This is a genomic window from Amycolatopsis sp. WAC 04197, assembly GCF_003947475.1.
Classification (GTDB): Bacteria; Actinomycetota; Actinomycetes; order Mycobacteriales; family Pseudonocardiaceae; genus Amycolatopsis; species Amycolatopsis japonica.
In genome coordinates, this window is the sequence record NZ_QHJK01000013.1 from 1 (window position 1) to 57,671 (window position 57,671).

31 protein-coding genes (1 of these 31 running past the window's edge) are annotated in these 57,671 nt (G+C 67.3%); 14 read left to right on the forward strand and 17 right to left on the reverse strand.

Annotated elements, in window-relative coordinates; genetic code table 11:
- Positions 1-458: 458 nt before the first annotated feature.
- From DMC64_RS37165 to DMC64_RS37190, 6 genes are all read right to left on the reverse strand, one after another.
- Positions 459-1,934 (reverse strand): NCS2 family permease, encoded by a 1,476-nt coding sequence (locus DMC64_RS37165; RefSeq protein WP_125737348.1) that lies wholly within the window; start codon positions 1,932-1,934, stop codon positions 459-461.
- Positions 1,935-2,067: 133 nt separating this feature from the next.
- The gene (locus tag DMC64_RS37170; RefSeq protein WP_125737349.1) at positions 2,068-3,060 is read right to left on the reverse strand and encodes an ABC transporter substrate-binding protein; all 993 of its coding nucleotides are present in this window, start codon (positions 3,058-3,060) and stop codon (positions 2,068-2,070) included.
- Between the two features lie 97 nt (positions 3,061-3,157).
- Positions 3,158-3,415, reverse strand: coding sequence for a hypothetical protein (locus tag DMC64_RS37175; protein ID WP_233629960.1), 258 nt, complete (start codon positions 3,413-3,415; stop codon positions 3,158-3,160).
- Positions 3,416-3,587: 172 nt separating this feature from the next.
- Entirely contained in the window at positions 3,588-4,754 is a 1,167-nt protein-coding gene (locus tag DMC64_RS37180) for an ROK family transcriptional regulator (protein WP_125737351.1), read from the reverse strand.
- 105 nt (positions 4,755-4,859) lie between these two features.
- Complete coding sequence (locus DMC64_RS37185; RefSeq protein WP_125737352.1) at positions 4,860-6,077, reverse strand: bifunctional 2-polyprenyl-6-hydroxyphenol methylase/3-demethylubiquinol 3-O-methyltransferase UbiG; 1,218 nt, start codon at positions 6,075-6,077, stop codon at positions 4,860-4,862.
- A 136-nt stretch (positions 6,078-6,213) separates the two neighbouring features.
- Positions 6,214-7,110: a 1-phosphofructokinase family hexose kinase gene (locus DMC64_RS37190; protein ID WP_158634309.1), complete on the reverse strand. Its 897-nt coding sequence runs from the start codon at positions 7,108-7,110 to the stop codon at positions 6,214-6,216.
- 338 nt (positions 7,111-7,448) lie between these two features.
- On the opposite strand from DMC64_RS37190, the gene DMC64_RS37195 reads away from it, so the two are divergent.
- From DMC64_RS37195 to DMC64_RS37205, 3 genes are read left to right on the forward strand one after another with little or no spacing between them, the layout of a single operon-like run.
- Positions 7,449-9,239, forward strand: coding sequence for a fatty acyl-AMP ligase (locus DMC64_RS37195; protein ID WP_125737354.1), 1,791 nt, complete (start codon positions 7,449-7,451; stop codon positions 9,237-9,239).
- Positions 9,236-12,706 carry an FAD-dependent oxidoreductase gene (locus DMC64_RS37200; protein WP_125737355.1) on the forward strand — a complete coding sequence of 1,157 codons (3,471 nt, stop codon included), beginning with the start codon at positions 9,236-9,238 and terminating at the stop codon, positions 12,704-12,706. The genes DMC64_RS37195 and DMC64_RS37200 overlap by 4 nt, the downstream gene beginning before the upstream one ends.
- Before the next feature lie 26 nt (positions 12,707-12,732).
- Positions 12,733-13,986: a cytochrome P450 gene (locus tag DMC64_RS37205; protein ID WP_199755218.1), complete on the forward strand. Its 1,254-nt coding sequence runs from the start codon at positions 12,733-12,735 to the stop codon at positions 13,984-13,986.
- 609 nt (positions 13,987-14,595) lie between these two features.
- Here the strand turns inward: DMC64_RS37205 and DMC64_RS37210 are convergent.
- From DMC64_RS37210 to DMC64_RS37225, 4 genes are all read right to left on the reverse strand, one after another.
- Positions 14,596-16,044, reverse strand: coding sequence for a cytochrome P450 (locus DMC64_RS37210; RefSeq protein WP_125737356.1), 1,449 nt, complete (start codon positions 16,042-16,044; stop codon positions 14,596-14,598).
- A gap of 156 nt (positions 16,045-16,200) precedes the next feature.
- On the reverse strand, positions 16,201-34,407 hold the full coding sequence (locus DMC64_RS37215) for a hypothetical protein (RefSeq protein WP_125737357.1): 18,207 nt from the start codon (positions 34,405-34,407) through the stop codon (positions 16,201-16,203).
- A gap of 112 nt (positions 34,408-34,519) precedes the next feature.
- Complete coding sequence (locus tag DMC64_RS37220; RefSeq protein WP_125737358.1) at positions 34,520-35,515, reverse strand: S1 family peptidase; 996 nt, start codon at positions 35,513-35,515, stop codon at positions 34,520-34,522.
- Positions 35,516-35,949: 434 nt separating this feature from the next.
- The gene (locus tag DMC64_RS37225) at positions 35,950-37,179 is read right to left on the reverse strand and encodes an NAD(P)/FAD-dependent oxidoreductase (RefSeq protein WP_125737359.1); all 1,230 of its coding nucleotides are present in this window, start codon (positions 37,177-37,179) and stop codon (positions 35,950-35,952) included.
- Positions 37,180-37,606: 427 nt separating this feature from the next.
- Between DMC64_RS37225 and DMC64_RS37230 the strand changes: the two genes are divergently transcribed.
- From DMC64_RS37230 to DMC64_RS37260, 7 genes are all read left to right on the forward strand, one after another.
- Positions 37,607-39,202, forward strand: coding sequence for a GMC family oxidoreductase (locus DMC64_RS37230; RefSeq protein ID WP_125737360.1), 1,596 nt, complete (start codon positions 37,607-37,609; stop codon positions 39,200-39,202).
- The gene (locus DMC64_RS37235; RefSeq protein WP_233629962.1) at positions 39,199-39,708 is read left to right on the forward strand and encodes a nitroreductase/quinone reductase family protein; all 510 of its coding nucleotides are present in this window, start codon (positions 39,199-39,201) and stop codon (positions 39,706-39,708) included. Before DMC64_RS37230 ends, DMC64_RS37235 begins: the two co-directional genes overlap by 4 nt.
- 17 nt (positions 39,709-39,725) lie before the next feature.
- A complete protein-coding gene (locus DMC64_RS37240) occupies positions 39,726-40,805 on the forward strand; it encodes a polyprenyl synthetase family protein (protein ID WP_125737361.1) in 1,080 nt (359 codons plus the stop codon).
- Positions 40,802-41,524, forward strand: coding sequence for an HAD family phosphatase (locus DMC64_RS37245; RefSeq protein WP_125737362.1), 723 nt, complete (start codon positions 40,802-40,804; stop codon positions 41,522-41,524). The genes DMC64_RS37240 and DMC64_RS37245 overlap by 4 nt, the downstream gene beginning before the upstream one ends.
- Positions 41,521-42,786 (forward strand): acyl-CoA dehydrogenase family protein, encoded by a 1,266-nt coding sequence (locus tag DMC64_RS37250; protein WP_125737363.1) that lies wholly within the window; start codon positions 41,521-41,523, stop codon positions 42,784-42,786. Before DMC64_RS37245 ends, DMC64_RS37250 begins: the two co-directional genes overlap by 4 nt.
- 162 nt (positions 42,787-42,948) lie before the next feature.
- Positions 42,949-43,371, forward strand: a complete 423-nt coding sequence (locus tag DMC64_RS37255) for a hypothetical protein (protein WP_125737364.1) — start codon at positions 42,949-42,951, stop codon at positions 43,369-43,371.
- An 8-nt stretch (positions 43,372-43,379) separates the two neighbouring features.
- Positions 43,380-45,302: a hypothetical protein gene (locus DMC64_RS37260; RefSeq protein WP_125737365.1), complete on the forward strand. Its 1,923-nt coding sequence runs from the start codon at positions 43,380-43,382 to the stop codon at positions 45,300-45,302.
- Positions 45,303-45,835: 533 nt separating this feature from the next.
- Here DMC64_RS37260 and DMC64_RS37265 read toward each other — a convergent pair.
- Together DMC64_RS37265 and DMC64_RS37270 are read right to left on the reverse strand one after the other, a co-directional pair.
- Positions 45,836-47,107, reverse strand: coding sequence for a helix-turn-helix transcriptional regulator (locus DMC64_RS37265; RefSeq protein WP_125737366.1), 1,272 nt, complete (start codon positions 47,105-47,107; stop codon positions 45,836-45,838).
- A gap of 26 nt (positions 47,108-47,133) precedes the next feature.
- On the reverse strand, positions 47,134-48,516 hold the full coding sequence (locus DMC64_RS37270; protein ID WP_125737367.1) for a LuxR family transcriptional regulator: 1,383 nt from the start codon (positions 48,514-48,516) through the stop codon (positions 47,134-47,136).
- Between the two features lie 445 nt (positions 48,517-48,961).
- On the opposite strand from DMC64_RS37270, the gene DMC64_RS37275 reads away from it, so the two are divergent.
- Both DMC64_RS37275 and DMC64_RS37280 read left to right on the forward strand, forming a co-directional pair.
- The gene (locus DMC64_RS37275; protein ID WP_125737368.1) at positions 48,962-49,414 is read left to right on the forward strand and encodes a hypothetical protein; all 453 of its coding nucleotides are present in this window, start codon (positions 48,962-48,964) and stop codon (positions 49,412-49,414) included.
- An 89-nt stretch (positions 49,415-49,503) separates the two neighbouring features.
- On the forward strand, positions 49,504-49,920 hold the full coding sequence (locus DMC64_RS37280; RefSeq protein ID WP_125737369.1) for a cold-shock protein: 417 nt from the start codon (positions 49,504-49,506) through the stop codon (positions 49,918-49,920).
- Between the two features lie 16 nt (positions 49,921-49,936).
- Here the strand turns inward: DMC64_RS37280 and DMC64_RS37285 are convergent, their stop codons facing one another.
- The gene (locus DMC64_RS37285) at positions 49,937-50,272 is read right to left on the reverse strand and encodes a hypothetical protein (RefSeq protein ID WP_125737370.1); all 336 of its coding nucleotides are present in this window, start codon (positions 50,270-50,272) and stop codon (positions 49,937-49,939) included.
- A gap of 305 nt (positions 50,273-50,577) precedes the next feature.
- Between DMC64_RS37285 and DMC64_RS37290 the strand changes: the two genes are divergently transcribed.
- Both DMC64_RS37290 and DMC64_RS37295 read left to right on the forward strand, forming a co-directional pair.
- On the forward strand, positions 50,578-50,802 hold the full coding sequence (locus tag DMC64_RS37290) for a hypothetical protein (RefSeq protein ID WP_125737371.1): 225 nt from the start codon (positions 50,578-50,580) through the stop codon (positions 50,800-50,802).
- A 198-nt stretch (positions 50,803-51,000) separates the two neighbouring features.
- On the forward strand, positions 51,001-53,193 hold the full coding sequence (locus DMC64_RS37295; protein WP_158634310.1) for a BTAD domain-containing putative transcriptional regulator: 2,193 nt from the start codon (positions 51,001-51,003) through the stop codon (positions 53,191-53,193).
- 672 nt (positions 53,194-53,865) lie between these two features.
- Here DMC64_RS37295 and DMC64_RS37300 read toward each other — a convergent pair.
- The 4 genes from DMC64_RS37300 to DMC64_RS37315 all read right to left on the reverse strand — a co-directional run.
- Entirely contained in the window at positions 53,866-54,489 is a 624-nt protein-coding gene (locus DMC64_RS37300) for a response regulator transcription factor (RefSeq protein WP_125737373.1), read from the reverse strand.
- A gap of 70 nt (positions 54,490-54,559) precedes the next feature.
- On the reverse strand, positions 54,560-55,210 hold the full coding sequence (locus tag DMC64_RS37305) for a response regulator transcription factor (RefSeq protein ID WP_125737374.1): 651 nt from the start codon (positions 55,208-55,210) through the stop codon (positions 54,560-54,562).
- Between the two features lie 109 nt (positions 55,211-55,319).
- Positions 55,320-56,567 carry a type VII secretion-associated serine protease mycosin gene (gene mycP, locus DMC64_RS37310; RefSeq protein ID WP_233629963.1) on the reverse strand — a complete coding sequence of 416 codons (1,248 nt, stop codon included), beginning with the start codon at positions 56,565-56,567 and terminating at the stop codon, positions 55,320-55,322.
- Positions 56,564-57,671: the final stretch of a hypothetical protein gene (locus DMC64_RS37315; RefSeq protein ID WP_125737375.1), read on the reverse strand. Its footprint extends 1,490 nt past the window's final position; 1,108 of the gene's 2,598 nt are visible here — the last part of the coding sequence; its start codon lies beyond the right edge, outside the window; the stop codon is at positions 56,564-56,566. Before DMC64_RS37315 ends, mycP begins: the two co-directional genes overlap by 4 nt.

The window sequence follows — 57,671 nt, forward strand, 5'->3', positions numbered from 1 at the left end:
CGCCACCCGAAACTCCCCCAACGCCACCTCGAACTCGCCCCACGCCCGCTCCAACTCCGACAACGACACATCGTTGCCCTCAGGCCACGACATCCCCAACGTCACCAAAAAGAACTTCTGCAACTCAGCAGGCAACCGCACCGAACCACCAGACACTCACCTCACCTCCTTCCACACACTCGACGGACGATCGACGAAGTCGTCGGCGCTCTGCCTTGGCGTCAGGTGCGAACGATCCAGTGCCGCAGATCACCACCCGCTTCTTCCCAGCTTTTTCCTGGGATTTATCGGGCACGTGACGAATACACTGTGGACTGCGATTCGAGGGGACATCCCTCACGAGAAGCCGAGACAGCGAAGGGAAAATCGGGCACAAAGCCTCACCTAATGAACGGTTCAGCACGCGGCCTCCGGTGCGATATCGGCGATATCGCACCGGAGGCCGTGCGTCTGTGCGGCTATCCGAAAACGGCTTGGATGGGCTCAAGGGCGAAATAAACTACGAACATGGCGGCGATGCCCCACATGAGCGGGTGCACGCCCTTGGCCTTGCCGGTGACCGCGCGGATGACGACGTAGCTGACGAAGCCGGCGCCGATGCCGTTGGCGATCGAGTAGGTGAACGGCATGACGACGATCGTCAGGAACGCGGGGAGCGCGACGGTGAAGTCGGCGAAGTCGATCTCCTTGACCTGGCTCATCATCAGTGCGCCGACGACGACCAGCGCCGGGGCGGCGGCCTCGACCGGGACGACCTGGTAGAGCGGGGTCAGGAACATGGCCGCGATGAACAGCACGCCGGTGACGACGTTCGCGAGCCCGGTCCTGGCGCCCTCGGCGATACCGGAGGCGGATTCGACGAAGACGGTGTTCGAACTCGACGACGCGAAGCCGCCCGCCACCGCGGCGGTGCCGTCGACGAACAGCGCCTTGCCGACGTTCGGGAGCTTGCCGTCCTCCGGGAGGAGACCGCCCTCCTTGGCCAGGCCGGTCATCGAGCCCATGGTGTCGAAGAAGTCCGCCAGCACCAGGGTGAACACCAGCAGCACGACGGTGATGATCGGCAGCCGCGTCCAGGCGCCGAAGGAGATGTCACCGACCAGCGAGAGGTCCGGCAGGCCCAGGACCTGATCCGGCAGCGCCGGGTAGCCGAGGTTCCAGCCCAGCGGGTTCACGCCCTTGGACGGGCCGACCTTGGTGATCGCCTCGACGACGATCGCCAGCACGGTCGACGCGAGCACACCGATCAGGATCGCGCCCTTGACCCGCTTCGCCACCAGGATCCCGGTGACCAGCAGGCCGACGACGAACACCAGCGTCGGCCACGACGCGATCGAACCGTTGATGCCCAGCCCGACCGGCACGGTCGTCTTCGCGTCGTCCGGCACGCGGCGGACGAAACCGGCGTCGACCAGGCCGATCAGGCAGATGAACAGGCCGATGCCGACCGCGATCGCGGATTTCAGCGGCGGCGGCACGGCGTTGAACACCGCCGTCCGGATACCGGCGAACACCAGCAGGACGATGACCAGGCCCTCGATCACCACCAGGCCCATCGCCTCCGGCCAGGTCATCTGGGAGGCGAAGGTGACCGCGATCAGGCTGTTGATGCCGAGTCCTGTGGCGATGGCGAACGGGTAGTTCGCGACCAGGCCCATGATGATCGTCAGCACGCCGGCGACCAGCGCGGTCACCGCGGCCACCTGCGGCACGGGGAGGATGTTGCCGAGGACGTCCTTGTGCGCACCCGCGTCTTCGGCGGAGAAACTGCCGAGGATCAGCGGATTCAGCACCACGATGTAGGCCATCGTGAAGAAGGTGACGATCCCACCGCGGATCTCCCGCCCCGGTGTCGAGCCGCGCTCGCTGATCTTGAAGAACCGGTCCAGTGTGGACGCCGGACGTTCGCCCTTCCGGGCCTCTACTTTGGACATCGTGCCTGCCTTCGTCGGGGTTCCGTCACCTTGTGTCGACGGAAGAAGACGATGGTAGAAAACGATCAGTCAGCCGGGTCGCCAAGCGGAGCGTTCGTCCAAGAGAATCCGGTGGAATCGGGCAAGGCTTTCCTCACCGTGCGATGATCGGATTGACGTCGAATCGCTCGGCCGTCACCTGCATCGTCTGCAGAAGATCCGATACTCGCTGCAGCCGCTGGGGATTGACCACGGCACCGAACGTGGGGAGGGACATCAGGGCGGCGGCATCGGTGGAGACCTTCAAATGGTTGACCACGATCGGCTCGAATTTCGACCGGTCGACGATGTCGCGGCTCGCCGCGGCCATGGCCCGCCGGAAAGCGGCCAGCGTGTTCGGGTTGCCGGTGACCCAATCGTTGGTCGCGGCATACCCGGTCAACGGAAAGTCCACGGAAGAACCGGTCGACAGGCCGGCGACGACGGAAGCCCTCGAGGAAAGGAGGGCCTGAGTCAGGAACGGCTCGGACAGGTACGCCGCGTCGACGCGTTTTTCGGTCAGTGCGGCGGCAACGTCTTCCAACCGCATCTCGACCCATTCGACCTTGTCGTCGTCAAGGCCATGGTCGACCATCACCGAACGGGTCAGCAGTTGAGCGATCGTGTTGGTCCCCACGACGGCGACCCGCTTGCCGGGCAGGTCGAGGACCCGCTGGACAGGCGATCCTGGCACAGTGACGACCGCGCTACTGTACTTGTCGGTGGACGAGCCGTCGGCGACCAGCTTGATGTTCTGAGTGCGGGTACTGCTACTGAGAATGAACGGAACGTAGCTCGACAGGACGATGTCGACCTTGCCGGTGTTCATGTCGTCGTAGGGAGGTTGAGCGCTGTTGAGCGGCTTCAGATTCACCTGAAGCCCCTCGGCCTCGAAGTGGCCGCCCTCCTGCGCCAGCCACAGCGGCGCCAGATCGATCGTCGGCAGGGCGGCGACCGTGATCTTCGCCTTCTCCGGAGCAGGCGATTCCGGTTCCGAGAATGCACTACAAGCGCTTAGTGGGGTCACCAGAAGCAGAACGGCGGCCAGAACGGCGCCGGTACGTTTCTCGACACGCTCGAACAATTCTTTCCCCTTCGAGGAGCTCACCCAGAATCGGACGGTAACCCGTTCGGCGGTGGTATCGACCGCGGTCGGCGTTGATACGCGGTCGTTCGTCCAGGATGCTTGCCCGAAGGGAGGCTGATCAGGCTGTCAACGCAGGCGCGATGTCGAGCCGTGAGCGTGCGACGTCGGTGATCCGCGCGGGAACGCGATCGCCTGCGCGCGCCGGCCGCACCGCGCAGATCCAGCCTCCGGCGATCAAGCGCGCGACGGCGATCCGGTCGCACCAGCCGCCGTCGATCGCCAGATCCGGCTCGCATCCGGCGAGTAGTTCACCACGACCGTCCGCGACGGCGCGGAGAATCGCGCGCTCTCGGTGGTTCAGTTCTCCTGGGGTCACCGTGATCACCATCCTGAAGTGGTTCTCGTGTGGACTGTGACGAACGTCCACCTCCAGTGGGCAGGCAGGCTCCAGGTGATGACAAGGGCTCCAGGACTCTTCCGGGCGTTCCAGGCAAGCCCTCGGCCCGGAAGGACAGCGACGCGAGTGGTCAGACGGAAGCCGCTCGCTGTCACCCGCCGCCGGTCCTCGGATCCTCGCCGCGGTCGAGCACAGCCGCGAGCGGCAGGGCGGCCGCTCCGATCAACTCGGCGCGCGGCCCCGCGCGGCCGAGTTCGAGGGAGACGCGCTGGTAGGAGAGAGGCCGTGTATACCCGGCCGCGGCTCTCCCAATTTCGGCCAGATAGCGGCCGCCCAGCAGCAACCCGGCCCAGCCGGCAAGGACCACCTTGGTCGGCGTGAACAGCGAGATGAGGTTTCCGATCGCCGCTCCGAGATGCCCGGCAGTCTCCCGTACGAGTGCCGCCGCCGTCTCGGATCGGGGCGCCGAAGCGAGAAGTGCGGTCAGTTCGGTGACTTCGTTTCCGCCTTGAAGCGGTCTTCGCTGACACAACTCGTGATACCGCCGGAGAACGCCCCTCGCGCCGACATACGCCTCGATACAGCCTCGCACGCCGCAGTGGCAGCGACGTCCGCCGTAGTCGATCGTCGTATGCCCCCATTCGCAGATTCGCTCGACGCGTCCGTCGACGACGAGGGCGGCGTCCGCGCCCGCGCCGAGCTCGATCACGACCACACGATCAGCACCGCGTGCGGCACCGAATTTGCTCTCCGCCAAGGCCAGATTGTGCACTCCGCGGCCGGCGAACACCGGGGCGGCGAGCCCCGTCGAGGCTCGCCAGCGGTCCGAGGACCACTCGGTGGCCGGGCCACCGGCCGCTGTCTTCGGCAGCCCGATCCCCACGCCCAGCAGGTCCGGTTCGCGGACATCGGCCGCGTTCAGCAGCTCCCGAAGCCCCGAGGTGATTTCACCGGCCACCTTGCCGATGTCCGGAAGCTCACTACGGAGCTGACGGCGTTGCGCGTCGATCGGCCGCATCGCCAGATCGAACAATCCCCACGCCACGCAACCCTCGGCCACGTCGACACCGGCCAGATACCCGGCCCCAGGATCGATTTCGAGCAGGATCCGCGGCCGTCCGCCGCGAGAGCGAACCTGCCCCGCTTCGCGGATCAGCCGGCTCCGCAGCAGAATGGCCACCAGCTGGGAGACGGCGGCGGCACCCAGTCCGGTGACCGCGCTCAGTTCCACCCGGCTCAACGGCCCATCGTGATAGAGCGCGGTGAGGATCAGCGATTGGTTGTGCCGTCGCAGCATCCGTGCGGTGTCACCACGCATCGACGGCGCTCTCCCTCCCACCGCGTGTCGTCCGCCTGATCACGCGTGTCGTCCGTTCGGCCACGCGCGAATTCCCACTCAATAAGGAGAATTGCTTCGCATACCTCATGAGTACGAAGGACGCCTGACGAGGATCTCCGGCAAGCGGGCGCCGGGGAAGGTTTCCGCCAGGTACGCTCGCAAGAGTTCCGGAAGCCTGCGGGCGACGAACCTTTCGAGCGGATCGTCCTCGAAAGGCACCGAGGCGGCCCTGGGCCTGTCGCCACCACTCGGCCGGACTTCCAGCAATGCCGGGTCTTCGAGTGACACCGCCACAACGAAGCCGGTGCCCCCAATGGCGTCGCTCAACGCGCTGGGCGTCACGGCATGAGGTCGCGCGTCCAGCAAGGCGTTGGGTATCCCGGTGACCACGACGGCCCCGCTTCCGGCGAGCTCCGACACCGTTTCGAGACGCCTTTCGGCGAGGTCGTCCCAGACCACCGCTTCGGAGGGAGGTTCTTCCCGCTCAGGTTCCACATGAATGACCGCGTCGTACCGAAACCTGGTGAATTCGTTGTCCCCGGGCATGGTCTTCGCCCGGATGGAGACCTTGACCTCGCGACCCGACGCTTCGGCGAGCAGCTCGATCAGTCGCGGATCCACCCAGAGTTCGTCCTCGTCCCGGAACCACCCCGGCTCCACGCCCGTCTCGGCGCGCGACCACTGGTCGTACTCGGCCACCAAAGCGAGATTCCTCACGTCCCCAAGGATCACCCGGCCGCCGGGTTCGACCAGATCGATCGCTTCGCGAAGCACGGTCGCCAGATACTCCGTTCCGGGGAAGCACTGCACGACACCGTTCATCACCACACAGTCCGGCTTACGTCCCGTCCCCATGGTCTCAACCATCGCGCGCTTCACCCTGCGCGACAACAAGTCGTGGGCCCCGCCCAGAACCGCTTGCACGCCGGGGAGGTTCGCCGCGCGGATCCCGTCCACCGCGAATTTCGTCGGGTCGACCCCCACGTACGCTTCGACCTCGTCTTGAAGGTGCCGAAGCAGGAGCCCGGTTCCGCAGCCGAGCTCCACCACACGGCGAGGCCGGGACTCGAGTACCAGCGCGGCGGTGTGCTCGATCCAGTCGCAGACATCCTTGTCCGACACCGGGCCGGCGGCGGTCAGGCCGGCGAAATCGGCCCCGCCGGCGTCGAGATCGGCCGACGCGAAGGCCCACTCGTAGAGGTCTGCCCAGTTACGCAGGTATTCACCCACGAGCGCCCAGGACGCGCCTCCGAAGGTGAGGGCGTCTCGCGCGGGCTCGACCTCCAGCGCCCCGGAAGGCATCCGGTGCACCTTCCCCACCCAAGCATGTTCCCGCACAGCCGAACAGATGACGTTGTCCAACACAGGCTTCCCCCTCAATCACACGTTCGCCGCCCCGCGGTACCGGCGGACGGGTTCCGGACTCTTCGCCCGGCGCTCAGCCGCGTACCGCCTCCTCCCACTCGGAACTCTCATCCACCTCCCCCTCGCAGACTCCGAGGTCGCCGAGCCACGGCATGAAGGTTCCCGGCAGGGAAAACGTGGCTGCCGCCCAGACCACACCGGCGGCGAGCGCCTGTTTCCCCTCTGCACCGGCCGCGAGGAACCCGGCGAGCAGAGCGTCTCCGGCACCGGGGTTCACCGGCTTGGCCGTCACCACCTTGACGCGCCACGCTCCGGTGTCCTCGATCAGTACGGCGCCTTTCGCACCGAATCCGGCCAGCACGGCACCGGCGCCGAGGGAACGCAGTTGCTGTGCCGCGTCGACGACATCGGCGAACGTGGTCAGTTGCCGGGCGGTCGCACTTTTGAGCTCGTCGAGAGTCACTTTGACCAAAGCCGGGCCGGCCTTCACCGCCTCGACCAGAGCCGTCCCGCTGGTATCGACAGCGACCTTGACCCCGGCGACGGTCAGCCGGGCGACCAGCTCGGCCAGCACTTCGGCGTCCATTCCCCGCGGCGTCCGTCCCGCCAGCACGGCCCACTCCGCGTCGTCCGCGTGCTTTACCAGCGCGTCGGCGAGAACCTGCACTTCCCCGCCGGTCAAGCGCGGCCCGACCTCGTTCACCCTGGTCACGGTCGCGTCCGGCTCCACCAGGCTGATGTTCGTCCGCACCGTCGCTTCGGTGCGGACCCTGATCACCTCGATGTCCTCGGCTCGGAGCAAGCTGACCAGGTTGTCTCCTTCCTGGCCCCCGGCGGGCACCACGACACGAGCTTTGAGCCTTTGGCTCGCCAAAGCCCGTGCCAAGTGGACGCCCTTGCCACTGGGACGCATCGTGCCGGCTGAGGCCCAGTGCAGACCGGCCCTTTCGAGCCGCTCCACCTCGATCATACGATCGACACTCGGATCGGCCGCCAACACCACGAACATTTTCCTACCCTTCCTCAAGCCGTCGCGGGCCGAGGAAAAGACTCGCTCATTCGTACCCGCGTTTTCAACGCGGAGACTGACGAGCCGCTCGGCAGGATAGCCTTTGTGCCCTTAGGTGCAGTCGAAAGCCATGTGCCGGAACAGATCCACTTCAACTCCGGCTCGAATGAATTCGGACACGATCAGCCTCTTCCTCTGATCATTCGACGAGTGACATTCAGGGCAGGGTCGCTATCCGAAAAGTACGTTCCACCGATGGCCGTCTTCCGGCCAGGCGACCGGGCGGAACACGATCAGTCATGGCTTCTCCCACTTCACCCACGGTGCTCGGTGCGTTACACCGGCTGTGTTCGGTGGAGCCGAACCGGCTACTTTTCACCTGGGTAGGCGACGATGGCCGGGACACGGGAACGGTGACCGCCGGCGAACTCGGCGAGGCGACGGACAAGGTCGCGACGGCCTTGCGGGGGTGGGATCTGCACCCGGGCGAAAGGGCGGTCCTGGTCTACCCACCGGGTCTGGACTTCATTCCCGCTTTCACCGGTTGCCTCGCCGCCGGTGTGATCCCGGTGCCGGTGTACCCGCCCGACCCGACCCGGCCAGGCCGCTCGTCGGAGACGTTCGCGAGGATCGTCGCCGACTGCGGGGCCCGGATCGCGTTGACGAACGCTACCTACGACCGGGCCCGGAAGGTCGCGGCCGTGGCCGGATTCTTCGGCCGTAGCGTGGCGAACACCCCGGACCTGACCTGGCACCGCACCGATCGGCGGGTTCGCGAACCGGCCGCGCCCGGGCTCAGGCACGTTCCCGCCTCCCCGGACGAGACGGCGTTCCTGCAGTACACCTCGGGTTCGACCGGCACACCCAAAGGTGTCGTGGTGACACACGGGAACATCGCGCACGAGCTCGCGGCGAACGTCACCGATCTGCGGCTGCACGACGGGACACGCGGTGTGTTCTGGATCCCGCAGTACCACGACATGGGGTTGATCAACGTCATCCTCAGCACGGTGAGCGGGAATTCCGCCACCCACCTGATGTCGCCCGTGACCTTCCTGCGTGATCCCGCGATCTGGTTCGAGGTCATGTCCCGGGTCGGGGCGACGATCACCTCGGCACCCGACTTCGCCTATGACCTCGCCGTCCGCAAGACGACCGCGGCGCAGCGCGCCGGCTGGGATCTGAGCCGGCTGGAGATGGCGATCTGTGCGGCCGAGCCGGTACGGGACCGGACCGCCCGCGAGTTTTCAGCCGCGTTCGCTGAAACCGGCCTGCGTGACGACGTGTTCTTCGCTGCCTACGGCCTCGCCGAGAACACCGCCAGTGTCACCAATCGAGGACAGGGCCGGGCGACGCTCGACAAGGAGGCGTTGTCCCGGGGAGAGGTCGTGAACGCCGTCGAGGACGGCCGAGCCGTCGTCCTCCGCGGCTGCGGACGTTCGAGCAAGCCGGGTGACGAGATCCGGATCGTCGACCCGGGCACCCGGCGACCCTGCCGTCCCGATCGGGTCGGAGAGATCTGGGTGCGATCCACGACCACCACCGCAGGATACTGGGGACGGCCGGAACTGACCGCCGAGACCTTCCACGCGAAGCTCGCCGGTGTCGGCGATCCCCGCGGCTACCTCCGGACCGGTGATCTGGGTTTCCTGCGGGACGGCGAACTGTACGTGACCGGCCGGATCAAGGACCTGATGATCCTCCGCGGCCGCAACGTGCACCCGGGCGACGTGGAGGACACCGTCCGGGACTGCAATCCGCTGCTGCGGCCCGGCGGAACGATGGCCTTCTCGGTCGACGACGGCGTGCGAGATCACCTCGTGGTACTCGTGGAGGTCCGCACCGACCGGCTGAACCGCGAGGACGCCCTACGTGTCTGGGACGACGTCCGCACCCACGTCGGCCTGGAGCACGGGCTCACGGTCGGCACGCTGGTGATCGGCCGTCCCGGCGTCGCCGCGAAGACCTCCAGCGGCAAGCTGAGACGACAGGTCGTCAGGCAGTCCTTCACGGACGGCGCATTGTCCGAAAAGGACGGTGTACTGCACACCTTCCGTTCTTCCGGTCACGAGCTCCAGGAGGCGATGTGAGACCAGGATTCGTGCCGTCCTCGGGGCCCGAAGACCCTCGGTTGTACGACATCGACGACGACTTCCGTCAGGTCCTCATCGACCTGTCCGGGCTGGTCGCCTACTCGGCCCGTCATCGGACCCGGTTCCTCCACCCCGCGTCGACCGGGGCTCGCGGCAGCCTCAGGTTCGTGACGGACCAGGCCTTCCCCGCCCATGACTTTTTCCGCCCTGGCCGGGTCCTTCCCGTTCTCGGCCGCTACAGCAACTCCCAGGGCAACGACGATCACGAGGTTTCGGTCCGTGGCCTGTCCCTCCGGCTGCTCGACCCTGGAGCGCGGACAGGGCTGTTCGACCTGACGTTCAACACCGGTGAGCACTTCTTCGCCCCCGACGCCCATACGTTCCGGCAGCTCACCGCGGGCTCCGCCGAACAACGCGACCAGGTGCTCGGACGGCATCCGCGATTGCGCGAGGCTCTCTGGGAAACCGAGCGCGTGGCGACCTCCTACGCGGCCTACGAACTCCACAGTCAAGCCCCCAAGCCCTTCGTCGCGGCCGACGGCACGCGCTGGCTGGCCCGGTACCGGGTGCTTCCGGCGCGGGAGCCGGTACAGCACGGGCATTACGACCCGGTCGACCAGTGGTGGCCGCCGACCCCTCCCGAGGCAGTGGGCCGGCCCGCTGGTGAGACCGGCTCACCCACCGCCCTGCGGGACGAGTTGCGGGCCCGGCTGGACGGCGGCGGGGTCGGCTGCGTGCTCCAAATCCGGCTGCGTCCGATGGAATCCGATGTGGCAAGACTCGAAGCGGCTCTCGATGCCAGCAGGCCGTGGCCCACCGCTTACCAGTGGACCGATCTCGCCGAAATCCATTTCGACCGGTCTTTGCCCGACGCGGAAACTGACGCCCTGGCCTTCGATCCCGCACTCGCTCCCCCGGGGCTCGGTATCACGCTGTCGCGCTCCCCGCGGTCCACCGCGTCGCTGGGACATCTTCGCGCGCTGATGTACCGCATGACCTCTCTCGCGCGCCTCGGGAAGCCCATACCGCCGCGACTGGCCGAACTGTTGCGCCCACCGCGGCGCGACACCGGGTCGGCGAAGCGGACGGTCTGCGTCATCGGAGCGGGGCCGAGCGGTCTCACCGCCGCCCGCGAGCTGGAACGCGCCGGACATCGCACCATCGTGCTCGAATCCGCCGACCACGTCGGCGGGAAGGCCGCTTCCGTCGAATTCGACGGGCATCCACATGACCTGGGTGCCCATATCTGCACCGGACGTTACCGCCGGCTGGCCGCACTGGCCGCGGAACTCGGCGTCGCGACCGAGCCCACCCCGGCCGAGCGAGTGCTGAGCACCGGCCGATCGGGCCGCACCACCACCGACATGCGGTTCTTCGTCGACGGCTCGGTCGAGCGCTACGAACGGTTACGGGCGGCTCGGTTCCCCCGGATCAGTGAGCCCGGCCTTGCCCACTCCGCGCGAGCGCTGTCCGCGCCGCTGTCCGAATGGCTGGCCGAAAACGACCTCCACTCGATGTACACCACCTTCGGGCTGGGCTACACGTGCGCCGGTTACGGATATCCCGACGACGACCTCCCCGCGTTGTACTTCGTCAAGTATGTCGAGACGACAGGTTTGCTCTCCGACACCGTGCACACCGCCGACACGCTCGAAGCGCGCTTCACCGTCAAGGGTGGCTTCGGGACCTTATGGGAGCTGGTCGCGGCGGAACTCGAGGATGTGCGGCTCAGTACGAAGGTCCTCTCGATCGAGCGCCGCGACACGGCGACGGGCGGGGTGCTCGTCCACACCGATGGCGGCGACGTCGAAGCGGACGACCTGATCGTCGCGGTGCCGCCGGACCGGGTCGCCGCTGCCTTCGACCTGTCAGCGCGCGAACACGACTGGGCTCGCCGGGTGCGTTACCAGCGCTACCGGACGACGGTGGCCGGCGTGTCCGGCTTGCCCAGGGACGCGTTCTACCTGCTGGGCGAGTTCGCGGACAGCTCCGCGGATCGCGGGCACTGCATCGGATTCCAGCATCGGTATCCCGAAAGTGACGTCTACACGTGCTACTCCTACCTCGGCGAAGACACCGCGAGGCAGCTCGAGTCCGACCTCGCCGCACACGGGGGCGAGGACCTGCGACCGCTTCTGCACCGGGACTGGGCCCTCATGCCGCACTTCACGAGCGCGGACGTCCGAGCCGGGGTCCTGGAAGACCTCGAAGCGCGGCAAGGCGAGAACCACACCTACTTCACCGGCGGACTCCTGGGCTTCGAATCGGTGGAATGCGCGATGAGTCACGCGCTGGACCTGGTCCGACGCCAGTTCTCGGGCTCTGACACCCTGGCCTCCCCGGACTCGTCCGCGCGCCCCGCCGCCCGGACCAGCGCCGAGATTCGGGCCTGGTTGGTCCAAGCCGTCGGCGAAGCCACCGGATCCCCCGCCCCGGACCCGCGCGCCCCGCTTTCCGGCTTCCCGTTCGATTCCCTGGCTCTCGCCGGCCTCATGTCCCGGCTGTCCACGTACCTCGGGTTCCGGGTCCCTCACACCCTTTTTCTGCAGCTACCCACGATCGACGCGGTGTCGGGCTATCTCGCCGAAGAGGGATCACCATCCGAACTGGAACGCTGGCAGGTCTCAGTGCGCCGGCACTTCTCACCAGGAGTACGCCCTTTCTTCTGTGTAGGCGGCATCGGCGCGGCGGGTACCTACCTCCGTCCGCTCGCCGCGGCACTGGGCCCGGAACAACCCCTGTTCCCCTTCGAGATTCCCGGCAGGCTCGACGCCGGCTCCGGCCCCGCCACGGACGACGTCGAGGAGATCGCCGAGGCGATCACGTCGCGAATCCGGGCCATGGTTCCCGACGGGCCGTACTGGGTCGGCGGCCACTCCTTCGGCGGCGTCGTCGCCTATGAAGTCGGACGGCAGCTTCGCGCGGCTGGAGCGGAGGTGGCGCCGGTGGCATTGCTGGACACGTTCGTGGCCGTCGACGGCCAACCCGTACCGGAGGACGACATCGCGGGGGCCCTGCGTGACCAAGCCGTGGTGCGGCACATGTCCTGCGTCGCGCTCGGCGCCTGCGACTGTGGTGTGGACCTGAACGCGCCGCTCGGCGGGCAACGTGAAGCACTGGCCCGTGCGCTCGGCGCCAGCGACCCCGCCCGCTACGAAGAGCACCTGGCTTCGATCGTCGAAGTCCAGCTGAGTTCGATCCGCGCCTACGCGACCTACCCCTGCCCGCCTTCGGACCTGACCCTGCACGTGCTGAAGACCGCTGACGGGTTCGCGCCGATGCCCTCGGCGAACTTCGGCTTGAAGCTGCATCTCGACGACCCCGCCAACGGCTGGGAGCACGTCGAAACCGCCGGGGTGCGCGTCTTTCCGGTGAGTGGTAATCATTTCAGCATGTTCATCCCGCCGCACGTCGATCAGACCCGGGACGCGCTTCTCTTCGCCGCGACCGTGCGGACCGGGTGACCGGGCTACTTCGAGGGGGAAGAATCGTGGACGAGCACCACTCCCTGGTCGAGCAGTTGACGCGGGCCCGGAACCGGCAGGGCGGTGTCGCCGAGATCGTCCTCGGTGGGCACCGGACGATCGTGGTGTCCGAACCTGAGAGCGCACACCGGGTTCTGGTGCGGCACGCCGACAACTACACCAAGTTGACCCGCAGCCACCGCACCCGTGTCTTGATGGGTGACGGCCTCATCAACGCGACCGGCGCGGCGTGGCGCCGGCAGCGCCGTGTACTACAGCCCCAGTTCACCGCCCGGGCGCTGCACCGCTATGAGAACGCCATCGCCGAGAGCGCGCGGGCCACGGGCGAACGCTGGGCAGGACACGCGCGCACCGGACGTCGGTTCGACCTCGGTGACGAGCTGACGATGTTCGCTCAGGACGTCATCTGGCGGGCGATCACCGGGCGGCCGCTCGACGACGAGGTCGCGCGAGAGCTGGCTTCGGTCGAGCGGATCGTCGCCACCTTGAAAGCGCTTCCCGTAGACGCCGAGGCCGCCCGGAAGGCGGTCTCCGAAGACCTGGGCCGCATCGACGGCCTGGCGAAGCGGGAAATCGCCGGTGCCCGCGCGGCCGGCGACCGGACGGGGTTCCTGTCCACCCTCGTGGCCGCGGCGGACCGGTTTCCCGAGTACACCGACGAACTCATCCGTGACGAGCTCGTCACGCTGTTCGCCGCCGGTTACGAAACCACGGCGACCGCCCTCACCTGGACCTTCGTTCTGTTGCAGCGCAACCCCGTGGCACGGGAGCGCCTCCTTGCCGAGGCCACCGAGCCGACGTCCGTCGCCGAGGCGCTGGTACGGGAGGCGATGAGGCTCTATCCGCCGGTGTGGCTGGTACCCCGGCAGGCGGTCGCCGAGGACACCCTCGGCGGCCGCACGGTCACCGCAGGGATGGACGTCATGGTCTGCCCTTACCTGATCCACCGCGATCCACAGTGGTGGCCCGACGCCGAAGTCTTCTCTCCGGGTCGCTTCGGCACACCAGGAGGCCGTCCACGGCATCCCGGCGCGTACCTGCCGTTCGGGTCCGGACCCCGGACCTGCATCGGCATGCGGTTCGCGCTCCGCGAGTCTGTCGCCCTCCTCGACGCGGTGCTACCGCACTTTCGAACGAACGTCGAGCACATCCCGGCCGGGATCGCCCACGGGCTCACGATTCGTCCGGACGGCCCGCTCCCCGCCACGACCACCTTCGCCGGTGAGGGCTATTTGAGGGGTAAGCCAAAGATGGCATGATCGGACCCGCGCCACGCGGGCCGTCCTCACCTGCTCGCGACCAGAGTGTGTCCCGGGCGTCAGGGTTCCGAACATACTCACGGGACGCTCCCAGGGCGATATGTCCACAAGGGAAAACCCGCGCCGATCGAGCGCCCGATCAATGTCGTGTCCCTGTCGGGTGGCGAGTCCGTGAAGGCCTCCTTCCCTACTCTCAGGGTAGGGAAGGAGGCCTTCACGGACCGGCGCTCGGGGGTACTCGGCGAGGTGAAGGGAGCTTTCACCTCATCGCACGCGCGGAAAGGCCCCTTCGCCACAGGTGGTGCGGTCCTTATGGCGACCGAAGGCTCGGATACGTCGCGAAAGTGGCTTTCGCGACACCGAACCCGGCCTCCAGCAAGTACCCGACCACGCCACCTTTGACCTTCCCCTCCAATAACCCGAATCGCCGCTCACAACCGCCTGGCCCTGCGCTCTCCCCGGCTGTCGAACGTGTCGCGAAAGCCACTTTCGGGACATCAGGCGTCGCGAAAGTGGCTTTCGCGACACGGGACGCCACCTACGAGGTGGTCGACGCGGGTGAGTGACCGCTGATCAAGCGTGTCGGCCCTGTACCCGGGTGGCGAGGAGTCAGCGTCGCTCGAGCCGGATCGGCATCCCATCCGCGGGAATGGGCAGGGAGGTGTAGTCCCAGCGAGCCGTATAGCTCTCGGGCACCGACCAGCGATAGGCACGTAGCATCTCGTGCAGCGCCGCTTTCACCTCATAGGTCGCGAAATACAGGCCGATGCACTTGTGCGCGCCACCACCGAACGGCAGCCACGCATAGCGGTGCGATTTGTCTTCGCGGCGTTCCTCACTGAACCGTTCGGGGTCGAACCGCATCGGGTCGGACCAGCATTCCGGCGCGAAGTGATTGGCGGTGGGCGTGACGTTGATCAGTGTTCCCTGAGGAATGAAGTAGCCGAGAACCTCCGTGTCCTTCAGCGTCATCCTCGCCGACGAGGGCGAAGGGGCGTTCAATCGCAAGGCTTCCTTGAAGATCATGTCCAAGGTTGTCAGGCTTTCCAATGCCTCGATGTCCGGCACCTCGTCACCGAGCGCGAGCGATTCCTGGCGCGCCCGTTCCTGCCAGCCGGGATTCTTGGCGAGATGATAGGCGACGGTCGCGGCGGAGATCGTCGCGGTTTCGTGCGCGGCCATCATGAGGAAGATCATGTGGTTGACGACGTCGGTATCGGTGAACTGATCCCCGTCTTCGGTGGTCGCCGAACACAGCGCGGAGAAAAGGTCTTCGCCGTCTCCTTTTCGCTTCGACGGCAGGTTCGCGCGGAAGTAGTCTTCGAGGACTTTGCGGCCCTGCAGCCCCGCCGCCCACCGGCCGCCGGGTACCGGGAACCGGATGAGCGCGGTGCCCGCGCGTACCGACTTCACGAACGCGCGGTTGATCGCCTCCGCGTCGTCCCCGGACCGCATGCCCATGAACACACGTGTCGCGACGTCGAGTGTCAGTTGCTTGAAGGACCAATAGATGCGCGGCTTCGAACTCCCGCCCCAGGCCTTCACTCCCTCGCGCAACACCGGTCCCATCTGGCCGACGTAGCCGGCGAGTTTGTCCCGGGTGAACGCCGCCTGCATGATCCGGCGGTGTAGGTGATGCTCTCCGAAATCGAACAGCATCAGACCGCGTTCGAAGAACCGCTCGATGAAGAACTTCCATCCCTCCTGCGACGAAAACGCCTTGTCCTTGTTGACCAAGGCTATCTGCGTGGCCTCCGGGCCGGTGATGGTCACGAGCCGAGTACCGAACGAGCCCATCCACGACACCGGGCCGTACATTTCGTAACGTTTGAGGGTGAAATCCCTGCCGAAACGCATGTAGTCCAGCGTGTGCCCGATGAGAGGTGCTCCCGCGTCGCCGAGGACCGGTTTGAGGCCCGCAGGCGCGGGCGCGAGTTCCCGGACCGGCCAGGTCGCGCCGAACCAGCGTCGGTCGACCGCGTGAGGCAACGGGATCGAGGTGAGCGAAGAGACCCGCTGACGGACTGCTCCGGTGGCCTTTTCGACGGTACGCGTCATGGCGATCAACTCCTGGCGGGATCGAACACGGCCCCACCCTCACATCTTGCTGACAGGTCGCCAATGCCCCGGGCGGCAAGTGGAGGAACTTCCCTCACCAAGGCGAGCACGCCGAACTGCGGTCAGCCGAGCCGTACCACCGCTTGATCGCAGGTCCTACAGCGTCAAAGGCGGCTCGGGCGCAGGAGGAGGCGCGATGTCGGTGTCGCTACTCGCTGGATCTCCCAGGAACTTGCTCGGCATCGGCCAACCCACATCCTCGATCAAGTTCCTGGCAAGAGTGTGCGCGCTTCGGGTTCTAAACGGCTCAGGAACTGGTAGTGACACTTGGTAGGCGATCATGTCCAGTGCCGCACGATAACGTTCCTCGTGCGCCTGATGCAGCCTCGGCTTCTCCTGGTCGGCGAACGGCACCGGCGGCCGGTGGTACCGCTTCATGATCCTCTCCGCCAAGGCGAAATGCTCGACGACCTCTGCGTCTTCCCTGTCCCACTGGTCAAGTTCCGCGCGCACACGCTCAACCCTGTCCTGATGACGAGGCAACGGATTTTCGACGACCGAGTAGGCCTCCGGACCATAAAGTCCGGTCAGCTCACGCTGCCCGTCCACCCGGACCCGGACGGTGCCGATCCGTTCGTCATTCGCCGGACGAGTCACCACGGCGACGTCGACACGCTCCAGAAGTTGCTCCACCTGCACCGTCACGACGTCTTCCGGGTACTGCGCCAACCGAAGCTTGGCCCTCGCTTCGATATGCGTCCGCAGCTTGTCCGCCCCTGCCGACGGCTGATCCACGGCGAAGACAGCGGCTCTCACTCGCGGTAGTCCGTCCGGCGCCGCCTGTACCGCGGCATCGACGAAACCATCGACCATGTCGTTGAGCATGCCCTTGGCTTCGTAGGCAAGAGAACCATCCTCCTCCAGCCTGCCTTTGAGGTTCACGCGCGCGGTCCCGCGAGCCTGCCCGACCTCCCACTCGTTCAGAACCCCCGTGAAGGGCGCCAGATCCTGGTCCCGATACGTGAATCCATCCGGCTTCTTGACCGTATCCATTCCCTCGACCCAGGCGCGCACCCAGTCCACGCCGGTCGTCATCGCTTCACCCACCAGCGACCAAAGCTCTGGCGGCATCCCGCCGGCATAGTTTCGGCTCAGGAAAGAAACGATTCCGTTGTTGTGCTGCTTCACCATGTCGTACCAGGTCGCCGCACGGCGTTCCGGGGGCGAGGGAGGCCGCCAGCTGAGCAAGGCTTCCGACGGCCCGGTCCGGCTCTCGTACCAGGGCACGATCGCTTCGGATTCACCGGCGACCTCAATGAGGATTGGCGCGGGATCACCCGAAGCCGAGGGCAAATCCGTGCCGAGAACCAGCTCTCCGTGGCCGAAAGGCCCGACTTGTCCAGCGGTTCTCACCTCACCACCGGTGAAGATGTGAAGCCGCTTGTCCAGCCGTCGCGCTGTGACTGCGATATTCGCCAGGGCAGGCTCGTTCCGCAGGGCCTCTCGAACTTCTGTGACCGCGCTTTGGGTGAGGTCACAGGCGAGCAGTTGAATCTCGTCGATGACGCGCCAATTGATAAGGCTGGCGGGCAAGCCCGAGGGCACTCTGGCGAGCTGAGGGGCGCTGTGTGGCACGAGAGCCCCCTCGGGACGCGGAAGCATCCACTTGCCTTGCCGATAATGCGCGGCCAAGGGAAGCACCTTGCCACGAGCGTAGGACTCGAAGGCACCGACGATGTTCGCGACGAATTGAGGATCGACGAAGGCGACACCGGCGTCCGGCCCCACCGCGAGGGCGGCGACCCTCCCGCCGACAGGGGAAGCGACGGTGAACAGGCCCGATGTGGTGGCCGGGTTCCTCGCCACGAGCGGCCGGCCGGTGAAGGGAATCAGGCGTCGCGCCTCGGCCACGGCAGCCTCGTCCCTGGCGTTCCCGGTGGGGTGACCGCCGTCCAGCCACTTCGCGGCGACCATTTGAGTGGCGACTTCGTAGCGCTCCCGATAGGCCGCGTGCGGCCGAGGCTCCTGCCCCGCGAATACCCGCGGGCGGTGGTGGTACCAGCTCATGATCTCCCGTGCGCGCTCGATCGCCCTATCCGCCAAAGGCATGCCGGCGAGAGCAGCGAGAGTGGCGCGCGCGGCAGCCCTGGCGCTTTCGTACCCCGCCATGAGGTCCTTCGGCTCGCGATACATCGACGGGCCGTAGAGGCCGGATAGGCCACGCTGCCCGGCTACGCGAACCCGCACCGTACCGACTTCCTCGTCACCCTTCGGTCGGGTGATCGTGGAGATCTCGACCTGCCGCAACAGCTCTCGCGCCGTGATCGAAACGGCACCCTCCGGGTATTCCTCCAGCCGAGCCTCGATTGTCGTCCGCACGAGATTCCGGAGCGCGGCGGCCGCGGAACCGCGCCACCTCGTGGTGACCACTTCACCACGGAACAGCGGCAAAGCTCCCGCCCGAGCCTGAACGGCGGCGTCGACGAAACCCTCCACCATCCAGGCGATGTGCATGTCGGTGCCTTCGAAAAACCGCCCGTAGTCGAACCGCGTGTGGTACTCCACTCTGGCGCGTTTCAGAGCAAGAACAGCACCTTCCTCACTCAAAGCGAATCCCGACAAATATGCGGTATCCCGTGCGGTGTACGTTCCCCGCATCGGCCGGAAATCAGGTTCGCCAATTCTCGGCCGCTCGGCCTGCGACATTTCCTGAGCCCAGTCACCCGCCCAGTTATGCGGTGTCGAATTCACGTCGAGAATGAGTTCCATCCGCACCAGGTTCCAGAGTTCATTCGGGATCTTCGAAAGCCAGCCGCGATCGTTTCCGATGAAATCGTCGAAGTTCTCCTGGTTGACAATGCTGCGATAACGTACGTACTCGTTCAGAGTCCCCGGCCCCGCCCCTCGGAGAAACGGCCGGAACGCGAGCACGTCCGGTGGCGTGAGTGATCGGCCGTCGGCGCCGACATGGAGGCGCTCCTGCCACCGGGCGGGGCGCGCCATGGCGGAGACGGCCTCGCGAAACCCTGTCGCGATCGACGCTATCGCGTCCATCGCCGCCTGAGGCGCCTTCTTGCCGGCAGCCATCGTTTCCGCCGATCCGAGAGTGAGCGTTCCCTCCGGCAGATTGTGCACCTCTCCGGAAAAAATCTCGCCGCCAGGAGTGAAGTGGGCCAGTTCGCCGATCCGGAACGCGGTGACGGTAAGGTGCGCCAGCGCCGGAACTCGCTGAATACCTGCTTTTATGTCGGCGAACTGGCCGTCGGTCAGATCACAGGTGAAAATGGTGATTCCGGAAACAGCTTTCCAGGAGGCCAGGCGCTCCGGCAGAGCCGCCAAGGCCGGTCCCAGTTCACCATGGCCGTAGAAATTCTCCTTACCCGATGGATCCGGCAGCATAAGGTGGCCGCCACGGTTGTGGAACACCACGGGAAGTGTTCCGTCTCGATGCAGCTCGAAGGCTTTCACCACGTTGCCGAGGAACCGCGGGTCAACGAACGCCACACCCGTATTGCGCGGCAAAGGCAGCGCGGCGATTTCCTGTTCGTTGAAACGCGCAGTGAGCACCCGGGCCAACTGGGGCACGTCGTACGAAGCCCGGCTCTGCCGCGGCCAGCCCACCTCCGCCACCAGATTGGCGGCGAGCAATCCCGCGATTTTCACGGGGTTCTCCGCATTGTGCCTGACCGCATCGAAAAGTGCTACGGCGACCAGATCGGTCGCGGCCTCGTACCGTTCGGAGTACGCCTGGTGAAGTCGTGACGACGGCTGTTCCCCGGGTCGTCCTGGCGGCTGGTGATACCGATCCATCAGCTGCCGCGCCACACGGAACACCTCACCGTCCCTGCTCAGCCCGGCCAAGGTCGTCCGGGCTTCGGCCAGATGCTCCCGGTAGTCGGGCAACGGATTGTCCGGCAGAGAGTAGGCCCTCGGGCCATAAAGTCCGGACAGGGCGCGTTGCCCATCCACCCGGACCTGTACGACACCGATCTGCTCGTCACCCGCGGGCCGGGTGATCGCGGTGACCGAGACCTGTTTCAGCAGCTGATCCGCTGTCACCGTCACCACGCCCGGGGGATACTCTCCCAGCCGCCTCTTGATCGTCGAGTCCATCAGGTCGAGTAGCGAGGTGACGCCGGTCAACGACCGCGGCGATACGAATACCGCTCCACTCACTCGTGGTAAATCCGCCGCCGCTGCCTGCACCGCGGCATCGACGAAACCCTCGACCATGGCCACGACTCTGAGTCGAGGCGCGTCGGCGAGGAAGCCGAGTGAGTCCACGCGTCGCTCGAAGGTCGTGCGGGCGTGTCCACGGGCGCTGCGGATCTCCTCCTCGTTCAAGCCGTTGCCCACGAGTTCCACCATCTTGGTGTCACGTGCGTAGACCGAGTCGTTGGCCCCGATCCACGCACGTGCCCAGCTCAGCGGTACCGCGTCGAGCGCCAGCTCGTCTTGAATCATCCGCCAGAGCTCAGGAAGCAAAGGCTTCTGAGGCGAATGATCCAGGAAACTGCCGAGACGACTCGCGTCGTGAATGGTGTGTTGCGCCACGCGCTCGTTCAAGGTCGCCGGACCCGCCTGGCCTTGCCTGGGCGGTTTCCATCTGATCATCCCGGCCGGCATGGCCGGCTCACCGAGGACGGCCCCCGGCGCGGAGGACAGGATGCCGGGCGAGGGCAGGAGCGTCCCGCCGGACACGACAGCGCCATCCGACGAGATGTGGATCCGCCCACCCCACAACGCGGACGTCAGCGAGAGCTTCACTGAAAACGGTACCGCGAGCAGCATCTCGAGCATGCCGACCGACGTTGACGCGGTAGCGCTCCCCTGTGCCGTCTCGCTCGACGCAGCCAGGATCGACATCGTCGACGCCGGCTTCGCCAGAACAGCCATGACCTCGTCCGTGAACACGGCGGCGTCCGCGACCGAGGCGCTCGCTTGCCACACCACCGTCGGGACGTCGCGTTCGGAGAGCTCTCTGCTCCGGCCGGCGGCGGCCGGCGAGGTCTCCCCGGTTCCCACTTCGTGACGCACGGGAAAGTCCAGCTCGCGCCCCAGCTCGGCGCTGATGGTCTCCAGTTCCTCGCGGCTCCGACCCGACAGCGTGATCCCGTCGACGTGGTTCCACGCGCTGCCGCGTACGGCCGTGGCCAGATCACGGACCGGGAGTTCGCCGTCCTCGGCAAGGACCACACGGAACACCCCCGGCCGCGGTTCGACCGGGCCGGTCACCATTTCGGGACCGGCGACGGCCGGCCCCACCCACACACCACCGTCGAACGGAACGGCCAGCACGATCCCGGGCACCTCCGGCACCGCGAACAACGATTCCTGTGCCAGGACATCGTTCTCGGTCGCCCAAGACAAGAACTCCGGAGGGCTCAGGCGGACCCGCGAGAACTCCGGATCGTTCAGCTCGACGAGAGCGAATACCGGACGCCCGCCCGACCGCTCAGCCTCAACGGATACCAGGGTTTCGCCGCTCGTCAGCACTTCCCCGGAAGTAGCCGCCAACCGCTCCCAAAACGCTTCCAACGCCGACGGGTCCGTCAACCGCGCAGCCAACGGCACCAGCTGTCCCCCCTCAGCCGGCCTCGACGAGCCATCCTCTGCAGGCACCAGGTCGGCTCGTGCCGCACCGCCTAGGGCGCCGCCTTCTCGCGGCCAGCCCACGACGTCGACCAAGGCTTTCGCTTTGCTGTCCGCCCTCTGCGCAGGACCGAAATGGCCGGCGGGTTTGGTCATCTCCCAAGCGACCAGATAGGTGGCTGCCTGATAACGCTCCCAGTGGGCTTGGTGGATCCTCGGCCGCTCCTGGTCGACGAACACCTTCGGAGGCTGGTGGTACCGGTTCAGGATTTTCCGCGCGGCGGAGAACAACGGTCTGCTCCCGGGCTCCTCGGCGAACAACGCACGAGCTCTCGCCAGGTCAGCACTGTGTTCAGGCAGCGGGTTGGCCGGGTCAGAGTATGCCTTCGGACCGTAGAGCCCGGTCAGGCCGCGCTGTCCGTCCACTCGCAGCTGGACGACACCGACCTGAGTGTCGCCCGCAGGGCGCGGTATCGCGGCGATCGACACTCGATCCATCAACTGTTCCAGTGATACCGACCTCGCGTCCTCCGGATAGCTGACGAGCCGGGTTTTGACGATCCACTCGACGAGAGAACGCACCTCTCGTCCGCCCACCACGGAATCGGATTCGACGAACAGCGCGGCGTGTACTTGGGGCAGCGCGTCCGGTCGCGCCTGTATCGCGGCGTCCACGAAACCCTCGATCATCAAGGCCATGGGGACGTAGTGGGCTCGTTCGAGGACACCGTCGCGGATCCGGCCTTCGTAGGTGACCCTGGCGTGTCCCCATGCCTGCTCGACCTCCCACTTGGTCAGCAAGCCGCCCGACGCCGTCGCCACAGCCTCGGGCCGGTAGCCCTGTCCTTCGGGTGTGCGGGCGGATTTCATCGACTCGGCCCAGGCGCGGGCCCAGCTCAGCGGTGTCGGATCCTGGTCCAGGAAGCCCTGTACCTCTCGCCAAAGCTCGGTGGGCAGAGAAGGCCCGTTGTTGCGATCGACGAAGCTGACGAAGCGGTCTTCGTTGAGGATGCTGTGGCGCCGTACGAAATCGTTGAGCGTCTTCGCCCCTGACGCACCCTCCGCGGGTGGCCGCCAGTTGAGCACCTCAGCCGGTGGAGGCCCCTCGACCCCGAACCGCGTCGTCGGCTCCGCGAACAACGATTCCGGCACCAGGACATCGTTCTCGGTCACCCACGAGGAGAACTCTTGCGGCGTCAGCTCGATCCCCGAGGTCACCGAATCTTCCGGGACTACCACGAACACCGGCCGGTCATCGGACAATACGGCCTCGACGGACACGCGTGCGCCGACAACCGTGATCACGTCCTGCTCCGGGCCGTCCGCCAGCCGCTCCCAGAACGCCTCCAACGCCTGGACATCGGTCAACCGCGGAGCCAACGCGACCAGTTGCCCTGTCTCCACCGATGGCGACGTACCGTCGGCGTCCCTCGGCGCACCACCGACCACTCCGCCTTCTCGCGGCCAGCCCACAGCTGCGACCAAGTCCTGCGCCAGCCTGGCCGCCCGCATACGACCGAACGTCGTCAGCGTCCAAGCGACCAGATCGGTCGCGGCCCGGTGCCGCTCCCGATATGCCAGGTGATGCCGTGGCTCCTGCTCGACGAACACCGGAGGAGGCTGGTGGTGCCGACCCATGACCTCGCGCGCCTGAGTGAACACCGCATCATCCGGAGCGAGGCTCGCGAGATACGCCCGAGCTGTGGCGAGGTCTGCCTGACGGCCGGGCAAGGGGTTGTCCGGATCGGAATACGCCTCCGGACCATAAGGACCCGACAGCCGCCGCTGCCCCTCCACATAAACCTGCACCTCACCGATCTGCCCATCGGTCACAGGACGAGTAAGCGCGGAAAGCGACACCCGCGCCAGCAACTGATCCACAGTCACCGTCACCACACCAGGCGGATAGCCGGCCAACCGGCTCTCAATACGAGACTCCACCAACGAGGCGACCTCGGCCACCCCAGCCAGCGAACCCGGCGCGACGAAAACCGCGCCCCTGACCCGGGGAAGCGCGTCCGGCCGCGCCTGAACCGCCGCATCGACGAACCCCTCGACCATAGCCGCGATGCGAGGGGAATCGAACATACTCAGCGAGCCGAACTGATTCAGCCTGGTTTGGAACAGCACCCTCGCACGGCCCCAAGCCTGCTCGGCTTGCCGGGAATTCACCAGGTGACCAGAGTTGACAGCTGTCACTTCCGCCAGGCCATACGGGTTGCCACCTCCCGGAAGCCTGTTTTCCACCCAGGCTCGCACCCAGCTCTCCGGAAGCGGCTCCCTGCTCTCGGAGATCCGGTCTCGCACGTCCAACCAGAGCTCGTTCGGCAAGGACGTACCCCGAAGGGTATCGAGTTCGCCAAGGGACCGATCCAAAGTCCTGATCGCGTGCCGACGTCCAGTGTCGAGCAGAGTTCCAGCAGGCCCATTGGGTTCCCAGGTGAGAAAACCGGCGGGTGGGATCCCGTCATTCCCGAACCGTGCCGTCGCGAACCCCGGATCGGGCGCCGGCGACTCCACCACGACCGGGACGATATCCGCGGACGGCCTCCAACCACTCGGGCCACTACCAGGTGTCGCGAGGGTGAGTGTTCCTTCCGGCAGGTCACGGACGTCACCGTGCAAGATTTCGCCATCAGGCACGAAATGCACGCGTTCGTTCACGTAAGCGGACTCGACAGTGAGATGCTTCAAGGCCGGCACGGCCTTCAGCGCCGCAGTGAGACTGGACGCGGCAGTCGGTGGCAGCAGGCATCCGTACAACCTGATCCGCCGGACCGCGCCCCAGGCCACCAGGCCGGCGGGCAATCCCGCGAGAGCCGCAGCGAACTGGGAGTCGTCGTGCCGGACGAATTCACCCGCGTCGGGGAGGGCGTACCGGCCGTCCCGGTAGTGGACGACCAGGGGGATGACCTGCCCCCGCGGCCGGTCACCGAAAGCGTTGGTGATGTTGCGAAGGTAACGCGGCTCGACGAACGCGACCACCGCGTTACGCGGCACGGCCAGGGCATCCGCCTTGCCACCGACGGCCGTCCGGGTGATCACCACAGTGGCAGGAGACTCCTCGGTCACCGGCTGGAGCCTGGGCCGGGCAGGCCCGGCGGCCGGGCCTCCCACCGCGAGGTGCCCGTCCGCGCTCAGCACCAAACGCGACTTCCCCCGCTCGAACTCATGACGCACGACCGCGCCCAGGTCACGCCCCAGTCCGACGCTGAGGGACTCCAGATCCTCCCGGGTCCGGCCGGACAACATGATCTCGTCCGCGTGGTTCCACCCACTGTCACGGAGCGCGGCCGCCAGCTGGGCCACCTCCGGCCGCGCCCCGCCCTCGCCCAGAACCACCTCGAACGTTCCCGGCCGTCCTGCGCCCATTCCCGGTACGGAACCCGGTTCCCCCGCCCAGAGACCACCGGGGAAAGGCACCGTCAGCAACGATCCGCGGATCCTGGCCGCCGGGAACAGCGACAAAGGTGCCGCGAGCCCCTTTTCGGCCGCCCGGTCCCTGAAATTCGCCAGGCTCGACTCGACCGGCAGGCCTTCAGGGTCTGTGACAACGAAGATCGGCCTACCGCCGGTTTCCTTCGCTTGGACGAACACCGCCATCTCGTCGCCCACCAAGACGTGTCCCGGTCCGGCCGCGAGCCGTTCCCAGAACGCGGTCAGCTCACGGGTATCCGACAACCGGGAAGCCAGCGGGACGCGGGAAGCGGGGCCCTGCGTGACGGGGATATCCGAGGGCGGCAGCACGCCCTCACCCACGTAGCGGGCATAAGCGTCGGTGCGTGAGGCAGGCGTGGTGAGCCCGACGCCGGCCAAGGCGGCGAACCATTGCATGGCGTGCGCCCATTGTTCGCTGATCGCGTGCCATTTCGCGGGGTCCTGCCGCTCGTTCGCGGCCAGATCGGTGATCTTGTCGAACGCTTCGTGCAGAGCCTTTTGGACTCCCTTCGCGGCATTGACGATTTGCTGCTCGCGCTCGGGTGCGAGTGACCGGTCGTCGAAGCGTCCGTCGTCGTTGAGGAACCTCGTGACACCGGCGATGCCCACCTTCAGGAGCGCGGGGAGCAGAGGGATCCTGGCACGCAAAGCCGAGTTCACGGCGGCACCGGCCGGGTCCCGCCGGTCCGGTTCGAGTTCGCCCGCCGCGTACAGGGCTTCTTTCATCGCCTCCGGATTGGCGACCAGGCTGTTGAAAACGTCGCTGTCGAGGAGAGCCCGACGGTCGGCCTCGGGGAGGTTCGCCGTGGAGAGCCTCCCGAGCCGGGTGACGAGCGCCTCGTCAGGGTGCGGGCCGAGCCCCTTGAGCGACGAGCTCGAATGGTGGAACGGATCGTTCCCCAGCTCCAGCTGGAAGGCGAGGTCGTCCAGCAAACGTCCGAACGTCTCTTGGGACAGCGGCTGGATCGTTTGCCGCCGCGGTACGCCGTCGAGGTCGAGCCGGCGACCTGGGAAGTTCTCGGCGGCGAACTTCGCCTCGCGGATCACCTTGAGTGCCCGCGTCCCGATCGGCCCCGGCACGTTGTCGATCGTGGCGTTGATCCGCGTGAACCTCTGGTCTGTCTCCACCCTCACCGGAGCCTGGTGGATCGTCCCTCCCGCCAGAGCGGCGAGATCCTGGCGCAGGGCCGCGAGGGCTTTCTCCTTGTTCGCGGCACGGTGCACCTCAGTGTCGTTCTCCCTCGCATCGCCGGCCTTGACCGTCGTTTCACTGGCGAAGGTAGAGGCCCGGCTGATGCCGGTAGCGGTCCGGACCGCGATGCTCGGGATGGTCAAGGCAGGACCGGAGACCCCGCCACGAGTCGCCGCGGGCGGCTCCAAACCGAGCAACGCCAGCCCTTCCCGATCGACCAGCAGATCGATGCGGCCGTCCGGGCCGGTGGACACGGGCTTCCCCTCCCGCCCGTTCGCTTGCGTGAAGATCATCGTGAAGTCCGGCGTCGCGCTGACCCAGTAGACGCCGTTTCCGCGTCCGTCCGGGATACCGCCGACCTCGATCGGGACCTCCTCCGCCGGAGCACCGAACTGCCGCTCTGCGCCGAGTTCACCGAGCAGCTCCGAAATGGGGCCGCCGAGCAACCCGCCCGACACCGTTCCCTCGTGCGAACGCTCGACGATAGCCCGTGTCGCCGCGTCCCGGCCGACGGTCAAAGTGGCGCCTTCGATCTCACGCTCCACGTGCCGGTCACCGAGATCGAGCTTGATCTTGAAGGAATCGATGGTCTTGCTACCCACTTCGACGCGGTAGCCGTCTTCGGACAGGAGAGCGGACAGGCGCCGGCCGAGCAAGGGCGCCTCGGTTCCGACCAACACCGAGAACGACCTGCCAGCGTTCTGGGTTTCGACGGTCTTCTGGATCTCCTCGTAGAGTTTGGGGGCTTCGATCGGGAATCCCCGAACAGGTACGTCGTCCGGCCAGCCGGCACCACGGCCCTGCCCCTGCCACTGTTCTCGCAGTGATCCGTTCACGGCGGGCGAGGGGGACCAGGTGTCGGTCAGGAACGACGGCAGCGTCGAACGCACCGAGGAACGCAGAACGCCCGGGCTCAGTTTTTCGATGGTCCGCACGGTTTCCTTACGCACGCCCGGAATGTGGCGGCTGTAAACCCCCGACCTGGCCCAAGGATGGACTTCCGCCCAGACCTGGATGCCGTAGACCCGCTGTGTCGCCTTGCCTTCCCAGCTGAATTTCACGGTCACGGCCGTCACCTCTTCGGGCCCGCGGAAGCTCGTGTGAGTTCCCGTCACCCCCGCGTGCGGGGAGATCGCTTGATCCAGTCCGAGCTTCGACGACCCCGTGAATTCCGGAACAGGCAGCTTCGGCGCGCCCTCGGCGCTGAGGCCGTATTTCTGTTCCCAAGCGGTCCCCGACCGATGCCGCGTCGACATCGTGGTGGACGATTCCACGTGGTAGTCCAGACCGGCCGGGTGCTCGTGGCCGTCCACCAACACGGCCTTCAGCACCAGCAACTGCTCGAGTTTGCCCGAGCTACCGATCTGCCTGCCGAACCGCGGCGCGCCACCGCGAAGCATCGCTCGCAAGGTGTCGCCGAATCCACCGATCGTGAGGTGGGTGCTGAGACTTTCCATCATCTGGTCGTGCAGCACCTTGAATTCGCCCGCGACCTTCGCGTCGGGAATCCTGGCTTCCCAGGAGCGCAGGTCGCTGGTCAGTTTCTTGATCAAGCCCGGTACCACCGACGAGGTCGCCGGGTCGAGGTCGCCCAGGATCTCCTCAGGGCCCCCTCGGGGCAGAGGGTGCGCCGAGGCACCGCTCGACTCGAGAGCCTTCGCGTCTTCCACGGCCAGCCTCGCCAGGCCCTCGGGAGCGAGTTTGCCGATCTCGCTCAGCGCCGACGCCGGCACCCAGCGCAGCTCCGCCAGCGGGACGTACTTCTCAAGCGACCGGCTCTGCAGTGTGCCGGTATGCCGCCCGCCGAACATCCCCGTTCGTGCTTCGAGCAGGGACAGGGTCAAGCGGTGGCGGTGATCCCACGCCACGAGGTACGCGCGCTCGGTGATCACGCGGCGGCTCTCGTCCACCACATGCTCGGACCGGTCGTCGATCCGCGAGCGGGCAAGCTCTCCCTTCACTTCGGCGCCGACGGTCGCGAGGCCCCCGGCCGGCACTGTGACTTTGCCGGACAAGCCGGCGCCGAGCTTCTTCCGTTCGTCGGGCGCCAGCTCGGTCGTGATCTGCGTCGTGTCGGCGAAGACGTGGTTCTCGTCCTTGCGGAGGATTTGTGGTGCCAGAAGATCCGTCTGCAGTTCCACGGTGCCGTGCAGGTCGCGGCTGCCGATGGGGACGAAGCCGCCCTCGTTGAAACTGTCCAGCGAGAGCACGTCCGCTTTCGCGGACAGCGGCAGTCTCGCCTGCCGTGCCGCGTGGCTCGCCCAGGTCTCGATCTTCTGCTGCGAGACGTCTCGTCCGGCCTCCCCTTCGTGATGAACCCCGAGCGCGGTGGGCTTGTCCCCGGCCGTGAGATATTTCATCGCACCCGACAACCGGTCCCGGGTCCGTTCGGACTCGGGCAGCAGCTTCGACAGCTCCGCGATGATCGTTGTCGGGAAGTCCAGCAACGCCTGCAGCGAGTCGAGCTCGGAACGGACGGCCCTGCCTCCTCGATTCAACGCCGAAGTGTCCAGCTCGGTCGCATCGAGCCACTCGGTCTCCTTGAGATTCACGACCGCCGTGCCGAGCCGCTCGCCTCGCCGGGCGGGTACCGCGATCTGGAGCCGGGCTTCGAGGCCGGGCATCCGCTCGCCGAACGCCGGGTCGTCGAATTCGAGGACCTTGTCGATATGCGCCCAATCGGTACCGACCCGGAAATTGAGGACAGCCGGATAGTTGAAGAGGTGAACGGCCTTCCCGCCGCCCGCCCAGCCCAGTTCACTCCGGACCGACTGGCCGATATTCCAGGAGCGCTCGTGTTCCCTCGAAGCCGTCGCTGAGCCGAGGATCGTCACCGGCCCCGCTTCCGCTTCGACCTGGACGGAAAGGATGCCTTCGCGCAGGCGCGAGCTGCCGACCTGCAAGGTCTCCCCCACCGTGACCTTGTCGGCGAGCTCCTTCCACGTTGCCTCTTTGTTGTGGTGGCCACGCCGCCGCTCCAACTGCGCGTCGATGAAGAGACTGCGCTCCTCGCCTGGCAGTGTCAGCCGTACCCCGGACACCAATTCCCGGACCTGGCCGGATTCGCCGAGGAGCACTTCGATGTCGTCCTGGAACATCTGGCTCTGTGCGTCGGTGATCTCCCCCGCTTCCGCCAGCGCGGCCGCGACGAAACCCGCGACCCTCTTCCGGTCGGTCTCGGCGATCTTCCAGTGCGCCGCGGCACGATCGGGTGCCTCGGCCGCCGTCATCCCCGCCTTGGAAGAGGCCTGGCCGTCACTTCCCGAGTCGAAGGCCATAGAGGATTCCGAGTCCATCTGCCCGGCCTCGGCGAGGTACACATGCACGGTCCCGTCCACCACCAGCTCGTGGACGCCGTCGTCCCGGACCGAGAGCCGCCGGGGGCCGGCGGATCCCGAGCCACGGCTGACCGGCCGGTCACCGGCCGCGGGCATGATCGTCACGGCGAACGGGAAGGCTTCGTCGTGCTTTTCGAACGCCCCGTGGATCTGCTCGGTCGATTCCCGGTCGAGGCTGGTGACCTGACTGGCCGACTCCGAGGCCGTTCGGCCGTAGGACATGTTCACCGTCACCTTGGCGCCGACCAGGTCGGTCAATGATTCGCCGAACCCGCTCCCGATGGAGCCTCCCCATTCCCGGCTGCCGCTCCGGTCGTCTCCTTCGCTCGCGTTGACCGAACGGCGATGCCCGAGCGAACTTTGGCTGCCCCCCGCGTGGGAAGACTGCGGCCGCGATCCTGGTTCCTGTCGCTGGCGCCGCACCAGGATCTCCAGTGGCTCGCGACGCGTGAATTCGAACGTCCGCTTGGCCATCCCGCCGGTCACGAGGTCCTTGCCGTGGTCGTCCCCGAGGTTGTCCAGCCAGGTCTTGAGCGCGGCGACCTCCTTGTCGCGCCGTTCCTTGAGGTCGAGCTGCTCGACAATGGCGTCGAAGACCCTCTTCGTTCCCTTGAGTTCGACGTGCTTGATGCGTTTCCGCACCGCGGCGAAGTCGATCGCCCGCTGCTTGGCCGGGCCCCCGTCGGCCGGGGTCAAGGGTTCCACAGGGGCGCTCTTGGGCCAGTCGAGTTCGAGGTCGAGCACTACGTCGGTGCCCGGATCGCGCTCCCGCCCTCCTCGCGAGTGCGTCTTCTCGAAGACCTTCACCCGGTAAGTCACCTCGTTCTTCGAACGGGTCACCTGCCGTTGTTCCGTCAGGTCGAACGCGCTGATCGATTCCCTCTTGGCCATGGCGGCGCTCTGGGAGGCCGAGCCGATGCCGCGGAGCCCGCCGGAGACGGTCACCGGCCCGGCCGGAGCGCTGAAGCTCGTCGGGTTGACCGGTGTGCGCTCGATCTGTTCGCCCGTCTGGACGGTTTTCGCCAGGTGCTCACTCGACGCGACCGTTTCCACCGTCCGGTCGACGGGATTCCGCGCTTCTTCGATGGCGTGCACCTGGACGGAGATCGTCATCCGGCCGACATCCCACTTCAGCCCGTCGAGTGTCTCCTCGAAGACCTTGAGTGTGGCGTCGGTGAGATTTTCCCGCACCCACTGCTCGTACTTCGGCGCCTTCTCCAGCACAGCCAACCGAATGGCTTCGAAATCCGGATCGCCGACGATTGAGGGACGCGTCAGCCGAGCGAGGCCGGCACGGTCCTCGGCGTGTTCGAGGAGGGTCGGCATGGAGGGCGAGGTGAGAGCGCTGAGCGAGGGGTTCGACCGCCGCCACAGACCGCGACGTCCGGTTCCGTCCGAGCCCTGCGAGCGAGGCCGAGACCCGGACGAGCCTCGTCGATCGGTGGGTGTCGGTGGTGGGTCGGGGTCCTTCTTGGGTTTCCTCGGGGCTTCGGCCGGGCGGTGCATCGCGTTGTACGGCTCGCTGGAGACGACCGAGGTGACACCCGCGCGTGCCGGGTCGGGGTTGCGCAGGCCCCCACCGTGGTCCCCGGCCGCGAGGGACAACTGGTCGAGGACGGCCATGGTCTCGGAGGCGATGAACCGATCGGTCTCCGGCGACTCGCCCATGATGCCCCGTACCAGCTCACGACGAGCGCCGGCGGACGAGTCGCGGTAGCCGTCCTTGCCGCCCGCCGCGTGGATGATCTCGTGCAGCATGGCGCCCTTGCCGGAGCCGAGGAACCACTCGACCTGGTTGGTCTCCCCTGTCCCGTCCTTGACGGTGACCGGGAGGCTTTCCCCGGAGTAGCGATCCCACCCTTCGGCGAACCCGTCCGCGGCGATCGCTTCCAGCCGGAGATGGGCACGGTCGCCGTTGCCCAGCCACAGGAGCTTCGGATCGGTCGCGGCTTCGAGTTCGCCGAGTTCGGTCTGCAGCGACTTGATGAGGTTTTCCCGGGTCTTCTGATCGACGTCGTCCGAGACCAGGGCCAGCGGAACGGTGATCTCGCGGATCCAGATCCCGTTCGCCAGCCGGCCGCGCCGGACGGTGAACCGGACTTGAGTGATCCGGCCCCCCAGCTTGCCGTCGTCGCGCTCGGCTTTGGCATAGGGCTCGAACCGCTCGGCCATGTACGGCGTCGCCGTGAGGTCTGTCCGGAGCTGTTCCCACTCCGCCCACTCCGCGCGCCCGAGCGGCGGCCGCGCAGTCTCACCGGACATCGCTCCCGCCGTGGTGTGCGCGGCCTCGTCGGCGTACGCGAACGGGATCAGCAACGCATGGTCGGCGGTGGTGTCGTCGCGGGCCTGGCCACGGGAAGCGTCGGCGCGGCCGGTCCCGGCGGCACGCACCGATGAGTCGGTCACGACCGGTGTTTTGACCTCGGCCGCCCGCGCGGGCGAGGTCGCCGGCTCGGCGATCTTCCTCTCCGGCTCCGCCCGGGTGGGTGCCGGGCGGGCGGGCGCGTCGGACTGCTGCGCGGCGACGGTCTCCACTCCGGGCCGGGCCTCTGGCCGGTTCGGCGTCCCCGGGCCGGGCCGGGCACTCTGCGACGCCGGCGGTTCGGCCCGGGACTGGACTTCCGTCTGCACAAGGTCCGGTTTGCCGGTCCGGAGGGACGGTTCGCCGCCGGTCGCCCGCTGAGCAACGGGCTTCTCCGTGGCTGTCGCGCGTTCGGCCACCGGTGCCTCGGCGGCCGCCGGCCGGGTGGCGGCCTGTTGCGCGGCCGCGGCCGGTGCCTGGTCGGCCGGGGTAGCGACGGTGACGGAGGTTGCGGCCGCTTGCTCGGATATCGCCGCGGCTTCGGGAGACGGTGCTCCGCTCTCGGTGGTCCGGGGGGCCGAGGTGGCCGCGCCGGAGTCCGCCGGGGCGTTCTCCGCCGGTTTCGGCCCGGCCGACGAGGTGTCGACGGCCTTCGCCTCGGGCTGCGCGACCGGCGCGGGAGCGGCGGCGCGGCCGTCTCGCCCGGCAGCCGGTTCGGATCCGCCGTTCAGATACCGGTCGACCGCCGACTTGCCGCCGTCCGCAGCGGCGGACGCCTGCGCGGTGGTGACAGCGGGCCGGCCGGTCTCCCCCGGGTTCGCCTGCGGTTGCGTGACCGGGATGAGGGAGTCTGTCGTCGTTCCCGGCTTCCCTTCCGGTACCGGGGCCGTGGGTTCGGCGGATTCGGCGGGCGAGGTGAGGGGGGCCGGACCGGACTGGTGCGGGCCGGCCTCGGACAGGCCCGTCTCCTTGCCGGTAAGTCCTGTGTGGACGGTATCGGTCAGGGAAGTGCTGGTGCCGCCGGGCTCTGCCGCGACGTTGCCGGTCGCCCAGGGTGTCGAGCCCGTTAGGGCGGAGGTGTCTTCCGGTGTGGCGGTGAACAGGGCCCCGAACGTTTGCCCGGCCGTGGCGGTCACCGTCCGCGGTGCTTCCGCGGCGGCCGCCCGCTGGTCGGCAGCGATCGTGTCCGCATAGGACGGTGGCGGTTCAGCGGTAACGACCTCCCGCTGCTCGACGCCGGTCTTGATTTCGCCGCCGGTCTTGATGTCACCACCGGTCGTGCCATCGCCTCCGGTATCAGCCGGTTTTCCGGTCGACGTCGTGTAGTCCGGCGACGGTGCGCCTGGCAGATGTCCCAGGTCGGTCAGCAACGTGTCCAGTTGTCCGCCCAGCTCCGGAATCGTCAGCTTCGGCGCACCCGGCAGATGCCCCAGATCCGTCAGCAGCGTGTCCAGCCGCCCGCCCCCAGAGCCACCGCGTCCTCCGCCGAAACCGCTGAACGCCCCCAGCATCCCCAGCCACGGACTCGCGTGCGGAGACCCCGTCGCCGCGTTGACCGCCGGCGCCGACAGGAACACCACCGCGACCTGCCCGGCCCCATAACCCACATGCCCCAACGCCTGCACCGAACCCGGGAACAGCTCCTTCGCCACCACCAGCCGATCCCCCGCCGCCGCCAACGACTCCGCCGTCACCCCCTTCACCGCCAGCTTCTCCGCCAGCAGACCCCCCGCCTCCTTCTCCGCCCCCCTCCCCGCCACCCCACGCACCCACACCGCACCCCCATGGAACAACCCCGCGAACGCACCCCCCAGCGCCCCACCCACGAACGACCCCACCAACGACTTACCATCCAGCTCGTCACGCGTATCCGCGACGATCTGCCCCAACTGGATCGACAGATCCAAACCACCCATGATCCCCGCACCCGCCGCCGCGAACCCCACCACCGGAACCGCCGCCCGCCCGGCCGCCCTCACCACCTGGACCGCCAACTCCTTGTTCAACTTCAACGCACCCAGCGCCTGCATCTTCGCCACCAGCGACCGCCAAACCGCCATCAAAGCCTGCCGCGCGGTCAACATCGCCAAACCCACGAAAGCCGCACCGACCAACGTCGCCAGCAAGTGAATGATCGTCGCCAGCGCCAACGCCGCCATCGCGATCATCATGACCTTCGCCTTGACCACATCCGCCGCAGCCGTCCTCGCCATCTTCGCCAGGCCTTCGGCGGACTTCTCCAGAGCCTCGGCCCCCGACACCACCTCCCGCCCCAGCCAGGAGGCGAAGAAGTCGCCCGTGTCACCCGCCAACGCCGCACCGACACCGCCACCACCAGTCCGCGCCGCGTCCTCGAACTCCCGCACCGCCACCTCGAACTCACGCCACGCCCGCTCCAGCGCAGCCAACGCCTGATCGTTACCCTCCGGCCACGACATCCCCAACGTCACCAGGAAGAATTTCTGCAACTCCGCAGGCAACTTCACCGAACCCCCGGCCATCCCACTTCACCTCCTTCCCTGATTCGTTGTCCGCCAAGACTTCTTGTGCTCGCTCGCCAGCGCTCCGGGTCGTGCGCGCGACCCGGAGCGTCGACGTCGGTCTCTCTGTCGGTCAGGCCAGCCTGAGCCGGTACGCCTGCATCGCCAGCGTCAGCGGATAGTAGAAACTCACGCGGTCGTCGCCACCCGACAGAGTTCCGAGTCCCCTGGTCCCGGCGTACGCGGGACCGCCGGAATCACCGGGCAACGTCACGATCTCAGCGATGAACGTATTGTTGATCACGCCGACGTTGGTGTTGACGGACTGATTCACCGCGAGAATCCGCCCCGCACGCGTCCCGGTCGTTTTGCCGTGTGACTGGATCTGCTGCCCCACAAGGGGAACCGCCGCGGAGGTGATGCGCTGCCCGGTGACGATCTGCCCCGGCCCGGTGCCATTCGGGCGAGCGAGCAGCCCCGTGTCCGCGCCAGGGCTGTTACTGGCCACGACCGGTGCGCCCGTGACGTCGCCACCGGACCACGTGCCACCGGCGTTCGTGCAGTGCCCGGCGGTGAGCATGAACGGCTGACCGTCGCGCGTGACATTGAAGCCCAGCGAGCAGTTCGTCCCGGCGCTGCTGCTGATCTGTTCGCCCCCGGCGATGTGCAGGGAGAGCTTCCCGGTGCGCCGCTCGACCCGGACGCTGTCGCCGTACTTCGCGGCCGCGGCGGTGACCCGGTCGGCGGTCGCCTTCGTCGCCGAGTCGTAGATGCTGACGACGACTTGGTTGGTGCTCGTGTCGATACCCCAGGCGGTTTGCGGAACGTTCTTGATCTTGTCCAGTTCGTTCTTGACCGCGGTCAACGCGGAGAAGGAACGCTTGACCTTCTTCGCGGTAAGGCCGGCCGCTCGTACTTTGCGCTCCGCGACCCCGTCCACGACGCTGACGACGGCTTTTCCGTTTTCGAGGTGGACTCCCCCAGACGCGAAGCCGAGTGAATCCGCGACCTGGGTGGCGCCTTCGATCGCCACCACACGCTGCGCGCCCGCCGTCGCGGGTACGGCGACGGTCGCCGCGAACAAGGCGATCAGCGCGGTGAGCAAGGTAAGCAGTCTTCGATTTCGCATGGTTCCTCCTCGGGCCCAGTGCTCCGTCAAGCCACCTTCACGGCGGTGAAGCTCCGCGTCCATGCCAGGGGACGGCGTGAGCCCAAGAAGAGGGAATCACTTCACGAACCGGTAACCGGTCAAGTCCGATCAAGCGGGTTAAGTCGCAGCAGCGAACCGGAGCGCGACTGTCCACAAGGGGCGCCGGGCACTTGCTGGATGCCGGCTTCGGTGTCGCGAAAGCCACTTTCGGGACACGCCACGTCGCGAAAGCCACTTTCGCGACGTGTCCGAACCTGCCGTCGCACACAAAGACGCCACCACCGGTGACGAAGGGGACTTTCCGCGCGCGCGATGAGGGGAAAGCTCCCATCACCTCGCCGATCAACGTGCGACCATCGCCACCGGCGACAAATCAAGATCCACTTGAGCCACGTGGCATTCCGATCGGCCGGTCACGCTCGCTTGCCGCGGCGCCGCGAGATCAGTGCCCGGAGGACTCGGCGCAGTTGAGGCCGCGAAGGCAGGTAGTAGCCGAAGAACGCCGCTCGCGAAAGCCAGGCGACGCGACCCCGGAACGCCATCCCCCAAGCCTCGAGAACGGCGTGATCACGACCGAATCCGGCGGTGACGCCGACGCTCTTCCAGGTGAACGCGCGTTGCCGGCGGCCCCGGATGACCCGCGCGACGTTGGCGCCCACCCAGCTTCCCTGCCCGATCGCCCAGGCCGCGTCGACCGGGCACGGCTCACCGGAGGCCAACGGCACCGAAGCGGCATCACCGCCGCTCCACACTCCCGGGGCGATCTGCAACAGACGATCGGTCCGCACGGCGCCCCGGTCGTCGACCGGGAGATCGTCGAGCCCCGGCAGCGGGCGCGGCTTGTTCCCGACGGCCGCGACCACGGTGGAAGCGGAGAGCCAAGCCCCGTCGTCGAGCTTCACGCCGTCGGCCGCCACCGCGACCACTCGAGCCGGAGCGAGTACACGGACACCGTTGCCCTGGATCTCCTCGCGGACGTGCGCACGGAGCTTGGGCGGCATCTCCGTGGCCAGTTCACCGGTCGTGCTGACGAGCACGACGTCGGCGCATTCTCGTTCCGGGGTTCCTTCGGTGGCACGGGCCAGCCGCTGCGCGATCGCGACCGACGCCTCGACGCCGGCCAGCCCTCCGCCGGCCACCACCACGCTCAGCGATTTCCGCCGGAGCTTTTCGTCTTTCGCCGAACGGGCGCTTTCCACGCAATGGTCGAGGTGGGCGGCGAGTTTCCCGGTCCGCCCCGCGTCCCGCAACCGGAAGGCGTGCTCTTCCATTCCCTCTACCCGCCCCAAGTCCTCGTACTGCCCGGTTCCCACGATCAAATGGTCGTAGTGGACAGTCTGTTTCGCACCGTCGACCCGTTCGACCTCGACGGTCCGGGCCGCTCGATCCACGCTCCTGGCGAAACCTCGCACGTGCCGCGCGGCGGGCATCGCCTCGGCGATCGGACTCAGCTGGGCGTCCGGCGGCAGTTCACCGGACAGGACCTCCCCGGTCCAACCGTGAAAAGTGTGGACGGTCGCGGGTGCGACCACGGTGAAGTCGACCTGCTTGCCGACCTTCCGCTTCAGCGCACGGTACGACCAGATCGACAAGTATCCCGCGCCGAGGAAGACGACGTGATGCCGTCGATCGGTCGTACTCATGTCGGCTCCTCAGCTGAGCGTTCAACGCGTCGATTCTTTTCAAAGCGGTTCGTCGACCTTAACGGGAAATGGCCACTCGGCGCGTGGTGGACGACCTTTATTCGACCCAGCACACAATGTGGAGCGGATGACCTTTCCCCGCCACCCAGGTCGCGTGGCGCCCGCCAAAGCCTCTGCCTCCACTGAGAACTCTGCGACACGGCCTGCCCTCGACACCGGCCAACGGATCTTCCGGTCAACGACTCGGCGCTTTCGCACAATGCGACATTGTCCCCTCAGTGTCCTTTGGGGCGGAAAAGGCGGAAATTCGCACAGGCGACCACAATCAAGCGGCCGCCATCGGGTAGACCGACAGGGCATATACCAACCTCGGCACCACCGCGGCGTATCAGCCTCCCAGCCACGACCAGTTGGAGGGAAATCCCTTATGAAGGAGCCAGCGCGGACCGTGGATTACATCGTCGTCGGAGCGGGATCGGCCGGATGCGCCCTCGCGGCACGGCTCGGCGCCGACCCCGGCGTGAAGGTGGCACTCGTCGAAGCGGGTGGCCCCGATGACGACCCCGCCGTCAAGATTCCCGTCGCGTTCCCCACGCTTTTCGGCGGCGCGGCCGACTGGGACTACCGCAGCACCCCGCAGCCGGGCCTCGACGGGCGGGTCGTCCGGGTCCCCCGTGGCCGGATGCTCGGGGGCTGCTCGTCCCTCAACGCCAACGTCTGGACTCGCGGCCACAGCGCCGACTTCGACGGCTGGGCCGAGGCCGGCGCTACCGGCTGGTCCTACGAAGACATCGAACCGTACTTCCGGCGTTCCGAACACCGCATCGGCGATGACGCGTCAGCTGTCTACGGCGTCGATGGCCCGTTATACGTCGAGGACGTACGGGGCGAGTCCGAAGCGACGTCGGCTTTCCTCGATGCCTGTGCCGAGCTCGGTCTCCCGCGATCGGCGGGCGTGAACACCGCGGATCACACCGGTGCCGGCCGTATGCCCACGGCCCAGCGCCGTGGCGAACGCTGGAGCGCGGCGGACGGGTATCTGCGGACCCTGGACCACCCTGGCCTGGAGGTCATCACCGGCCTGCACGTTCGGCGGATCGTCGTCACCGACGGCCGGGCCACCGGCATCGAGGCCCTCGCATCCGACGGGTCCGTCGTGTCGATCACCGCGCGCCGCGAGGTCATCCTCAGCGCGGGCGCCGTCAATTCACCGCAGTTGCTGATGCTGTCCGGTATCGGCCCGGCCGCCCAGCTCGCCGAACACGGCATCGACTGCGTCGCCGATGTACCGGGTGTCGGGCTCGGCTTGCAGGACCACGTGTTCACCCCGCTGATCGTCCACTGCCCGAAACCGGTGACCCTGGCTTCGGCAGGTGATCCGGCCGCTGCCGCGCTCTACGAGTCCGAACGTCGCGGGCCCCTGACCTCCAATGTCGCCGAAGCCGCCTGTTTCGTCGCCAGCGACCCCGGACGGCGGGCGCCCGACCTGGAGATCAGTTTTCTCCCGGTGGCGTTCGTCGACCACGGCGTCGATCCTCCGTCCGACCACGCGCTCACGATCGCCGTCGTACTGGTGCAGCCGGAGAGCTCCGGCCAGGTCCGGTTGCGATCGGCGGATCCGGCCGACGCGCCCGAGATCGATTTCGGCACCTTCACCGATTCCGCGGGCGACGACCTGCGCCGGCTGATCTACGGCGTGACGATCGCGCGCCGGATGCTCGGCACGGCCGCTCTCGCACCCTACGTGGGGAAGTCATGGCATCCAGCACTCGATCTCGATGACGCCCGCAGTGTCGAGCGGCATATCCGGAACCACACCGACACCGTCTACCACCTCGCCGGTACCTGCCGGATGGGGGCGGACGAGAACGCCGTGGTGGACGCCGAGCTGCGAGTGCGCGGGGTGGCCGGGCTCCGGGTCGTGGACGCCTCCGTCATGCCGCGCATCACCCGGGGGCACACCCACGCCCCGACCGTCATGATCGCCGAACGCGCCGCCGACCTCATCACCCACCGGGAGTGACCGTCGTGAAAAAACGGATGAACGCCATTCTCTGGAAAATCATGATCCGCCTCGCGCCCAAGCGGTGGTTCATCCGCTTCATGCGCACGTTTCTGGTCCCCGCGGACCGATTCCTGCTCAAGCGAACGAACGGCAGGTTCAGCCTCGGCGGCACCACGGGCGCCGGCACGCTGTTGCTCACCACTACCGGCCGTCGCACCGGCAAGCACTACTCCTCGCCCCTTTTCTTCACCCCGTACGGTGACGCCGTCGCTGTCGTCGCGTCGAACTACGGTGACCGCAAACACCCGCAGTGGTCGGAAAACCTCCTCGCCGACCCCAGGGCCACGGTCACCCTGGGCAGCAGGGTCTTCCCGGTCACCGCGCGCCTTCTCACCGGGGAAGACCATGAGTCGCTCTGGCGCCTCATCACCAGCTATGGACCCGCCTATCAGGACTACTTGACCACCAGCGGGCGCGGAAAGTTCCGCATTTTCGCCCTCGACGAAGCACGCCCGTCCTCGTGATCGGAGGAGCCGTCACCATGAGCGTCCACACGGAACACACCGCCACCCCGCTCTATTTCGACGAGATCCGGGAACGAGTGCTGACCCGGCTCACCACCTTCCTCACCGGCAAACGCGACGCCGCCGCCGGGCGGGGTCTCGTTCCGGAAATTCCCGAGATGATCAGGGGTTTCGTCACGGCGGGCGGGAAACGACTCCGTCCCATGCTCTGTTCGGCAGGTTGGCGTTCCGCCGGTGGCGCGGGGCTTCCCGACGTCGTCGTCGACGTCGCGGCGGCTCTGGAGATGTATCAGACGTTCGCCCTGATCCACGACGACGTCATCGACGGCAGCGCGACGCGCCGTTCCCAGCCGACGGTCCACCGCTCGATCGCCGCCCGGTATCCGCAGGTCTACGATGAGCGGCGCTTCGGTGAAGCCGCCGCGATCCTCATCGGCGACATGGCCCTGATGTGGTCGACGGAACTGCTCACGAGCGCGGCGCTCCCGGCCGGCTGCCGGTCCGCCGTCAGGGCGCTGGTGGACACGATGCGCGAGGAAATGCACTACGGCCAGTACCTCGATCTTTTCACTTCCCTCGGCTCCGTCGACGATCACCGCACGCCGATGACCGTCATCCGGTACAAGACGGCGAAGTACACCGTCGAACGTCCGCTCCAGCTGGGGGCACTCCTGGCCGGCGCGGACGCCGCGCACCTCGATCTGCTGAGCCGGTTCGCGTTGCCACTGGGCGACGCGTTCCAGCTACGGGACGACCTTCTCGGTCTCTTCGGAAACTCGTCCACAACAGGCAAACCCGTCTTCGACGATCTGCGTGAAGGCAAGCACACCGTGCTGCTCGCGTTGGCCGCGCAACGCGCGGACACCGCCGGACGCGCGCTACTCGAACGGCACCTCGGCGACCCGGCGCTGACCGAGCAGGACGCCATCCGGGTCATGGACGTCATCGAGGGCACCAGGGCTCCGGTGATCGTGGAAGACATGATCGCCGACCGTCACGCCGAAGCCCTCGCGGTACTCGACACCTCATCGTTGCCCGCGGAGGTCACCGCGGAGCTGCGCCTGATCGGTGCTCTCCTGGTGGAGCGCGACTCGTGAGGTACGCCGTGCTGGACGTGGACGGCACCTTGTCGCCGGGGATCATGGGGCGCCGTTATCTGGAGAACCTGATCGACGACGGAGTCTGCGGGCAGGAGGAGGGACAGGCCTGTCTGCGGGCGATCAGCCGTTACGCGACCGGCGGCAGGTCACGTCGTCCGGCGATGACCGAGGCCTACCGGGCCTACGCGGCCGGGTTGCGCGGCGCCTCGGTCGCCGACGCCCAGGCGACCGCCGCCCGGACGTGGCGAACTTGCCGCGACGATCTCTTTCCCTTCGTCGAGCCGCTCATCGACCTGTTCAAGCGGTATCGCTATCGGATCGTCCTCGTCTCCGGCAATTCCGATCTCCCGCTGCTGGAGGCGGTACGCGATCTGGGGCTGTACTCCGCACATGGCGCGCGGCTGGTGGAGGCGGCGGGGAGGTTCACCGGCGAGCTCCTGACCACCCCCGGCCTGCCGGGTGGCAAGACGGCGGTGATCCGGGAACTGATGGCGACCGAGGGCATCGAGCACGATGCCACCGTGGCCATCGGCAATGGCGCGATCGACGCGGAGATCTTCGACCACGCGGGTGCGGCCTTCGCCTTCGAGCCCGACGACGACCTCCAGGCCCTCGGTACAGATCGACACTGGCAAATCGTCGATCGCGAAACGATCTTGACCGCGTGCGCCGAAGTGCTGGCAACTTCGACAAGTCCGAGGGAGTACGCGAAATGACCCGACAGGATCCGTACACCGAGCTCGACCTCACGATCAGCGACCACGCGCAGGAATGGCGGCACCGGGCACGGGTGTTCGCGCGGGAGCACGCCACTCCGACCGGCCACCGGCTGGACCGGATGACCGCGGCGGAGGCGGTCGAAGCCGGTTCGCCGTACTTCGAGTTCATGGCCGAGGCCCGCAAAGCCGGCTTCCTCACCCTGACCGCCCCAGCCGAGTTCGGCGGCATCGGCCTGACCAGGCTCGAAGAGTTCCTGGTCTTCGAGGAGCTGGCCACCGGGGACGCCGGACTGGCCACCAGCCTGTTCCTCGCGCCGTTGGCCTTCCAGTTCGTCTGCAACTTCGGCAGCCCCCGGCTCGTCGACGAGCTCAGCCGCCCCTATTTCACCGGCGAGCGGCCGTCGTGGTCCAGCTGTTTCGCCATCACCGATCCGCACCACGGCTCCGACATGATGGCGGCGCACACCCCCGCCCTGACCGTCGGCGGCGGGGACACGACGGCGCACCTCGACGGTGACGAGTGGGTGCTGAACGGAAGCAAGGCGGAGTGGACCAGTTGCGCCTTGACCGCGTCCCACGCCCTGGTCTGCTGCACGCTCGACCACGACAGCCTGGCCAAGGGAGGGATCTTCGTCGTCCCACTCGACACTGCCGGTGTCACCCGCGGCGAGCCGCTGGACAAACTGGGGCTCCGCGCCCTCAACCAGGGCGGCCTGGCCTTCACCGACGTCCGGCTGCCCAAGGAATACTTGCTGATCGGTGAGCAAGCCTATGCGACCGCCATGCACGCGACGCACGCCTTGGCGAGCGTCTCCATGGCGCTCTTGGCGTTCGGAACGGGCCGCGCGGCCTACGAGGGCGCGCTCAGTTACACCGGGCACCGGGTACAAGGCGGCAAGCCCCTGCGAGAGCACCAGTCCGTCCAGCTCCGGCTGTTCCGGATGTTTTCGCGGCTCGAGGCCGCCCGCGCCCTCAACCGGGCGGTCTACACCCACAACTACGGCCTGGCCGACGTCGGCGATCTCGGCTCGATCGCGCATGCGGCGGCGAGCAAGGTGTTCACTACGGACGCCGCCTTCGAAGTCTGCAGCCTGGCGATCCAGCTCTGCGGCGCGCGGGCGACCCGCCGCGAAGGTGTCGAACTCCCCGGCGGGGACGTGTTCTACCCGGAAAAGCTGCTCAGGGACGCGCAGTCGTTCAAGCTCGCCGACGGTGAGAACGACCTGCTCGCTCTCGTCGGGGCCGCTCATCTGCGGTGATCTCCGATGATCACGGCACCGGCCGTCTCGCGGATGGAACCCCTACATCTGTCCGACCTCGCCGTGCACGTTCCGGCTCGGCGGTCAGCCCAAGGTTACCGTCACGGTCCAGAAATGTCCGCACCGTGAGCAGGCCTGGCTCGCCGGATTTGAGGAGTCTGCATGTCGGACACCAGTTTCGACGCGGAGGGACTTCGGAAGTCCGCCAGGAACATCGGCAAACTTCTGAACGACATGGACGCCTTCGACACCATCAAGGGCCAGCATCCGGACGCGGGCTCTTTCGCCACGGCCCAGTGGCTCGAACGAATGGTGGACGATCGACGAAACGGCCTCGTCTCCCACGCCGCTCACCTCAAGACCATCTTCAAAAAGCTGGAAAGCTCGCTCAAATCGATCGCGGATTCGATGGAAGACGCGGATCGAGGCAACGCCGAAAAGATCGCAAAAAGCCTGGAAGGCGACTTGGTCGGCAAGATCACCGCCGACGATGCGAAGACCGAGAAGCGGCAACACAACTTCTCGGGCGGCAAGAACGACCCCGATGACGGCAACGGCTACGACGACTCGTTCAATCGAAACTAGGATGCTCCATGGCGGACAACGAAAACAAATTCCTCGTCGGCGCGAACGTCGAGCCTGCCCCGGATTTCGACGCCGGCCTGTACAAGTCGGTGTCCGAAATGGAGCGTGCCGCGGAGAAGCTGCTCAAGAATGCCAAGAACGACGTGTCCGGTTTCGAGTACCTCAGCGGTAACTCCAGCCTGGAGCACAGTACCTCGGCCGAACGGTGGTATCGGCTCGAGAAGGACTTCAAGTCGGCGGTCGATCACCTCGGCGAGGTGAACGAAAAGTTTGCGAAGGAGATCAAGGGCGTCCAGGACTCGCTTTCCGGTGCATCGGCCGACGCCTTCCAGGACTACGCGTCCGGAATTCACAAGCAGAGCGATGAACTGTTCAGCACCCTTACCGAGAAACAGTACGGAACCACCATCGGGAACGTCGGACACTCGATCCAGTCTTTCGCGGCGAAGTGGTGGGAAATCAAGAGCAACTCAAAGAAGAATCACAAGAGTTCCCAGGACGACCTAAAAAAAGACGCGAGTGTACGAATCGATAACGCACAGGACCTCGCCGAGGTCAGCCAGATCAACACGCAGCTCAAGACGGACCTCGAAGCCCTGAAGACCAGAACCGAGGGCGATCTCGTCCGCGAGCTTCAGGAACTCTTCAACTCGCTCGCCCGGCAGTATGAGACTCGCGTCCACGATCTGGCACCGCTCCACATCGTGGACGGCCACGCGAACCGCCCCGAACCCACCCCGCCCGCCGCCGACAACTCCCCAGCGGCCGACACCACCACACCCACACCCGACACCACCCCAGCACCCGATACCACCACACCCACCGACACCACCCCCACACCCGACACCGCCCCGGCACCCGACACCACCGCCACCACCCCAGCTTCACCATCCACGGGCGGCGCCACTTCCGGCGGCGCCGCACCTCCTTCGTCGACAGGCAGCTCCACACCCGCCTCCACCGCACCCGCCGCCGGCGCCCTTCCCACCAACTCCGCGCCCGGGACGCCGGCCAACTCCCCGGCCATGCCATCGACCGGCGTACCCGCAAGCAGCACCGCCCCCGCCGCCGACACCACCCCAGCCGCCGACACCAAACCCAGTGCAGCCAGCACACCCACGACCCCCGCCATACCGACCACCAGCCCCGCTTCACCGTCCACGGGCGGCGCCACTTCCGGCGGCGCCGCACCCCCTTCGTCGACAGGCAGCTCAACACCCGCCTCCACCGCACCCGCCGCCGACGCCCTTCCCGCCACGAGCTCCGCGCCCGCGATGCCGGCTGCCTCCCCGGCCACGCCATCCACGGGCGCTTCATCCGGCGCACCCGCCGGTAGCGCCGCACCCGCCGCTGCTCCACCTGCCGATACTCAGCCTGGCTCTGGCGAGGCCCCGGCGGTCACTGATCGCGACGAACGGCAAGAGGCGCTCGAGGAAGCCAAGGCAGCAGTGGACCGGGTCCTGGATCGGGCGATCGACCAGCAGGATCCGGACAAGCCGGAGCCGGCTGCTCAGGGCGGCGGAGCTTCGAGTGGGAGCGCCGGGCCGGACTCATGGCGCGCACAGCTCGACCAAGCGCATCAGGCCGTCGATCAGGCGATCGAGGCATTGGGCAGCGACAGCGATTCACCCGCCCGCCAGCAGGCACTGGAAGAGGCGGAGGCAGCAGTGGACAAGGCCTTCGAGTCGGTCGAGGAACAGGATTCCATGGCGAGCTTCCTCGATGGTTCAGAACACGGTGACCGCCACGAACACCATCACCACGAAGACCACCGTCGCGGGCACCACGATGACGCCGGACGAGAGCCCTCGCACGAACGCGGTCGCCACGGTGAACGCCCTGAGCACGCCCACGCCGGGCCTTGGCAGCAAGGAAATCGCCGCGGGCACGAAGACGGGCACCGGCCGCCCTGGACCGTACGAGAGCCTTGAGCCGCCGACCAGATCTTCAACACCCTCGCCGCATACTGCACGCGAATCAGTGACTCAGAACGCTAGAGCTCACATCAAGGCAGCGTCCGGCGGCTCGGCCTTGGCACCGAACCCTGGGGCTCAAGGAACACGCCACCAGGCCGACGGTCTGTTCATCGAGGATATTCGTTCGAGTAGGTGAATGGATGTGGGAATGACTGTGCTCGTCGCCAGGAGCGCACAAGGCGTCAAGGGCCTGTTCCCGGCGGCTGGTTGCGGGCGAACCTGACCGCCTCCCGGGCCGACGACCTTTACGAGCTGATCTCCGAACCCGGCCGTCGCCGAGGGCCTGCTGGACCGACTGATCAAGAACAGTCACAAACGAGGAGACCAGGTAAGACCGACCTCAGGACCCGCACCCTGCCGTACCAAGCCCGCGAAGGAACTCATGAGGGTCGCGTCCACCTCGTAAGTACACGAAGGAGGCGACCAAGCCGTGTTCAGTGCTACCTCACCGAACACGGCTCGATACCGTCCGACGTCGCGGGCACCGATCAGAGGGTGAAGATACCGCGCAACCCGTCCCGCCCGTTGACGCCCAGTTTGCGATAAACCTTGGACAGCCGGGCTTCGACCGTTCTCGTCGACACGGACAACCGATCGGCGATCTCCTTGTTCCGCAGTCCGGCGCGCGCCAGTTCCGTCACCTCTCGTTCCGGATCCGTCAACGGCACATGCTCGGTGGCGCGGCACAGGTCGTTCAGCACCGCGGTGAACTCCGGCCGCAGCACGACCCCACCGAAATCCCCTTGTTCGTCGCGGCGCGGCGCACCGTCGGAATCCACGGCGATGGTGGACGCCGCGTACAACGAAAGCGCCAGTGTTTCCCTCGCTCCCCAGCGGCGCGCCGCGATGACTCCCGCGGTGGCGAGGGAGGCCGCCAGCACAGGCCGCTGAAGTACGTGCGAGCAAAGCGCCGCGTGCGACCGCCAAGGGAGCACAGCCGGATTGTGCACGGCACGGCCGAGCAGCAGCCGGCCGCAGGCCTTGTAGTCGTCGTACCCGAGTTCGTGCCGTCCGGTGGCGAGATGCAGTCCGCCACGCGCGAAAAGGAGCTCGGCCTCATCGGCGACGTCGGTCAACGGGCCGTCGAAGTCGTGTTCACGCAGCAGAGCCCACGCTCGGCCGAATTCACCCGCCGCAACCGACGCGGAGACCGTCCACGCGACGGCGAGGCTTCGAAGCTCAGCGGGGAGCTCACCTGCCAAAATATCCTTCATCGCGTCGGCCGCGGCTTCCCGCGCCGCTCCCCAAGAGGTCAATCTCGCCCGCAACAGGGCAAGGGCCGACCGTGTCGACGCGGTACCGGGCCGGCCACGAGTGTCCTCGGCCAGCCTGAGCAGCGCCCTCGCGTCGGCGAGGTTCCCGGCGTACGCGAGCGCGAGCGCACCGCACCAGATCCGTGCGGGCCCCGGAAGTTCTTCGGACGCCAGCGGCGCGCGCGCCAGCCGCACCACCTCGCTCCGCTGCCGGCCACGGTTCAAAGCCTGGACGACACGGAGAACCTCTTTGGCTTCGCGTCTGGCGGGCCCGGATTCGTCGTGATCGAGCCCGTCGAGGAATCGCGCCCCGGCGATGTGCACCAGCTGGGTATACCCGACACCAGGTTTCGATAGCGAGTGCTGCGCCGAAAGCATGCGCACCAAATGCCCGGCGAGGTACCACCGGCCATCGGCCACCAACCGCTCGAGTTCGGTCCGCACGATTCCCCCGAGGTCTGCCGGACCGGCCACCACCGGCTCATCCGATCCGGCTTCTTCGAACATTTCACCCTCTCGCCATCGCCCTGCTCTCACGTCCGCCGGACGGCGACTTGTTCGCCGAGAGCGTCACGAAGCCCCCTTCGCCCCTGTACGCCCAGCTTGCGGTACACATTGGACAAGTGGAACTCGACACCTCTCAGTGAGAGAGCGAGCTTTCCGGCGATCTGTTCGTTGGAATGGCCACCTCTCGCCAGCGACGCCACTCTGCTCTCCTGTCTGGTCAGTTGAACCGACTCGGTCAGACCGCCGAACTCCGCGCGAAGGTCGCGGACTCGGCCGTGCGCACCGATCTCCTTCGCGATTCCCATGGCCTGGCCGATGCGCCAGCGAGCCCCGGCCACATCGTCGCGGGCGGCCAGCCTCCGAGCCAGCTCCTGGTTGACGGTGATCAGCTCGCTGCGCGCTCCGCCGACTTCGAGCAGCTCGGCCGCCTCCGTCAGCTGCGCACAGGCGTCCGGCCCGTCCTCGACAGTCGCCAGCGTGCCGAGTGCCATTCCGAGCACCCTCGGCTCTCCCCAGCCGCGGGCCCTGAGCAGCACCTGCCCGGCGATCCGGGCGGCGAACTCGTCCCGATGAGCGGCCTTGGCCGCCAGGGAGATCTGCGTGGGGCACAGCAGCATGGCCCGGTTGGACATCCGCTGTCCCTCGAACAACCGTTCGGCCTGCAGGAAGTCCTGGAATCCGATGTCCGCGGCACCGGTGGCCAACCGGACCGCGGCGCGGGCCGACAGCAACATCGGACGGCACATCAGCCACTGTTGCGCCGCCGTCTCGAGCCCGCTGCGCTCCATCAGGTCCACCGCTTCGTCGATCGCCCCCTCCTCGAGCAGCACATCGACCAGCCACGAGACGCCGAGCAACCGGACGTTCTGCGTCACGTCGGACTCGATCAGCTCGCCGAGCACTCGTCGCGCACCCGGCAGGTCGCCGGTGTGCCGGGCCACCCTCGCGCGAGCGCGGAGCATCATGCTGCGGCGTTGCGCGCGGGTGAAGGGTCCAGGCTCGACGTCTTCGACCAGCCGGGCGCATTGCTCGTCGACGGTCACCAGTTCGCCCGCGCTCACCAACGTCACCAAAGCGCGCCACACACATAACGGATCGTGGCGGCAAGGCGCCTCCTCCAGCGCCTCCTCCGCACACGCCACGGCCAGCCCTACGTCTTGTCCGCGAGTCATCTCCCGGGCGGATCTGGACGAGGCGCACTGCCCGGCAGGCGCGTCCGGGACCGGCCGGGTGTCCTGCCCGGCCATCAGCCAGGGCACGCTCGCCGTCAACCCGGGGGTGATCACTTCCAGCTGGGCTTCGACCTCCGAGGAGCACAGGCCCGGAGAGCTGCGGGAATCGAAGCCGAGACCATCGGAGGTGTCCGGGTGGTCCCGCATTCGGAGCTGGCCGTCCCCGCGCCGAATCATGATCACCTCTGGTGTCGCCGTCCAAGAACACAAGGCCGGTCAGCGTATCGCCCGCCAGGCCCGGCGATCCATCGTAGCCGGAATTCAGGACAACGATTTCACCCGAAATTACAGCGCGCCGAAGACGTTCCGGCAACCGGGGAGTCCAGCGGATCGATGCCCGAATTCTCGCCCCTGCCGGCCGGACAGCAAGCCCACGAGCGGAAGTCACGTCAGAAAAGGCAGTCATTCCCAGCAGATCGGGCAGCGCCAGCGGCGAAGCACCGCTCACGGTTCGCGAAGTGCCAGAATGCGATCGGCGGCTCCGCCGTCGACACATGCTGCAGGTGCAGGATGCCTTCCCGCGCCACGACCGGCGACCGTCCCACCCGGCGCAACGCATTCCGGGAGAACAGCGGGGTCTGTGGTAGGAAGCGAAGGAGCAGAGGGATCGAAGGAGTTCACGATGAAAGCAGCTTTGCGCGTCGCCGTCGTGATCGGACTACTGGGTTCCGCCGGTGTCCACTTCTACCTCTGGACCATCGAAGGGCTGGGCTTCCTCGCCCCCCTGTTCCTCCTCAACGCGATATCCGGTCCGCTCATCGCGATCGGTTTACTGGCGTGGCGCCACCGTCTCATGGTGTGGCTGGCCGTCGACTTCGGCGTGGCCACCCTCGGTTCCTACGCCATCGCGGAGACGGTCGGTATCTTCGCGCAACGAGATCACTTCAGCACCTTCGCGGAATATTGCGCCACGGCGACCGAACTGGTTTGCATCATCTGCGGCGGACTCTTGCTGGTTCTCCTCCGCAATGACGGGAAGAACCGCCCGCTCAAGGAGCCGAAGCCGCAATACAGCCTGCCGATCCTGCTCTCGCGCGGCTCCGAGGCGCCCGACGGCGGCGAACGTACTGTCTGACGTCTCGGCAATCCTCGTCTTCGGACGCGGGATCCGTGCGTGCGTGAACGCACCTTGCACATCATCGAAATCCGGAGGAAGAGTCCAGCATGCCCGCAGGCAAGATCGTCAGCTTCGATGAGATCCGAGGCTATGGCTTCGTCGCACCTGAGAACGGCGGCGAAGACGTGTTCGTACACGTCAACTCGCTCACGTTCGACAAACGACTGCTCGGCCCGGGTGTCGCCGTGAAGTTCGACGTGATGGAGAGCGAACGCGGCTTGAAGGCTTCACGTGTCGACCTCGTCGAATCCCCGCAGAGCGGCACGGCCGACGCCGCCCGCAAGAAGGCCGAGGCACACAATCAAGACGACGGGATGTGTGACGTCCTGACGGTCAAGGAGTTTCTCGACGAAGTCACCGAGTCACTGATCTCGGCCGCGCCGAGCGTCACCGGCGAGCAGATCACGCTGATCCGGCGGCAGCTCGTCCACATGGCACACAAGCACGGCTGGGTGGAGGCTTGACGGCTCGGCCCTCGAATCAGGCGTGGACGAGCACGAACCCATCGGTCCGCGCCTTGCTGAGCAGTTCCACGGCGGACCGGAGCCGCTCGGTGGCCTCCTGCGAGTCGCCCGCCTCGCACCGCCGGAACGCCTCGGCGGCGTCGGTCAAACCGACCAGGATGTCGATGTAGGAGTCGCGGACCGGGCCCCGCGGCTGAACGATGACCAGGCCGGCCAGCTGGTCGACGTAGTCGTCGAAGTGGTTCGCCAGCTCCAGGTGCGGACGGAGGACCTCTTCGCGGGCATCGGATGGCGCGCAGCTCGCCTTTTCCCCAGGTTCGGCGCCATGCCGGTGGTCATCCTCGAACACCACGATATCCCCCCTTCTCAGCGGCTCGGACATCTCGGTAATCCTGTCATCTTCCGCTGCCGACACTACCGCCGTTCAGTGGAATTACCTGGCCGCACTGACAAATTACCGGTGACTCTGCCCTTCCGCACCACTTTCCGCCCACAAGGGTCGAATTCCCCTCGTCGCGGTGCTATCAGGCCGCAGCGCTGGTCCGGGCACAGGGAAGAACGAGGTCGGCTACCGTACGTCGCACACCTCCCCGACGGGTTCGAGCCCGTTGTTCGCCGATATGAGATAGTCGCTCGGCGTACGCGAAAAATGAATGTGTGCGCCTATTCCATCTCTCGTTTATCCGAGCTTCGCACGCGACGAAAATCGAATTCCACTCCTTTGTCATGGGCCGGCGCGGCGCCTCCATCGGCTCACGAAGGCGGCGTCAGACAGCACTCGATGGTCACCTGACAGCGAAGACCGATCATCGTCCGGCATCGGCGGCAAGAGAGCGGCAGGACGAGCTGTTTTCGCTGGTCAAAGCCATGATCGAAAGCTGATTCGACCAGCTCTGAACGGTCGCTCGGCACTCTTCGCGGGACCTCGGGAGACCGCACCCCTGTGGAAGGACCGCAGAGTTCCCCGATGAGGCCGCGCCCCGCTCGACACGCGCCTTAAGGGGGTGGAAAGTCCCCTTGAAGCCCCTGCAATTTGATAGCCATCGCCGATTCTCGTACTCGACCAGCTGGGAGGCCGTCGTGCGACTTCGATTCGCTCTCTTCGGCCAAGTCCAAGCCTGGTACGACGACGACGAGATCGTTTTGGGGCCGGCACATCGCCGCACGGTTCTCGCCGTCCTCGCCCTGCGTGCCAACCAGGTCGTCACCCGTTCGGAGTTGATCGACGCCGTATGGGGCGAACATCCTCCTGCGAGCGCGAACGGGAGTATTTACACGTACGTGTCCGCGCTCCGCAAGGCCCTGACTCCCCGTGATCCCGAAGCTCATGCCGTACTGGAATCGAACGCGACGGGTTATCTCCTGCGTGTGCCGGACGAGGCCATCGACATCGCCCGATTCGAAGCCTTGCGTGAGGAGGCTCGGCGCCGATACCGGAACTCCGACCCCCTCGGCGCGATCGCCGCACTCGATGACGCCCTCGACCTGTACCGCGGCGAACCGCTCGCGGACCTCCCCGGCCCGTTCGCGGCCGCTCAGCGGGAACGGTTGAAGGAACTACGGCTCGACACCGTCGAACAGCGCGCGCGAGCACTGGTGGACGTCGGTGAGCACGCGCGCGTCGCCGCCGACCTGAGCGATGTCGCCTCGCGACACCCGATGCGGGAAAACCTGCAAGACCTGCTGCTGCTCTCGCTGTACCGAAGCGGGCGGCGCGACGAGGCGCTGGAAGTCTTCGAATCGGTCCGGGCGATCACCATCGAACAGCTCGGTACGGAACCGGGCTCCGCCTTGACCACCCGCTACGACCAGATTCGGTCCGACGATCCGGCGCTGTGGCCTGCTGAGACGAACGACTCCTCCGGCCTGGCTCGCCTGCGCCCCGGGGTGTTCGTCGGCCGTGACACGGAGCTGGCCCACCTCCGCTCCGCGATCACCGGGGTCGAGCACGGCCACGGTGGAGTGATCTGGATCGAAGGCGGGGCGGGAGTCGGCAAGTCCGCGCTGGTCGCCGAAGCCCTGACCGATGCCCGGTGCCCGGTCGGGATCGGGGTGGCCGACGAATTCAGCTCGGCCTCGCCCTTTCGGTTGATGCTCTCGTGCCTCGGGGTCCGGCACGCCGCCCCCGACCCCCGTCGCGCGCTTCTCGCACGCGCGCTGAAGGGTCCGCGCGACCCGGATCACCCGGCCGACGTCGCATCGATCGTCGAGCTGGTCCGTGAGCTCTGCGCGCAGGCTCCGCTGATCCTTTTCGCCGACGACCTGCACTGGATGGACTCGGCCAGTCTGTCGGTCTGGCGGGAACTCGTCCGGTTGACCGCCGACTCGCCACTGCTCCTCATCGGCGCCCACCGACCCCTGCCCTCGGGTGCGGGTCTCGCCGAGCTGCGCGACCAGACCGGCGAGACCCGGCGGCTGCGAGAACTTTCCGAAGACGAGGCGTCGGAACTACTGGCTGTCCTCATCGGACCTTCACCTGAGCCCGCGGTCGCCGAGTTCGCCGCGACCGCGGCGGGAAACCCCAGGTTCCTCACCGACCTCGTCGACGCGTGGCAGACACACGGCGCACTGGCCGAACCGGACGGCGACGGCCGGCCGGCCTTGCCGGTCTCCGCCGCGCAGGTGATCAAGCGCCGCCTGGCCTTCCTGCCCGCCCGAGCCCAGGAGGCGCTGCGCTGGGCGGCACTGTTCGACCCCGAGTTCCCGACACGGGACCTGGCCATGGTTCTCGACCTTCCGGCTACCGAAGCCGAGCGACTGGTGGACGAGCTCGTCGACGCGGGTCTGCTGAGGCGTGACGGTCAGCGGCTCGGCTTCCGGCATCCCGTCGTCCGCCAGGCGTTCCACGCGACCATGCCACAAGCGATCCGCCTCGCGCTGCACCGGCAGCTCGCGGAGATCCTCGACGCGGCCGGGACACCGGCGGAGCACGTCGCCGGCTTCCTGGCCGCCGCACCGGTTCCCGTCGACACGTGGGTACGCGAGTGGGTGCTTCGCAACGGGCACGCACTCGCTCCGAGCTCGCCCAAGGTGGCGCTGCGGCTTGTCCGGCGAGTCAGTTCGGCACCGGACACGACCGACGACGACCGGTCACGCCTCGAAGGCGTCCACCGAGGACTCCTCAGGTGGCTCGCCGAGGACGGCTCAGGAACGCCCGCGCCCGAGATACCACCTCAACGGATCTCGACCGGCGCTTACCTCGCCGATGCGGCCCGAGGGCGGCTGGCGGATCGTTTGCCCCCGGAACTGGCTTGCAGGCCGGAACCGCAGTAGCCGGGGCCTGCCTAGGGGTATACCGCCTGAGTGGATTCCTTTGCACCCGGTGGCCTGCGGCGCGGAGATGTGACTTCGCGTGCTCGGGCCCGGATCTCGCGTGCTCACGACGCTCGGTACATGAAGGCCCCCTTCCTTGCGCCTGGCGCAAGGAAGGGGGCAAAGTCGCATGAGCGCCGGGCCGATGCCGCTCTTGATGATGAGAACAGGACCTCCGAACAGGGTGGTTATCGAACGGTAGGGCAAAGGTGTCCTGTCGGGTGGTCGGCGCTCGGGGTGCTCGGCGAGGTGAAGGGAGCTTTCACCTCATCGCACGCGCGGAAAGGCCCCTTCGCCACAGGTGGTGCGGTCCTTATCGCGACCGAAGGCTCGCACACGTCGCGAAAGTGGCTTTCGCGACACCAAAGCCGGCCTCCAGCAAGCACCGAGCACGCCACATTCGTCTTACAGGCAATAGATTCCTCAACACCACTAACTATGTACAGATGCCAGGGATGTCAGGCCGTGGTGACGAGCCTCTTCGCCACCCGCTTGGCCAGCGGGTATGCGACTTCGCCGAGCTCCTTGCGCCTGGCGCGAGGAAGGGGTCTTCAGATACCGAATCGAACAACACGATGCAGCGAGCGGCGTCCGCGTCCCCCGGGCGGGAATTGAGACGCGGGGCCGGTCGGCTCAGATCACGCCGGCTCGGAGCGCGTACGCCACGGCGTGCGGGCGGTTTCGCAGGTGCAACCTGTTGGTCATGGAGTAGATGACGCTCTTGACCGTCCGCTCGGAGTAACACAGCTCCTCGGCGATCTCCGCGGTGTCGAAGCCGTCGGCGATCAACCGCAGGATGTCCACCTCACGCGAGGTCAGTCCGGCCGCTCCCAGGCCCCGGGGCGACAACACGTCGCGCTGCAGCCGGCGCACGTTCTCCAGCAACTGTCCCAGCAGGTCCGGCGGCAGTGCCCCACGGCCCGAACTCGCCGAGCGCACGACCTCCACCAGGCGGTCGGCGGTGACCTGCTCACGCGACAGCACCGCCACCACCCGGCACTCGACGGCCGTCATCACCTCGTGCTCCTGCAACTCGTTCGTCACCAGGACGGTCGGCACGGCCACCTCGGCCGCACGTTGCTTGAGCTCCGTCACCACCTGCGACGACATCCGGTCAGCCTGGACGACCAGCACGTCGCTCTCGGTCAACGCCGAGCAATCGACGACCTCCACTTCCGGCCGCGACCGGAAGTAGCTGGTCAGCCCGACCTGCGTGATCGCGTCGAACGCACGTACCCCAACCCGTACCGTCTTCACCAGAACCTCCCGCTCCCTGTATCTGTTGTCCGAATGCGAAGTCCGCTACCCGGGGACCACGAAGACCGCCTCAAATCGCCCCCGTCCGGAAGGCATACGCCACCGCGTGCGCACGTGAGTTCAGGCCCATGCGGTTGATGAAGCCGTAGAGGACGTTCTTGATCGTGCCCTCGGAGTAAGGCAGCAGGTCCGCCATCTCTTCGGTCTGGTATCCGTCGGCGATGAGCCTGAGCACCGCGAGTTCACGGTCTTCCAGGCCGGACAGGGTGAGCCCCTCCGGCTCCAGGATGTCGGTCCTCAAGCGGTTGAGCCGTTCGAGAAGCGTTCCCTGGAGCGAACCAGGCAAGAACGCGGCCCCCCGGCTCACCGCGGTGACCATGGCGGCGAGAGAAGTGTTGGTGACGTCCTGCCGGTGCAGGAACGCCACCACGCCGCATTCCACGGCCGTGAGGACGTCTTCGGCACGGAAATCCCGGCAGACCACCACGCACCGCAGCGCCGCGTCGGCACCGAGCCGGTTCTGCAGCCGCCTGAGGTAGGCGAACACCTCCACCCCCGCGACACCCTCGACCGCCACCACCGTGACGTCCGGGGCGTCGACCCGGTCCTGGTCCAGGTCATCGAGACGGACATGCAGGTGCGGGGACCGGTCCAGCAAGGCACGGACCCCGGCCGACGTGAACGGGTCGGGCGCGTACACCAGGACCTCGGCGCTCTCCACGGCTGCCTCCCTCCGACCGATTTCATCAGTGGGGAAAGCTTGGGCCCGCACACTTCACTCGACCTCTATCGCCCAACGGCGGCCGGTGGACGCCCTCACGAGCGACCGGTCACCGGGGACCGGCGTCCCGGGACCGGACGCGAACCGTCCGCTGCACCGCCCACTTGCGTTCCCGTCCGCCACGCAGCATCCGGAGCGCGGGCACGAGCACGAGGACCAGTGCTCCCGCAACGGCCACGCTGAGCACCGCGACCGCCTGCCCGTTCTCGTCACTCGCGGGGCCGGGTACCGGGCCCATCGGAGGTGGGCCCGCCATCTGCTTCGGTACGCCGAATTCCTCGGGCAGCACCCTGGTCACGGCCGCCACGACGTTCAGCGTGCCCCAGCCCAAGCCGGGGTCGGGGCGTCCGGCCACCGGCGGATCGGCGGTCACCTGGAGCCGATGCTTGACCTGCCCCGCGGTGAGCTGCGGATGGTAGGCCCGCACCAAAGCGGCGGCCCCGCTGACGAAAGGCGCCGAATAGCTCGTCCCGGTACCCTGCCATTGCCCGGGTCCGCCGGGGCCGATGCTCGTCACACCGACACCGGGAGCGACGAGCGACAGGAAAGACCCGGTCTGGGAGAAATCGGCGTGCTTGCCTTCGCGGTCGACCGCTCCCACCGCGATGACGCCGGGATACGAGGCCGGATAAGTCACCGGATCGCCCTGCTGCGCGCTGTTGGCCGCCGAGGCGACGACCACGACGTCGCGGCCCGCCGCGTAGTTGACCGCGGCGGACAGTTTCGGATCGTCCACCGTCGTGCTGGCGGACACGTTGATCACCCGGGCGCCACCGTCCACGGCCGCACGGATGCCGTCGCCGAGGGACGCCGCCGTGAGGACCGGTGCGGAGCCGTCCTCGCCGAGTTTGGCGCACCGGATCGGCAGGATCGACGCGCCCGGCGCGATTCCCGTGAACCCCGTGGCCGGGTCCCGCGCGGCCGCGACGATGCCGGCCACGAACGTGCCATGACCGTAACAATCCGTGTCCGCCCGGCCACCCTCTCCCGTTACGTCGACTCCAGCGGTCACCTTCCCGCCCGAGAGCTGCGGCGAGGCGCCGTCCACTCCCGAATCGACAATGCCGACGGTGACCCCGGAGCCGTTGGTCAGCGGCCAGACGCGTTCGGGGGCCAGCCGTTGCTGGGCCCAGGGCGCCGCCCGTTCGGTTCCCTGCGGCGGACCGAGACACCCCTTCTGATCGGTCGGCAGGGGCAACGGCGGCTGCTGGGCGGCCACCGGGACGGCGGAAAGGACCGTGAACACGAGGACGGCGGCCAGAGTCGCCGTCACCTCGACGACCCGTGGCGGTTTCACGACGCCATCACGGTCGACTGCCCACCCGCTCGTCCCGGCGCCGACATCGTCTCGGCGTCCCACGCGACGAGCGGGCTGGTCAGCCGGGCGACCACGTCCGGGCCGTCCACCAGCCGGAGGGCGTTCCTCCGACGCCGGGCCAGCACCGCGTCGAGCTTGCCGAGCGCCCGCTGGTCACGTTCGTCGAGTTCGGTGGTTTCGGCGGGCGCCTCCCCCGGCGCCAGTTCGCGTAGGAGAACCGCGATCCGCGGTGCCCGAGGTCCGTCGATGTCCTGATCGTCGCTCTCCTCGGCACGCCGCACCGCCAGTGCCTTGAACCGCGCCCCGGCACCGAACACCACTTCGTCCGGCGTCCGCTGGCCCAGCAACTCCGTCGTGCGCCGTGCCGAAGCGGGCCAGATCAGCACGTCGACCGCGGCGTCGGTCACCGTGACGTCCAGGTCGAGGCTGGCCGTGAGAAAACCGGGCTCGACATGCACTGTGCCGGGTTCGACCGGTTCGCCGGACCGGCTCTGGCGCAGAACGGGCCGCCGATGCATCGGCAGACGGCGGATCCCCGAGGACAGACACTCGACCTGACCGGGCAGTCCGCCGCCCTGGCCGGCCCGGACCGCTCCGTTGACCGCTTGCGCGCCGCCGCGGCCCTCACCCAAGAAGAGGCATACCGCCGCGTAGTCGGCCTTCACCCCGGCCGAATCGTCCTGGCGCATCGACGGCCAGGTCGCCAACGCCGCGTTGACGGTGGCCAGGGCTTCACTGAAGTCGTGTCCCGCCGCCGCGGTGAAACTGGCCTGTTCCGTCGTCTTGCTGTCACGGTCGGCGACCGCCAGTGGCGTCGGCCCGGGAGCCACCGACACGGGGTCGCCCTTCGGTGCCGCCGGGGCGACCGGTGCCCTCGGTACCGGAGCAGCGCCGGCCAGGCCGGGAAACCCTTCCGGCGAAGCCGGCGAGAGCGGTTCGACGGAGCGGGGCGGGGGCTCCGGAGCATGGCCGGGGCCCCCGACCGCCGGCGGGGCCGCGGGACGCCCGGAATCGCCGGACGATTTCCCGGCGGCGGGATCGTCACGAGGTTCTTCGGCTCGTACCGGCGGCGGCGTTTCGGCG

What these genes read in the sequence shown, in the direction of transcription:
- DMC64_RS37165 (WP_125737348.1), bottom strand. Translation starts at nt 1,934, where the DNA reads ATGTCCAAAGTAGAGGCCCGGAAGGGCGAACGTCCGGCGTCCACACTG.
- DMC64_RS37180 (WP_125737351.1), bottom strand. Translation starts at nt 4,754, where the DNA reads ATGCGTGGTGACACCGCACGGATGCTGCGACGGCACAACCAATCGCTG.
- DMC64_RS37185 (WP_125737352.1), bottom strand. Translation starts at nt 6,077, where the DNA reads ATGCCTTCCGGGGCGCTGGAGGTCGAGCCCGCGCGAGACGCCCTCACC.
- DMC64_RS37190 (WP_158634309.1), bottom strand. Translation starts at nt 7,110, where the DNA reads ATGATCGAGGTGGAGCGGCTCGAAAGGGCCGGTCTGCACTGGGCCTCA.
- DMC64_RS37195 (WP_125737354.1), top strand. Translation starts at nt 7,449, where the DNA reads ATGGCTTCTCCCACTTCACCCACGGTGCTCGGTGCGTTACACCGGCTG.
- DMC64_RS37210 (WP_125737356.1), bottom strand. Translation starts at nt 16,044, where the DNA reads ATGACGCGTACCGTCGAAAAGGCCACCGGAGCAGTCCGTCAGCGGGTC.
- DMC64_RS37215 (WP_125737357.1), bottom strand. Translation starts at nt 34,407, where the DNA reads ATGGCCGGGGGTTCGGTGAAGTTGCCTGCGGAGTTGCAGAAATTCTTC.
- DMC64_RS37220 (WP_125737358.1), bottom strand. Translation starts at nt 35,515, where the DNA reads ATGCGAAATCGAAGACTGCTTACCTTGCTCACCGCGCTGATCGCCTTG.
- DMC64_RS37225 (WP_125737359.1), bottom strand. Translation starts at nt 37,179, where the DNA reads ATGAGTACGACCGATCGACGGCATCACGTCGTCTTCCTCGGCGCGGGA.
- DMC64_RS37230 (WP_125737360.1), top strand. Translation starts at nt 37,607, where the DNA reads ATGAAGGAGCCAGCGCGGACCGTGGATTACATCGTCGTCGGAGCGGGA.
- DMC64_RS37240 (WP_125737361.1), top strand. Translation starts at nt 39,726, where the DNA reads ATGAGCGTCCACACGGAACACACCGCCACCCCGCTCTATTTCGACGAG.
- DMC64_RS37250 (WP_125737363.1), top strand. Translation starts at nt 41,521, where the DNA reads ATGACCCGACAGGATCCGTACACCGAGCTCGACCTCACGATCAGCGAC.
- DMC64_RS37255 (WP_125737364.1), top strand. Translation starts at nt 42,949, where the DNA reads ATGTCGGACACCAGTTTCGACGCGGAGGGACTTCGGAAGTCCGCCAGG.
- DMC64_RS37260 (WP_125737365.1), top strand. Translation starts at nt 43,380, where the DNA reads ATGGCGGACAACGAAAACAAATTCCTCGTCGGCGCGAACGTCGAGCCT.
- DMC64_RS37265 (WP_125737366.1), bottom strand. Translation starts at nt 47,107, where the DNA reads ATGTTCGAAGAAGCCGGATCGGATGAGCCGGTGGTGGCCGGTCCGGCA.
- DMC64_RS37270 (WP_125737367.1), bottom strand. Translation starts at nt 48,516, where the DNA reads ATGATTCGGCGCGGGGACGGCCAGCTCCGAATGCGGGACCACCCGGAC.
- DMC64_RS37275 (WP_125737368.1), top strand. Translation starts at nt 48,962, where the DNA reads ATGAAAGCAGCTTTGCGCGTCGCCGTCGTGATCGGACTACTGGGTTCC.
- DMC64_RS37280 (WP_125737369.1), top strand. Translation starts at nt 49,504, where the DNA reads ATGCCCGCAGGCAAGATCGTCAGCTTCGATGAGATCCGAGGCTATGGC.